The 56660-nt window shown below is 60.8% G+C and carries 58 protein-coding genes (1 of these 58 running past the window's edge); all 58 read right to left on the bottom strand.

Going from position 1 to position 56660, the window contains the following annotated elements; all coding sequences use genetic code 11:
• A protein-coding gene (locus KGA83_RS12080; protein ID WP_223529800.1) for a hypothetical protein crosses the window boundary here: on the bottom strand, positions 1-350 show its 5' portion. The gene continues 151 nt to the left of window position 1, outside the view; only the first 350 of its 501 coding nucleotides appear in the window; its start codon is at positions 348-350; its stop codon lies beyond the left edge, outside the window.
• 387 nt (positions 351-737) lie between these two features.
• Positions 738-1130 carry a DUF2802 domain-containing protein gene (locus KGA83_RS12075; protein ID WP_115948142.1) on the bottom strand — a complete coding sequence of 131 codons (393 nt, stop codon included), beginning with the start codon at positions 1128-1130 and terminating at the stop codon, positions 738-740.
• Positions 1131-1616 (bottom strand): chemotaxis protein CheW, encoded by a 486-nt coding sequence (locus tag KGA83_RS12070; RefSeq protein WP_007980742.1) that lies wholly within the window; start codon positions 1614-1616, stop codon positions 1131-1133. It abuts the gene before it with no gap.
• A 42-nt stretch (positions 1617-1658) separates the two neighbouring features.
• Positions 1659-2582, bottom strand: coding sequence for a CheW domain-containing protein (locus KGA83_RS12065; protein ID WP_223529799.1), 924 nt, complete (start codon positions 2580-2582; stop codon positions 1659-1661).
• A 123-nt stretch (positions 2583-2705) separates the two neighbouring features.
• The gene (locus KGA83_RS12060) at positions 2706-3494 is read right to left on the bottom strand and encodes a ParA family protein (RefSeq protein ID WP_115948140.1); all 789 of its coding nucleotides are present in this window, start codon (positions 3492-3494) and stop codon (positions 2706-2708) included.
• A 43-nt stretch (positions 3495-3537) separates the two neighbouring features.
• Complete coding sequence (gene motD / locus KGA83_RS12055; RefSeq protein ID WP_108218661.1) at positions 3538-4428, bottom strand: flagellar motor protein MotD; 891 nt, start codon at positions 4426-4428, stop codon at positions 3538-3540.
• Positions 4429-4440: 12 nt separating this feature from the next.
• Positions 4441-5181, bottom strand: coding sequence for a flagellar motor protein (locus tag KGA83_RS12050; protein WP_223529798.1), 741 nt, complete (start codon positions 5179-5181; stop codon positions 4441-4443).
• The gene (locus tag KGA83_RS12045; protein WP_115948138.1) at positions 5181-6317 is read right to left on the bottom strand and encodes a chemotaxis response regulator protein-glutamate methylesterase; all 1137 of its coding nucleotides are present in this window, start codon (positions 6315-6317) and stop codon (positions 5181-5183) included. The genes KGA83_RS12050 and KGA83_RS12045 overlap by 1 nt, the downstream gene beginning before the upstream one ends.
• 48 nt (positions 6318-6365) lie before the next feature.
• Positions 6366-8624: a chemotaxis protein CheA gene (locus tag KGA83_RS12040; protein ID WP_115948137.1), complete on the bottom strand. Its 2259-nt coding sequence runs from the start codon at positions 8622-8624 to the stop codon at positions 6366-6368.
• Between the two features lie 47 nt (positions 8625-8671).
• The gene (locus tag KGA83_RS12035; protein ID WP_108218658.1) at positions 8672-9460 is read right to left on the bottom strand and encodes a protein phosphatase CheZ; all 789 of its coding nucleotides are present in this window, start codon (positions 9458-9460) and stop codon (positions 8672-8674) included.
• Between the two features lie 21 nt (positions 9461-9481).
• Complete coding sequence (locus KGA83_RS12030) at positions 9482-9853, bottom strand: chemotaxis response regulator CheY (RefSeq protein WP_003183998.1); 372 nt, start codon at positions 9851-9853, stop codon at positions 9482-9484.
• Between the two features lie 168 nt (positions 9854-10021).
• The gene (gene fliA / locus KGA83_RS12025; protein ID WP_108218657.1) at positions 10022-10762 is read right to left on the bottom strand and encodes an RNA polymerase sigma factor FliA; all 741 of its coding nucleotides are present in this window, start codon (positions 10760-10762) and stop codon (positions 10022-10024) included.
• Positions 10759-11589: a flagellar synthesis regulator FleN gene (gene fleN, locus KGA83_RS12020; protein ID WP_008001746.1), complete on the bottom strand. Its 831-nt coding sequence runs from the start codon at positions 11587-11589 to the stop codon at positions 10759-10761. The genes fliA and fleN overlap by 4 nt, the downstream gene beginning before the upstream one ends.
• 116 nt (positions 11590-11705) lie before the next feature.
• On the bottom strand, positions 11706-13034 hold the full coding sequence (flhF, locus tag KGA83_RS12015; RefSeq protein ID WP_115948136.1) for a flagellar biosynthesis protein FlhF: 1329 nt from the start codon (positions 13032-13034) through the stop codon (positions 11706-11708).
• A gap of 11 nt (positions 13035-13045) precedes the next feature.
• Positions 13046-15175 carry a flagellar biosynthesis protein FlhA gene (gene flhA / locus KGA83_RS12010; RefSeq protein ID WP_223529796.1) on the bottom strand — a complete coding sequence of 710 codons (2130 nt, stop codon included), beginning with the start codon at positions 15173-15175 and terminating at the stop codon, positions 13046-13048.
• Positions 15176-15410: 235 nt separating this feature from the next.
• Positions 15411-16550, bottom strand: coding sequence for a flagellar biosynthesis protein FlhB (gene flhB, locus KGA83_RS12005; RefSeq protein ID WP_108218654.1), 1140 nt, complete (start codon positions 16548-16550; stop codon positions 15411-15413).
• A gap of 3 nt (positions 16551-16553) precedes the next feature.
• Positions 16554-17336, bottom strand: coding sequence for a flagellar biosynthetic protein FliR (gene fliR, locus KGA83_RS12000; RefSeq protein ID WP_108218653.1), 783 nt, complete (start codon positions 17334-17336; stop codon positions 16554-16556).
• A gap of 3 nt (positions 17337-17339) precedes the next feature.
• Positions 17340-17609, bottom strand: coding sequence for a flagellar biosynthesis protein FliQ (gene fliQ / locus KGA83_RS11995; RefSeq protein ID WP_007983364.1), 270 nt, complete (start codon positions 17607-17609; stop codon positions 17340-17342).
• Positions 17606-18364, bottom strand: a complete 759-nt coding sequence (fliP, locus tag KGA83_RS11990) for a flagellar type III secretion system pore protein FliP (RefSeq protein WP_223529794.1) — start codon at positions 18362-18364, stop codon at positions 17606-17608. Before fliP ends, fliQ begins: the two co-directional genes overlap by 4 nt.
• Positions 18364-18777: a flagellar biosynthetic protein FliO gene (gene fliO, locus KGA83_RS11985; RefSeq protein ID WP_263292597.1), complete on the bottom strand. Its 414-nt coding sequence runs from the start codon at positions 18775-18777 to the stop codon at positions 18364-18366. Before fliO ends, fliP begins: the two co-directional genes overlap by 1 nt.
• A 30-nt stretch (positions 18778-18807) precedes the next feature.
• The gene (gene fliN / locus KGA83_RS11980) at positions 18808-19254 is read right to left on the bottom strand and encodes a flagellar motor switch protein FliN (protein WP_057398370.1); all 447 of its coding nucleotides are present in this window, start codon (positions 19252-19254) and stop codon (positions 18808-18810) included.
• 66 nt (positions 19255-19320) lie between these two features.
• Positions 19321-20289 carry a flagellar motor switch protein FliM gene (gene fliM, locus KGA83_RS11975; RefSeq protein WP_103394738.1) on the bottom strand — a complete coding sequence of 323 codons (969 nt, stop codon included), beginning with the start codon at positions 20287-20289 and terminating at the stop codon, positions 19321-19323.
• A gap of 9 nt (positions 20290-20298) precedes the next feature.
• The gene (fliL, locus tag KGA83_RS11970; RefSeq protein WP_115948133.1) at positions 20299-20802 is read right to left on the bottom strand and encodes a flagellar basal body-associated protein FliL; all 504 of its coding nucleotides are present in this window, start codon (positions 20800-20802) and stop codon (positions 20299-20301) included.
• A 226-nt stretch (positions 20803-21028) separates the two neighbouring features.
• Entirely contained in the window at positions 21029-22372 is a 1344-nt protein-coding gene (locus KGA83_RS11965) for a flagellar hook-length control protein FliK (protein ID WP_223529792.1), read from the bottom strand.
• A 99-nt stretch (positions 22373-22471) separates the two neighbouring features.
• A complete protein-coding gene (locus KGA83_RS11960) occupies positions 22472-22831 on the bottom strand; it encodes an Hpt domain-containing protein (RefSeq protein WP_108218648.1) in 360 nt (119 codons plus the stop codon).
• A gap of 30 nt (positions 22832-22861) precedes the next feature.
• Complete coding sequence (locus KGA83_RS11955; protein ID WP_108218647.1) at positions 22862-24568, bottom strand: fused response regulator/phosphatase; 1707 nt, start codon at positions 24566-24568, stop codon at positions 22862-22864.
• Between the two features lie 5 nt (positions 24569-24573).
• Entirely contained in the window at positions 24574-24873 is a 300-nt protein-coding gene (locus KGA83_RS11950) for an STAS domain-containing protein (RefSeq protein ID WP_115948131.1), read from the bottom strand.
• 130 nt (positions 24874-25003) lie between these two features.
• Entirely contained in the window at positions 25004-25453 is a 450-nt protein-coding gene (fliJ, locus tag KGA83_RS11945; protein WP_108218645.1) for a flagellar export protein FliJ, read from the bottom strand.
• Between the two features lie 6 nt (positions 25454-25459).
• On the bottom strand, positions 25460-26818 hold the full coding sequence (fliI, locus tag KGA83_RS11940; RefSeq protein WP_108218644.1) for a flagellar protein export ATPase FliI: 1359 nt from the start codon (positions 26816-26818) through the stop codon (positions 25460-25462).
• A complete protein-coding gene (fliH, locus tag KGA83_RS11935; RefSeq protein ID WP_115948130.1) occupies positions 26808-27605 on the bottom strand; it encodes a flagellar assembly protein FliH in 798 nt (265 codons plus the stop codon). Before fliH ends, fliI begins: the two co-directional genes overlap by 11 nt.
• A 4-nt stretch (positions 27606-27609) precedes the next feature.
• Complete coding sequence (fliG, locus tag KGA83_RS11930; RefSeq protein WP_007983391.1) at positions 27610-28629, bottom strand: flagellar motor switch protein FliG; 1020 nt, start codon at positions 28627-28629, stop codon at positions 27610-27612.
• On the bottom strand, positions 28622-30409 hold the full coding sequence (gene fliF / locus KGA83_RS11925; protein ID WP_115948129.1) for a flagellar basal-body MS-ring/collar protein FliF: 1788 nt from the start codon (positions 30407-30409) through the stop codon (positions 28622-28624). Before fliF ends, fliG begins: the two co-directional genes overlap by 8 nt.
• Before the next feature lie 16 nt (positions 30410-30425).
• A complete protein-coding gene (gene fliE / locus KGA83_RS11920) occupies positions 30426-30752 on the bottom strand; it encodes a flagellar hook-basal body complex protein FliE (RefSeq protein WP_108218641.1) in 327 nt (108 codons plus the stop codon).
• 231 nt (positions 30753-30983) lie between these two features.
• Positions 30984-32369, bottom strand: a complete 1386-nt coding sequence (locus KGA83_RS11915; RefSeq protein WP_115948127.1) for a sigma-54-dependent transcriptional regulator — start codon at positions 32367-32369, stop codon at positions 30984-30986.
• A gap of 5 nt (positions 32370-32374) precedes the next feature.
• Positions 32375-33568 (bottom strand): sensor histidine kinase, encoded by a 1194-nt coding sequence (locus KGA83_RS11910; protein WP_223529812.1) that lies wholly within the window; start codon positions 33566-33568, stop codon positions 32375-32377.
• 128 nt (positions 33569-33696) lie between these two features.
• On the bottom strand, positions 33697-35172 hold the full coding sequence (locus KGA83_RS11905; protein WP_108218637.1) for a sigma-54 dependent transcriptional regulator: 1476 nt from the start codon (positions 35170-35172) through the stop codon (positions 33697-33699).
• Positions 35173-35344: 172 nt separating this feature from the next.
• Positions 35345-35641 (bottom strand): flagellar protein FliT, encoded by a 297-nt coding sequence (locus KGA83_RS11900; RefSeq protein ID WP_108218636.1) that lies wholly within the window; start codon positions 35639-35641, stop codon positions 35345-35347.
• Between the two features lie 10 nt (positions 35642-35651).
• On the bottom strand, positions 35652-36047 hold the full coding sequence (gene fliS / locus KGA83_RS11895) for a flagellar export chaperone FliS (protein WP_108218635.1): 396 nt from the start codon (positions 36045-36047) through the stop codon (positions 35652-35654).
• Between the two features lie 128 nt (positions 36048-36175).
• Positions 36176-37612 (bottom strand): flagellar filament capping protein FliD, encoded by a 1437-nt coding sequence (fliD, locus tag KGA83_RS11890; RefSeq protein WP_108218634.1) that lies wholly within the window; start codon positions 37610-37612, stop codon positions 36176-36178.
• Between the two features lie 84 nt (positions 37613-37696).
• On the bottom strand, positions 37697-38050 hold the full coding sequence (locus tag KGA83_RS11885) for a flagellar protein FlaG (protein ID WP_108218633.1): 354 nt from the start codon (positions 38048-38050) through the stop codon (positions 37697-37699).
• A gap of 72 nt (positions 38051-38122) precedes the next feature.
• Positions 38123-38974, bottom strand: a complete 852-nt coding sequence (locus KGA83_RS11880) for a flagellin domain-containing protein (RefSeq protein WP_108218632.1) — start codon at positions 38972-38974, stop codon at positions 38123-38125.
• Between the two features lie 242 nt (positions 38975-39216).
• The gene (locus KGA83_RS11875) at positions 39217-39483 is read right to left on the bottom strand and encodes a hypothetical protein (RefSeq protein WP_108218631.1); all 267 of its coding nucleotides are present in this window, start codon (positions 39481-39483) and stop codon (positions 39217-39219) included.
• A complete protein-coding gene (locus tag KGA83_RS11870; protein WP_223529790.1) occupies positions 39480-40772 on the bottom strand; it encodes a motility associated factor glycosyltransferase family protein in 1293 nt (430 codons plus the stop codon). Before KGA83_RS11870 ends, KGA83_RS11875 begins: the two co-directional genes overlap by 4 nt.
• Before the next feature lie 90 nt (positions 40773-40862).
• A complete protein-coding gene (locus tag KGA83_RS11865; protein ID WP_108218629.1) occupies positions 40863-41789 on the bottom strand; it encodes a ketoacyl-ACP synthase III in 927 nt (308 codons plus the stop codon).
• Between the two features lie 226 nt (positions 41790-42015).
• Positions 42016-43068 (bottom strand): pseudaminic acid synthase, encoded by a 1053-nt coding sequence (pseI, locus tag KGA83_RS11860; RefSeq protein WP_223529788.1) that lies wholly within the window; start codon positions 43066-43068, stop codon positions 42016-42018.
• Positions 43061-44566, bottom strand: a complete 1506-nt coding sequence (gene pseG / locus KGA83_RS11855; protein ID WP_223529786.1) for a UDP-2,4-diacetamido-2,4,6-trideoxy-beta-L-altropyranose hydrolase — start codon at positions 44564-44566, stop codon at positions 43061-43063. Before pseG ends, pseI begins: the two co-directional genes overlap by 8 nt.
• The gene (gene pseF / locus KGA83_RS11850; protein WP_108218626.1) at positions 44563-45270 is read right to left on the bottom strand and encodes a pseudaminic acid cytidylyltransferase; all 708 of its coding nucleotides are present in this window, start codon (positions 45268-45270) and stop codon (positions 44563-44565) included. The genes pseG and pseF overlap by 4 nt, the downstream gene beginning before the upstream one ends.
• Positions 45267-45887, bottom strand: coding sequence for a pseudaminic acid biosynthesis-associated methylase (locus KGA83_RS11845; protein ID WP_223529784.1), 621 nt, complete (start codon positions 45885-45887; stop codon positions 45267-45269). Before KGA83_RS11845 ends, pseF begins: the two co-directional genes overlap by 4 nt.
• Positions 45887-47077 (bottom strand): UDP-4-amino-4,6-dideoxy-N-acetyl-beta-L-altrosamine transaminase, encoded by a 1191-nt coding sequence (gene pseC / locus KGA83_RS11840; protein WP_115948124.1) that lies wholly within the window; start codon positions 47075-47077, stop codon positions 45887-45889. Before pseC ends, KGA83_RS11845 begins: the two co-directional genes overlap by 1 nt.
• Positions 47078-47203: 126 nt before the next feature.
• Positions 47204-50128 carry a TIGR00180 family glycosyltransferase gene (locus KGA83_RS11835; protein ID WP_223529782.1) on the bottom strand — a complete coding sequence of 975 codons (2925 nt, stop codon included), beginning with the start codon at positions 50126-50128 and terminating at the stop codon, positions 47204-47206.
• A 52-nt stretch (positions 50129-50180) separates the two neighbouring features.
• The gene (locus KGA83_RS11830; RefSeq protein ID WP_108218622.1) at positions 50181-50909 is read right to left on the bottom strand and encodes a cephalosporin hydroxylase family protein; all 729 of its coding nucleotides are present in this window, start codon (positions 50907-50909) and stop codon (positions 50181-50183) included.
• 30 nt (positions 50910-50939) lie between these two features.
• On the bottom strand, positions 50940-51605 hold the full coding sequence (locus tag KGA83_RS11825) for an acetyltransferase (RefSeq protein ID WP_108218621.1): 666 nt from the start codon (positions 51603-51605) through the stop codon (positions 50940-50942).
• Positions 51602-52723, bottom strand: coding sequence for a DegT/DnrJ/EryC1/StrS family aminotransferase (locus tag KGA83_RS11820; RefSeq protein ID WP_223529780.1), 1122 nt, complete (start codon positions 52721-52723; stop codon positions 51602-51604). The genes KGA83_RS11825 and KGA83_RS11820 overlap by 4 nt, the downstream gene beginning before the upstream one ends.
• Positions 52720-53946: a class I SAM-dependent methyltransferase gene (locus KGA83_RS11815; RefSeq protein ID WP_223529778.1), complete on the bottom strand. Its 1227-nt coding sequence runs from the start codon at positions 53944-53946 to the stop codon at positions 52720-52722. Before KGA83_RS11815 ends, KGA83_RS11820 begins: the two co-directional genes overlap by 4 nt.
• Positions 53943-54503: a dTDP-4-dehydrorhamnose 3,5-epimerase family protein gene (locus KGA83_RS11810; RefSeq protein WP_223529776.1), complete on the bottom strand. Its 561-nt coding sequence runs from the start codon at positions 54501-54503 to the stop codon at positions 53943-53945. The genes KGA83_RS11815 and KGA83_RS11810 overlap by 4 nt, the downstream gene beginning before the upstream one ends.
• Positions 54500-55582, bottom strand: coding sequence for a CDP-glucose 4,6-dehydratase (gene rfbG, locus KGA83_RS11805; RefSeq protein ID WP_108218617.1), 1083 nt, complete (start codon positions 55580-55582; stop codon positions 54500-54502). The genes KGA83_RS11810 and rfbG overlap by 4 nt, the downstream gene beginning before the upstream one ends.
• Complete coding sequence (gene rfbF, locus KGA83_RS11800) at positions 55564-56337, bottom strand: glucose-1-phosphate cytidylyltransferase (RefSeq protein ID WP_108218616.1); 774 nt, start codon at positions 56335-56337, stop codon at positions 55564-55566. The genes rfbG and rfbF overlap by 19 nt, the downstream gene beginning before the upstream one ends.
• Before the next feature lie 116 nt (positions 56338-56453).
• On the bottom strand, positions 56454-56660 hold a 207-nt coding region (locus KGA83_RS11795; protein WP_223529774.1), incomplete at its 5' end, for a hypothetical protein.

The raw sequence follows: 56660 nt of genomic DNA, 5'->3' as shown, positions 1-56660 counted from the left end.
TGATAGCCAAGGTAGTAACGCCATGCAAAAAAGCCCCAATACACCATCAGCACCTTGATCGTGCCAGGCAGAACCAGATGTTCTCCCTCGCGCTGCACATTGCTGTACGAGAAAAAGCGCAGTGCCAGCAACCATCCCCCCAATAACCCGATTACATAGGCCGAGAGTGGAATGACTACACCTTGGGAGAGATTCAGCGAAGCCAGGGACAGGCTCACGAATATCACCGGCGTGATTTGCAATGACCTTTTCGACTCATGACTCTTGAAGCAGGCAATGACACCGTAATAAGTCAGGATCAGAAAAACCGCATAAACCCACAGCGGTGTACCGCGCAGAATGTCGATCATAAGCCTTCCAGGCACTGAGATAGGTATGAACAAGATGCTCAACCTACTGATGACGGGTTGCGATCACAAGATAGCGGGATCTGAAAAAGCTATAGGCAGGAGACTACGACCGCGTAATTCCTGTCTGAGGATGAAGGGAGGGATGCGTCGGATCGCGGGGAAGATTGCTGCGCATTCGAAGACGCCATCGTCGGAACGCCGCCCGGAGCAAGCTCGCTCCCACAATTAATCCTCAGTGAACACGGTTTTTGTGTCCGACATAGAACCACTGTAGGAGCGAGCCTGCTCGCGATGGACGTATGAGCGCCGCGTTTCTCCAGGAAGCTCGCGTCATCGTTAACGACCACCGCGAGCAATCGAGCGTCGACCGGCTGCTCCTACAGGCTGTCAGTTCTTGTGCAACTTGCTCATCAACTCCGCCTCAGCCTGGGTCAGGCCGCAGGACTGGGTCAGTTCGTTGACGCTGGCGCCCATTCCGACCAGTCGCGCTGCTTGGGCGAACGACAGGCTTGAGGGGTCGCGTTGTTCCAGCTGAGCGAGTTTGTCCGGCAACGGCCCGACCACCGCGCGCAGTTCATGCAGGTCTTCGCCCATGCGCACATTACCGTTCTGGTAATCGTCGACACGCTTGCCCAGGTCCTTGATGCGCTGATCACGCAGCGCATTACCCTTGGCCTGTTGCGCGGCGATCTGCTTTTGACTGCGAATGTACGCCAGGAACATTGCCAGCGTGCCTGCCCAGAACAGGAACAGGACAATGACCGCAACCTCGAGAATCAATCAGATACTCTCCAGTTCCGACCATTCTTCTTCGCTCATCATCTTGTCGAGCTCGACCAGGATGAGCAATTCGTTGTTCTTGTTGCACACGCCTTGAATGAACTTGGCGGACTCTTCGTTACCCACGTTCGGCGCGGTTTCGATTTCCGACTGACGCAGGTAAACCACTTCGGCCACGCTGTCGACCATGATCCCGACCACCTGCTTGTCGGCTTCGATGATGACGATACGGGTGTTGTCGCTGATCTCGGCATTCATCAGGCCGAAGCGCTGGCGGGTGTCGATCACGGTGACGACGTTGCCGCGCAGGTTGATGATGCCCAGCACGTAACTCGGGGCACCAGGGACCGGGGCGATTTCGGTGTAGCGCAGGACTTCCTGGACGCGCATCACGTTGATGCCGTAGGTCTCGTTGTCCAGCTTGAAGGTGACCCATTGCAGGATCGGATCTTCGGAACCCTTTGCCGCCGTCGCCTTGTCATTCATACCCTGATCCCCTCAAGAAACCGCCTTGGCGGTGTTGTTCTGTTATGTAGTTTTGTGGGTCGGCTTGTGGCCGCCCATGTGCTTTGCCCCGCCGCTGGCGATCAACTCGGCCAGCGCGGAAACGTCAAGCAAGGCGCACATGTGTTCAATCACCGTGCCGGCGAGCCATGGCCGCTGGCCTCGGTGACTTCTCCATTTGATTTCATTCGGGTCCAGGCGCAACGAGCGGCTGACCTGATGCACCGCCAACCCCCACTCGTAGCCTTGCACCGAAATCACGTATTGCAGACCCTGCTTGAAATCGTCGCGGTAACGGTCGGGCATGACCCAACGCGCGGTATCCAGCACTTTCAGGTTGCCCGCCTGACTCGGCAGGATGCCCAGGAACCATTCCGGCTGGCCGAACAACGGCGTCAGCTCGTGACCGGCCAGGGAGTAAATCGAACCCAGGCACACCAGCGGCACCGCCAGGGTCAAGCCGGCGACATCGAACAGCAGGCATTCGAAGGGTTCGGCAGCCCAGGATGGACGACCGTCGGTTTGTACCGGTGGCGGCGTGTTCGCGGGTGGCAGATGCACTTCGACCACCGGCGCCACCAGAGTCGGCTGCACCTCGAGCGCCACAGGCTCTGGTGCAGGCTGCACTTCGGCGACAGGCGCCACCAGTGTTTGCAGCAACGGCGCGATGGTCGATACCGGCGCCAGGACCGGTGCCGGCGCTTCGATCACGGCCACTGGTGCTTTTGCCATTGGCACAACGACGGGGGCAGCAGCCACTGCTGGTTTTTGCGCATCACGAGCCTGCTCTTCGAGCACGGCGGCCTGGAACTCATCCAGCGCCGCTTCAGCCTCGGGCAGCGCCTCGACTTCTGGCGGCAACTCCTCGGTTGCGTCCTGCAGCAAGGCGTCCAGATACGACTGCAGCGCCAATTGCGGGCGCGAGGTGACCTTCACCGGCCGATTCATGCGCACACCATCGTAGGAGCTGCCGAAGGCTGCGATCTTTTGATCTTGATCTTTTCAAAGACGCCGCAAAGCGGGATCAAAAGATCGCAGCCTGCGGCAGCTCCTACAGGGATTGAATTCATCTCACGCCACCTGCGGAACGAGTTGTGCCGCCAGCAGATGCTTGAGCAACGCGCGGTAAGCGAGAACGCCACGGCTCTTGCCGTCGAATTGCGAAGGCGTCAGACCGGCACGGCTGGCATCGCGCAGGCGCGTGTCCACCGGGATGTAGCCTTGCCAGATTTCGTCGGGGAATTTGTCGCGCAGCACACGCAAGGTTCCGAGGGACGCCTGGGTACGGCGGTCAAACAGGGTCGGCACAATGGTGAAGGGCAACGCCTGTTTGCGCGAGCGGTTGATCATCGCCAGGGTGTTGACCATGCGTTCAAGGCCTTTGACCGCCAGGTGTTCGGTCTGCACCGGGATCACCAGTTGCTGGCTCGCTGCCAAGGCATTGACCATCAGCACGCCGAGCAATGGCGGGCTGTCGATCACGGCGTAATCGAAGTCCTGCCACAGTTGCGCCAGGCTCTTGGCAATCACCAGGCCCAAACCGCTCTGCCCCGGCGACTGGCGTTCAAGGGTGGCCAGCGCGGTGCTGGACGGCAACAGGGAAATGCGTTCGTCACTGGTCGACAGTAGCAATTGACCCGGCAGACCTTGCGGCACGTTGCCCTTGTGCAGGAACAGGTCGTAGTTGCTGTGCTCCAGGCTGTCGGGGTCGTAGCCGAAGTAGCTGGTCATCGAGCCGTGGGGGTCGAGATCGACCACGACCACACGCTTGCCCGCCTCCGCCAGTAAACCGGCTAAAGCGATGGAGGAAGTGGTTTTACCGACACCACCCTTTTGATTGGCGACTGCCCAGACTCTCATTCGGATTGTTCCTCCCGGCCGAACGGATCGACCGAGAAATAGCTCAACGTATTAATGCGGGCGACGGAGAATTGACGGCGCTCTCTCGTACCGGCGACTTGACCGGGGTCGGTGCAGTTTGTGTGCCAGCACGCTTCAATGCGGCATCCGGTTGCGCATGGGCGGTTCCGGTGCCGGTCAGGCTGCGACGCACATCGAGGTTGCGCGACACCACCAGCACCACGCGACGGTTGCGTGCGCGGCCTTCAGCCGTGGCATTGTTGGCCACCGGCTGAAACTCGCCGTAGCCCACCGACGCCAGGCGACCAGGGTTCACGCCCTGCATCGCCAGCATGCGCACGATGCTGGCCGAGCGGGCCGAAGACAGTTCCCAGTTGGTCGGGTACTGCGCCGTGCGGATCGGTTGGTCGTCGGTGAAGCCTTCGACATGAATCGGGTTGTCGAATGGCTTCAGGATCGCCGCAACCTTGTCGATGATGTTGAACGCGATGTCGCTGGGCATGGCGTCGCCGCTGCCGAACAACAGGCTGGAATTGAGCTCGATCTCGACCCACAGCTCGTTGCCGCGCACAGTCATCTGGTTGGAGCTGATCAGATCACCGAACGCCGCACTGATGTCGTCGGCGATGCTTTTGAGCGGATCGCTGGCACCGGCGACACCGGCATCGACCTGGTCACTGTCCTTGACCAGCGGCTTGGCCGGGGTCACGGTCTTCGGCCGCTCGTCACCGATGGGGATCGGCTTGAGCGAACGATCGGAATCGGTGAAGACGCCGATCAGCGCTTCGGAAATGACCTTGTACTTGCCTTCATTGATCGACGAGATCGAGTACATCACCACGAAAAAGGCGAACAGCAGGGTGATGAAGTCCGCGTAGGACACCAGCCAGCGTTCATGGTTTACATGCTCTTCTTGCTGGCGACGACGGGCCATTAGTTTTTTCCCTTAATCCATGAAGCCCTGAAGCTTCAACTCAATGGAACGAGGGTTTTCACCTTCGGCAATCGACAGCAGCCCCTCCAGCAGCATTTCGCGATAACGCGACTGACGCAACGCGATGGATTTGAGTTTGGCGGCAATCGGCAGCAGCACCAGGTTGGCACTGGCCACGCCGTAGATGGTGGCGACGAAGGCCACGGCGATGCCGTTACCCAGTTGCGACGGATCACCCAGGTTGCCCATGACGTGAATCAGGCCCATCACCGCACCGATGATGCCGATGGTCGGCGCGTAACCGCCCATGCTTTCGAAGACCTTGGCCGCTTCGACATCGCGGCTCTCCTGGGTGTAGAAATCCACTTCCAGAATGCTGCGGATCGCTTCCGGCTCGGCACCGTCGACCAGCAGTTGCAGGCCTTTGCGCGCGTAGTTGTCGGGCTCGGCGTCGGCGATACCTTCAAGGCCCAGCAGGCCTTCCTTGCGGGCGGTCAGGCTCCAGTTCACCACGCGGTCGATGCCACCGGCCAGGTCAACGCGAGGCGGGAACAGGATCCAGGCAAGGATCTGCATCGCACGCTTGAAGGCACTCATCGGCGATTGCAACAGCGCGGCGCCAATGGTGCCGCCCAGCACGATCAGCGCTGCCGGGCCGTTGGCCAGGGCGCCGAGATGACCGCCTTCGAGGTAGTTGCCGCCGATGATGGCGACGAAGGCCATGATGAGGCCGATCAGGCTTAGAACATCCATCAGATACAGGCCTCGACCAGGTGCTTGCCAATGTCATCGAGGCTGTACACCGCGTCGGCGAGCTCGGCTTTGACGATGGCCATCGGCATGCCGTAGATCACGCAACTGGCTTCGTCCTGTGCCCAGATCGAACTGCCGCCCTGCTTGAGCATACGCGCGCCTTCACGGCCGTCGGCGCCCATGCCGGTCAGCACGACCGCCAGAACTTTGTCGCCATAGGACTTGGCTGCCGAACCGAAGGTGATGTCCACGCACGGCTTGTAATTCAGACGCTCGTCACCCGGGAGGATTTTCACCGCGCCGCGGCCGTCGACCATCATCTGCTTGCCACCCGGCGCCAGCAGCGCCAGGCCCGGACGCAGGATGTCGCCATCCTCGGCTTCCTTGACGCTGATGCGGCAGAGCTTGTCCAGGCGCTCGGCGAAAGCCTTGGTGAAGGCGGCCGGCATGTGTTGAACCAGCACGATCGGGGCCGGGAAGCTGGCCGGCAATTGGGTCAACACCCGCTGCAGGGCAACCGGGCCGCCGGTGGACGTACCGATGGCCACCAGTTTATAGGCCTTGCGTTTTGGCGCGGGCGACGACGCAGTGGCCGCCTGTGTACGCGCCGGAATCGGTGCCAGTGCCGGTGCCGGACGCACGGGCGCGCTGCTGCCGTAACTGCCGACGCTCGAAGGCGCAGGGGTTGGAGCGGGTGCGGCCACAGGAGCCGGAGCGCTGTAAGTGCTGACCCGACGATTGCTGCGCGCAATGCTGAGGATCTTTTCGCACAGCAGTTGCTTGACCTTCTCGGGGTTGCGCGAGATGTCTTCGAAGTTTTTCGGCAGGAAGTCCACCGCGCCGGCATCCAGCGCATCGAGGGTGACGCGGGCGCCTTCATGGGTCAGCGAGGAGAACATCAGGACCGGGGTCGGGCAGCGTTGCATGATGTGCCGTACGGCAGTGATGCCGTCCATCATCGGCATCTCGTAGTCCATGGTGATCACGTCGGGCTTGAGGGCCAGCGCCTGATCGATCGCCTCTTTGCCGTTGGTCGCCGTGCCGACGACCTGGATATTGGAATCCGCTGAAAGAATTTCCGAGACGCGGCGGCGGAAAAACCCCGAATCGTCCACCACCAGGACTTTGACTGCCATAAACACTCCATTAGATGGAGCGAGGCCAGGCGCCCCGCTCCACCAGAATCAAATACGCCGTGTGGCGTAACGCTTGAGCATGCTCGGAACATCGAGAATCAGCGCGATGCGGCCGTCACCGGTGATGGTGGCGCCAGACATCCCCGGCGTTCCCTGAAGCATTTTGCCCAATGGCTTGATGACCACTTCTTCCTGGCCCACCAGTTGATCGACGACAAAGCCGATCCGCTGCGTGCCCACCGAAAGGATCACCACATGGCCTTCGCGCTGCTCTTCGTGAGCGGCGGAGCTGACCAGCCAGCGTTTGAGATAGAACAATGGCAGTGCCTTGTCCCGCACGATCACCACTTCCTGGCCGTCCACGACGTTGGTGGTCGACAGGTCGAGGTGGAAGATCTCGTTGACGTTCACCAGCGGGAACGCAAACGCCTGGTTGCCGAGCATGACCATCAGCGTCGGCATGATCGCCAGGGTCAGCGGCACCTTGATGACAATCTTCGAACCCTGGCCCTTGGCCGAGTAGATGTTGATCGAGCCGTTGAGCTGGGAAATCTTGGTTTTCACCACGTCCATGCCCACACCGCGACCCGATACGTCGGAGATCTCGGTCTTGGTCGAGAAACCCGGAGCGAAGATCAGGTTGTAGCACTCGGTGTCGCTCAGGCGGTCCGCCGCATCCTTGTCCATCACACCGCGCTTGACCGCGATGGAACGCAGGACGTTCGGGTCCATGCCTTTGCCGTCATCGGAGATCGACAGCAGGATGTGGTCGCCTTCCTGCTCGGCCGCCAGGATGACCTTGCCGCCCCGGGCCTTGCCCGAGGCTTCGCGTTCTTCCGGCGATTCGATGCCGTGGTCGACTGCGTTGCGCACCAAGTGGACCAACGGGTCGGCCAGGGCTTCGACGAGGTTCTTGTCGAGGTCGGTTTCTTCGCCGACCAGTTCCAGGTTGATCTCTTTCTTGAGCTGGCGAGCCAGGTCGCGAACCAGGCGCGGAAAGCGCCCGAAGACTTTCTTGATCGGTTGCATCCGGGTCTTCATGACCGCGGTTTGCAGGTCGGCCGTGACCACGTCGAGGTTCGACACGGCCTTGGACATGGCTTCGTCGCCGCTGTTGAGGCCCAGGCGGACCAGGCGGTTACGCACCAGCACCAACTCGCCGACCATGTTCATGATCTCGTCGAGACGCGCGGTATCGACGCGCACGGTGGTCTCGGCTTCGCTGGCCGGTTTTTCCGCCGGTGGCGCGGCCGGAGTACGGGCGATAGCAGGTGCAGCGGCAGCAACCGGCGTTTCGGCTTTTGGCTCGGGTGCCTTGGCCACCGGTTTCGGTGCCGCCGCCTTCGCGGCCGGCGCGGCAACGGACGTGTTCGATCCGCTGGCAACTGTCGCCTTGCCGACTTCGCTGAACTTGCCCTTGCCGTGCAACTCGTCGAGCAGCGATTCAAATTCGTGATCGCTGATCAGATCGCTGCCGGCCACTGCAGCGGTTGGTGCGCCAGGAGTCGGCACAGAAGCAATGGCCGATTCGAGCGCATCGACAGCGAAGTTACCCTTGCCGTGCAGTTGGTCGAGCAGTGCTTCGAATTCGTCGTCAGTAATATCGGAGCTGTCGCCTGCCGCTTTCGGGGCCTCTGGCGCAGCCGGCGTCGGGACCACCGCGTCAACGGCGAACTGGCCCTTGCCGTGCAGTTGATCGAGCAACGACTCGAACTCGGCATCGGTGATTTCGTCGCTGGCGGCCGCATTGCTGACCGGCACAGACATCGCCGCCGGCGCCTCGGCCTGAGCCTTGACGGCGTTCAGCGAGTCCAGCAGTTGTTCGAATTCATTGTCGGTGATGTCGCCCGACTCGCTTTCAGCCACAGGCGTTTCGACCACGGCGGCGACAGGTACGGCAGCCACCTCGTCAGCCGATTGCGGCTCGGCCAGACGGGCCAGTGCCGCGAGCAGTTCCGGTGTAGCGGGCGTGATCGGTCCGCGATCGCGGACCTCGCTGAACATGCTGTTCACCGCGTCCAGCGCTTCGAGAACCACGTCCATCAGTTCCGAGTCGACGCGACGTTCACCCTTGCGCAGGATGTCGAACACGTTCTCGGCGATGTGGCAGCACTCCACCAGCTCGTTGAGCTGGAGGAAGCCGGCGCCCCCTTTTACAGTGTGAAAACCGCGAAAAATTGCATTGAGCAGATCCGCATCATCCGGACGGCTTTCCAGCTCGACCAGTTGCTCGGACAGTTGCTCTAGAATCTCGCCGGCCTCAACCAGGAAATCCTGAAGGATCTCTTCATCGGCGCCGAAGCTCATTAAGGGGGGTGCTCCTACAGGTCTAAAAACCTAAAAAACCTAAAATTCTAAAATCCCAGGCTGGATAGCAAATCGTCCACATCGTCCTGACCGGACACAACGTCTTCTCTTTTATCGGCATGAATCTGCGGACCTTCACCCTGAGAGAGATGTTTTTGCGGATCTTTTTCAGCAAGCATCGCCTCACGGTCATGTTCGATGCCCGCAAAGCGGTCCACCTGACTGGCCATCAGCACGAGCTTGAGCAGGTTGCTTTCGACTTCGGTGACCAACTGGGTCACTCGCTTGATCACTTGTCCCGTGAGGTCCTGGTAATCCTGGGCGAGCAGGATGTCGTTGAGGTTGCCCGACACCGCGCGATTGTCCGTACCGCTGCGCGCCAGGAACCCGTCGACCCGGCGGGCCAGTTCGCGGAACTCTTCAGCGCCGACTTCACGACGCATGAACCGTCCCCAGTCCGCGCTCAAGGCCTGGGCTTCATCCGCCAGGCCATTGACCAGCGGCGTGGCATTTTCCACCAGATCCATGGTGCGGTTGGCCGCGGCCTCGGTCAGCTTGACCACATAGCCCAGACGCTCGGTGGCGTCGGTGATCTGGGACACTTCTTCGGCTTGCGGCATGTGCGGGTCAATCTGGAAATTGACGATCGCGCTATGCAGTTCGCGAGTGAGCTTGCCCACTTCCTGATACAGGCCGCGGTCACGGGTCTGGTTGAGCTCATGGATCAATTGCACCGCGTCGCCGAACTTGCCTTTTTCAAGGCTCTCGACCAATTCGACGGCGTGTTTTTTCAGGGTCGACTCAAAGTCGCCCAATGAAGTTTCGTTATTGCCCATAGCTCCCCCGTGGCGCACTCATCAACCGATGCGTTCGAAAATCTTCTCGATTTTTTCTTTCAACGCCTGGGCCGTGAAGGGTTTGACCACATAGCCGTTAACGCCGGCCTGGGCCGCTTCGATGATCTGCTCACGCTTGGCTTCAGCGGTCACCATCAGCACCGGCAGGTGCTTGAGCTTTTCATCGGCACGCACGTGGCGCAGCAGATCGATACCGGTCATGCCAGGCATGTTCCAGTCCGTTACCAGAAAGTCGATGCTTCCGCTGTTGAGCACCGGAATGGCGGTAGTGCCATCGTCGGCCTCGACGGTGTTGGTGAACCCAAGGTCACGCAGCAGGTTCTTGATGATCCGCCGCATCGTTGAGAAGTCATCAACGATGAGGATTTTCATGTTCTTGTCCAATTCGACCTCCAAGCAGTCTTAAACGCGCCCAGCACCTGGACGCGCCATTTCAATCAATCCGGCAAAGCACTCAATGACTGTCTGGAGCACAACAGATCGCGACCGACGCAGTTCAACACCACACCGGCCTCGTTCGCAGTGTCCCCCACACTGCCTTCAGCGCGCTCGCCACTCCCCCAAACGCCCCCGCAAACGGGCCGCGCACTGGCTGTGTAACTGGCTGACCCGAGATTCGCTGACCCCCAGGACCTCACCGATTTCCTTGAGGTTCAACTCTTCGTCGTAGTACAGCGCCAACACCAGTCGCTCACGCTCCGGCAAATTGGCAATCGCCTCCGCCAGCGCTGCCTGGAAGCGTTCATCTTCCAGATCGCGTGACGGCTCGATATGAGCACTCGCGCCATCCTCGTGCAGCCCTTCGTGTTCGCCGTCCTGCAACAGATCGTCGAAACTGAATAACCGGCTGCCCAGGGTGTCGTTCAAAATCCCGTAGTAATCGTCGAGACTCAATTGGAGTTCGGCCGCAACTTCGTGATCTTTAGCGTCACGACCGGTTTTCGCTTCAATCGAGCGGATGGCGTCGCTGACCATGCGCGTATTGCGGTGAACCGAACGTGGCGCCCAATCCCCCTTGCGCACTTCATCGAGCATGGCGCCGCGGATTCGAATGCCCGCGTACGTCTCGAAACTGGCGCCTTTGCTGGCGTCATATTTGGTCGACACTTCAAGCAGGCCGATCATCCCGGCCTGGATCAGGTCCTCGACCTGGACGCTGGCCGGCAGGCGCGCCAGTAAGTGGTAGGCAATGCGTTTAACCAGCGGCGCGTAACGCTCGATCAGCTCGTACTGCGCATCACGCGCCGATTGTTTGTAGAGGTTGTAACCGCTTGCTGTCATAGAACCGGTCCTGCTGTCTGCTGCACGAGGCGCTCGACGAAAAATTCCAGGTGCCCACGGGGGTTGGCAGGCAGTGGCCAGGTATCGACCTTCTGCGCGATGGCCTTGAACGCCAGCGAGCACTTGGAACGCGGGAAGGCCTCGTAGACGGCACGCTGTTTCTGCACGGCCTTGCGCACGCTTTCGTCGTAGGGCACCGCGCCGACGTATTGCAGGGCGACGTCGAGGAAGCGATCCGTGACCTTGGTCAACTTGGCGAACAGGTTGCGTCCTTCCTGCGGGCTCTGGGCCATGTTGGCCAGGACGCGGAAGCGGTTCATGCCGTAGTCGCGATTGAGCAACTTGATCAAGGCGTAGGCATCGGTAATCGAGGTCGGCTCGTCGCACACCACCAGCAGCACTTCCTGGGCTGCGCGAACGAAACTGACGACCGAGTCACCAATGCCCGCCGCGGTGTCGATCACCAATACGTCGAGGTTGTCGCCGATATCACTGAAGGCCTGGATCAGGCCGGCGTGTTGCGCGGGGCTCAGATGCACCATGCTCTGAGTGCCGGATGCGGCCGGAACGATACGGATGCCGCCTGGTCCCTGCAGCAGTACATCGCGCAGTTCGCAGCGGCCCTCGATCACGTCGGCCAGGGTACGTTTGGGTGTCAGGCCCAGCAGAACGTCAACGTTCGCCAGTCCCAGGTCGGCGTCCAACAGCATGACGCGCCGGCCAAGCTCAGCCAAAGCCAGGGACAAGTTCACTGACACGTTAGTTTTCCCGACGCCACCTTTGCCGCCGGTCACCGCGATCACCTGTACGGGATGCATGCTGCCCATGTTATTTCTTTACCTTGTCTTGCATAGACGGAGGCCACATTACTGGCTGCGCGTTCACAATCGGAACAATGCATGGCAGACCATCGATGTAGGTACAAAAACTGTTCATTACTACCTTAGCCAACCTGCTTGGTTTGGCTGTGGTAAATATCAGCGAACATGTCAGCCATGGCTTCTTCGCTGGGTTCTTCCTGCATTTGCACGCTGACGGCGCGACTGACCAACTGATGACGGCGCGGCAGATGGAGATCATCCGGAATCCGCGGGCCATCGGTCAGGTAGGCCACGGGTAACTCATGACTGATGGCCAGGCTCAACACCTCGCCCAGACTAGCCGTCTCATCCAGTTTAGTCAGGATGCAGCCAGCGAGCCCACAACGCTTGTAACTGTGATAAGCGGCGGTTAGAACCTGTTTCTGGCTGGTGGTTGCCAGGACCAGATAATTTTTTGAGCGAATGCCACGACTGGCCAGACTTTCGAGCTGCATGCGCAGGGCCGGGTCGCTGGCTTGCAGGCCGGCAGTATCGATCAACACCACGCGCTTGCGCAGCAAGGGTTCCAGCGCCTGCACCAGGGACTGGCCCGGGTCGACGTGGGTCACCGACACGTTGAGAATGCGCCCCAGGGTCTTGAGCTGCTCCTGGGCACCGATGCGGAAGCTGTCCATGCTCACCAGCGCAATGTTCTGCGCGCCGTACTTGAGCACGTAACGGGCCGCCAGCTTGGCCAGGGTGGTGGTCTTGCCCATGCCGGCAGGGCCGACCATGGCGATCACACCGCCCTCCTCCAGCGGCTCGACTTCGGGGGTAACGATCATGCGCGCCAGGTGCGCCAGCAACATGCGCCAGGCCTGACGAGGTTCTTCGATCTCGGTGATCAGCGCCAGCAGGTCGCGCGACAGCGGGCCAGACAGGCCAATGCGTTGCAGGCGACGCCAGAGGTTGGCCTGGTCCGGACGGCTGCCTTGCAGCTGATTCCAGGCCAGGGACCCGAGTTGTACTTCCATGAGTTCGCGCAGACTGTTGAGCTCGAATCGCATCGAGTCAAACGCCCGCGGGTCCACGCCACCGGACGCTGGCGCAGCGGCTGGTGCAGGGCGACGGGGCTCGGCATAAGTCGGCTCGATCAGCGGCTCGGCGGCGGTCAACGGCAAGCCGGCGAACAACTGACGGTTGGTGCCCTGGTCGCTCTCGCCATCGCTACGCAGGCTCAATTCGGCCTGGGCGGTGACGATCCGCGACTGCGTCTTGCGCAACTCGTCTTCGAGCTCCATGTTCGGAACCCGTGGCGCCAGCGCCGACAACTTGTAATCCAGCGCAGCCGTCAGCTCGACGCCTCCGGCGATCCGACGGTTGCCAATGATGGCGGCATCAGCGCCCAGCTCATCGCGAACCAGCTTCATGGCCTGACGCATATCGGCGGCGAAAAAACGCTTAACTTGCATAAACCACTACCTCAGCCGTTGGGCCCTACTGTCGCAACGATGGTCACTTGCTTGTTGTCAGGGATTTCCTGGTAAGCCAACACGTGCAAACCCGGGACTGCGAGCCGGCCAAATCGCGAGAGCATTGCGCGAACCGGACCGGCCACCAGCAGAATCACCGGCTGACCTTGCATCTCCTGGCGCTGCGCCGCGTCAATCAGCGAGCGTTGCAGCTTCTCAGCCATGCCTGGCTCCAGCAGAACGCCCTCTTCCGAGCCTTGCCCGGCCTTTTGCAGACTATTGAGCAATATCTGTTCCAACCTTGGCTCCAGCGTGATCACTGGCAGCTCTGACTCAGTGCCTACAATGCTTTGCAAGATTGCACGGGATACGCCAACCCGCACGGCAGCCACCAGCGCGGCGGTATCTTGACTCTTGGCGGCATTGTTGGCGATGGCCTCGGCAATACTGCGGATGTCGCGTACCGGCACTTGCTCGGCCAACAGCGCTTGCAGCACCTTGAGCAGCTGCGACAGCGAAACCACGCCCGGCACCAGTTCCTCGGCCAGTTTCGGCGAGCTTTTGGCCAGCAATTGCATGAGCTGCTGCACTTCTTCGTGACCGATCAGTTCACTGGAATGCTTGTAAAGTATCTGGTTCAGGTGGGTAGCCACTACGGTACTGGCATCGACCACCGTATAACCGAGGGATTGCGCCTGGGCGCGCTGGCTGATTTCAATCCAGACCGCCTCCAGGCCGAAAGCCGGATCTTTGGCGGTAATGCCGTTGAGCGTGCCGTAGACCTGCCCCGGGTTGATCGCCAGCTCCCGATCCGGGTAAATCTCCGCTTCAGCCAGGATCACCCCCATGAGGGTCAGGCGATAGGCACTCGGCGCCAGGTCGAGGTTGTCGCGGATGTGCACGGTCGGCATCAGGAAGCCCAGATCCTGGGACAGTTTCTTGCGCACACCCTTGATCCGCGCCAGCAACTGGCCACCCTGGTTGCGGTCCACCAACGGAATCAGGCGATAACCCACTTCCAGGCCGATCATGTCGATGGGCGTCACGTCATCCCAGCCAAGCTCCTTGGTTTCCTGGGCGCGGGCCGGCGACGGCAGCAGCTCCTGCTGGCGCTTGACCTCTTGCAGGGCCTGCACCTTGGCGACGTTCTGCTTTTTCCAGAACAGGTAAGCGCCGCCGGCCGCCAGGGTCGCCATGCTCAGGAACGAGAAGTGCGGCATGCCGGGCACCAGGCCCATGACCGCCATCAAGCCTGCGGCCACCGCCAGCGCCTTGGGCGAGGCGAACATCTGGCGATTGATTTGCTTGCCCATGTCTTCCGAACCGGAAGCACGGGTCACCATGATCGCGGCGGCTGTCGATAACAACAGTGATGGCAATTGCGCCACCAAACCGTCACCGATGGTCAACAGCGCATACACCTTGCCGGCGTCGGCAAAGGTCATGTTGTGCTGGAAGATGCCGACCGCCATGCCACCAATCAGGTTGATGAACAGGATCAGCAGGCCGGCGATGGCGTCACCCCGGACGAATTTGCTGGCACCGTCCATGGAGCCGTAGAACTCGGCTTCCTGGGCCACTTCCGAACGACGGGCCTTGGCTTGGGCCTGATCGATCAGGCCGGCGTTGAGGTCGGCGTCGATAGCCATTTGCTTGCCGGGCATCGCATCGAGAGTGAAACGCGCGCTCACCTCGGAAATCCGCCCTGCACCCTTGGTCACCACGACAAAGTTGATGATCATCAAGATCGCGAAGACCACGATACCGACCACGTAGTTACCGCCGATCACCACCTCGCCGAACGCCTGGATCACCTTGCCGGCCGCCGCATGGCCGTCCTGGCCGTGCAGCATCACCACTCGCGTGGAGGCCACGTTCAACGCCAGGCGCAACAGCGTCGCCACCAGCAGAATGGTCGGGAATACCGCGAAATCCAGCGGCCGCAAGGCGTAGACACACACCAGCAGCACGACGATGGACAGGGCAATGTTGAAGGTGAAGAACACGTCGAGCAGGAACGGCGGCACCGGCAACATCATCATCGCCAACATGACCAGCAGCAACAGCGGCACGCCCAGATTGCCTCGACTGAGGTCGGCAATGTTGCTGCGGGCACTGTTGATTAACTGAGAGCGATCCACCGGTTTTCCCCGTTCCTTTAAAGCAATCTTTTGACGCCTGAAGCGGGCGCAGAGCGGCTACTGCAAGAAGCTTTCCAACTTTTGCAGAGGCAAGAAACAGAGGGGTTATCGAGAGTTTTTTGCGAACACTGTGGGAGCGAGCCTGCTCGCGATGGCGGCGTGTCAGTCGACACAAATTGTGCCTGTGCAGACGCTATCGCGAGCAGGCTCGCTCCCACACTGATCGATATCGAAATCAGGAATCGCGGCGCAAATCCGGCGGAATCGGCAAGTCATCCTTGAGCGGATCCGGTCGTTTGCCCTTGCCCGCCCGGTACTGTCGAATCTGATAAACGTAAGCCAGCACCTGCGCGACCGCCAGATACAGCCCGCCGGGAATTTCCTGTTCAAGCTCGGTGGAGTAGTAGATCGAGCGCGCCAGCGCCGGTGACTCCAGCAGCAGGATCTCGTTGGCTACCGCGATCTCACGGATCTTCAGGGCCAGGAAGTCGCTACCCTTGGCCAGCAATACCGGCGCATTGCCTTTTTCCGGGTCGTACTTGAGGGCCACGGCGTAGTGCGTCGGGTTGGTGATGACCACGTCGGCCTCGGGAATGGCGGCCATCATCCGCCGCTGGGACATCTCGCGCTGCAGCTGTCGAATCCGCTGCTTGACCTCCGGCCGCCCCTCCTGATCCTTATGCTCGTCGCGCACCTCCTGCTTGGTCATCAGCAGTTTCTTGTGGCTCTCCCAGAGTTGCACCGGCACATCCACCACAGCGATCAGGATCAGCCCGCACGCCATCCACAAGGTGCTCCAGCCCACCACTTGCAGACTGTGAATGATCGCCATGTCCAAGGGCTCATGGGCGATGCGCAGCAGGTCATCGATGTCCGACGACAACACCGCCAGCGCCACGAACAGAATGATGATGAACTTGGCCAGGGCCTTGAGCAGTTCGATCAGCGACTTGGCCGAGAACATGCGCTTGAGGCCGGGACCGGGGTTCAAGCGGCTGAACTTGGGCGCCATGGAGCTCGCCGCGAACAGCCAGCCACCCAGGGAAATCGGACCGATGATGGCGGCCAGCACCAGAGTGATCATCACCGGCTGGATCGACCACAGGGCAATTTGCCCCGAGCGCATCAGGTAAGTGGCCATGTAGCGCTGATCCAGGATCACTTCCCGCGGCAGCGAGAAGTTGATGCGCATCAGCTCCATCATGTCCTGCGCCAGGGCACCGCCAAAAATCAGCAACGCCGAGGCACCGACCAGCATGATCGCCAGGGTGTTGAGTTCCTTGGACCGGGCTACCTCACCCTTTTCACGGGAGTCCTGCTTGCGCTTCTCCGTGGGGTCTTCCGTTTTGTCCTGACCGCTTTCGCTTTCGGCCATGACTCAGCTCGCCCGTGCCATTTCGCGTAGTAACTGCAAGGCCTCGGAGGCCAGCGGTTGATACTGGTTGAGAATGTCCGCCAGCCCGACCCAGACGATGAACAGCCCAAGCACCAGGATCAGCGGGAAGCCGACAGAAAAAATGTTCAGTTGCGGCGCCGCCCGGGTCATGACGCCAAACGCGATGTTGACCACCAGCAGCGCGGTGATTGCCGGCAGCACCAGCAACAACGCCGAACCGAGCACCCAGCCGAGCTTGCCGGCCAGTTCCCAGTAGTGATTGACCATCAGGCCACCGCCCACCGGCAACGTGGTGAAACTTTCGGTGAGGATCTCGAACACCACCAGATGACCGTTCATGGACAGGAACAGCAGCGTCACCAGCATGGTGAAAAACTGCCCGATCACCGCCGTCGATACGCCGTTGGCCGGGTCGATCATGGAAGCGAAGCCCATGCCCATCTGGATGGCGACGATTTGCCCGGCCACCACAAAGGCCTGAAAGAACAGCTGCAAGGAGAAGCCCATCACCGCACCGATGAGAATCTGCTCGGCAATCAGCAACAGCCCGCTCAGATCCAGGGCATTCACCGGCGGCATCGGCGGCAGGCCCGGCGCGATGACCACGGTAATGGCCAGCGCGAAATACAAGCGAATGCGCCGCGGCAGCAAGGTCGTGCCGAACACCGGCATGACCATCAGCAAGGAGCCGACGCGAAACAGCGGCAACATGAACGTCGCCACCCAGGTGCTGATCTGCGTATCGGTCAGCGCAAGCAGTGACATGGTTTAGCCGATGACCTGAGGAATGCTGCCGTACAACTGCAGGATGTAATCCATGAAGGTCTGCACCATCCATGGACCGCCGACGATCAGCGTCACCAGCATCACCAGCAGGCGCGGCAGGAAGCTCAAGGTCTGTTCGTTGATCTGGGTGGCTGCCTGGAACATCGCCACCAGCAAGCCCACCAGCAAACTTGGAATCACCAGGATCGCCACCATCATGGTGGTCAGCCACAGCGCTTCGCGAAAGATGTCGACCGCAACTTCTGGCGTCATGGCGAGACACCGCCGAAGCTGCTGGCCAGCGTGCCGATGATCAGCGCCCAGCCATCCACCAGCACGAACAACATGATCTTGAACGGCAGGGAAATGATCAGTGGCGAGAGCATCATCATACCCATGGCCATCAATATACTGGCCACGACCAGGTCGATGATCAGGAACGGAATGAAGATCATGAAGCCGATCTGGAACGCCGTTTTCAGCTCGGAGGTCACGAAGGCCGGCACCAGGATGGTCAGCGGCGCCTGATCCGGCGTCGCGATGTCAGTCCGTTTGGACAGGCGCATGAACAGCTCCAGATCGCTGGTGCGGGTCTGGGCGAGCATGAAGTTCTTGATCGGCACCTGCGCCTTGACGACCGCATCCTGGGCGGTCAGTTTTTCCGCCAGATACGGCTGCAAGGCGTCCTGGTTCACCCGGTCGAACACTGGCGCCATGATGAACAGGGTCAGGAACAGCGCCATGCCGGTGAGGATCTGGTTCGATGGTGTCTGTTGCAGGCCCAGGGCCTGGCGCAGGATCGAGAAGACAATGATGATCCGGGTGAAACTGGTCATCAGCATGACAAACGCCGGGATAAAACTCAGCGCGGTCATGATCAGCAGGATTTGCAGGCTGACCGAGTACTCCTGCGCACCCTGTGCATTGGTGCCCAGGGTGATGGCCGGGATCGACAGCGGATCGGCGCCGAATGCCAGTGGCGCGGCCAGCATCAGGGCCAGCGTCAAGACGATGCGTAGCGCACCCATTACTTCTTATCCTTCTGATCTTTACCCAGCATCTCCAACAGGCGCTGGGCAAATTCCGGCGTCGGCTTCTCGGTACTCGGCACTTGCACCGGCTCCTTGAGCACGTGCAGCGCAGCAATGTTGCCGGGGCTCAGGCCCAACAGAATCTGCTCGTTGCCGACCTGCACCAGCATCAGCCGGTCGCGCGGCCCCAGCGCGCGGGTGCCGACAATCTCGATCACCTGCCCCTTGCCGGCCGGACCGGCCTGCTGGACCCGACGCAGCAACCAGGCGAGGAGAAAGATCAGCCCCAGCACCAGCAGCAAGCCGAACACCAGCTGCGTCAGTTGCCCAGCCACACCACTGCTCACCGCCGGCGCAGCAGCCGTGGTCGCCGTTGCGACCGGTTCGGCCGCCAGCACGCTGAACGGCATCGCCAGCACAAATCCAAGAACCTTTTTCACTCAGCGCAGCTTCTTGATGCGTTCGCTTGGGCTGATCACGTCCGTCAGGCGGATGCCGAACTTCTCGTTGACCACCACCACTTCGCCATGGGCGATGAGCGTGCCATTGACCAGCACGTCCAGCGGCTCGCCAGCCAGGCGATCGAGCTCGATCACCGAGCCCTGGTTCAGTTGCAGCAGGTTGCGGATGTTGATGTCGGTGCTGCCCACTTCCATGGAAATCGACACCGGAATATCGAGGATCACGTCCAGGTTCGGGCCTTCAAGGCTGACCGGATCGTTGTTTTTCGGCACGCTGCCGAACTCTTCCATTGGCAGGCGGTTGGACGCGGAGCTGCCGGAATCAGCGGCCAGCAAAGCGTCGATGTCGGCCTGACCGGCATCGCCGGTTTCTTCCAGGGCCGCAGCCCATTCATCGGCCAGTGCCTGATCGTCCTGGGTGTTCATATTGTCAGTGTCCTCGGCGAGCAAAAATTCAGAATTCGGTTAATCGCGAATGGGTTCGAGCGCCGGTCAACGGCGCTCGATCGGCTCGATCACTTGCAACGCCAGGTTGCCCTTGTGCGAGCCCATCTTGACCTTGAAGGCCGGCACGCCGTTGGCGCGCATGATCATTTCTTCCGGCATGTCGACCGGGATCACATCCCCCGGCTGCATGTGCAGGATGTCGCGCAGGCGCAACTGACGACGAGCCACGGTCGCACCGATCGGCACGTCGACGTCCAGCACGTCCTGGCGCAGGGCGTTGACCCAGCGCTCGTCCTGGTCGTCGAGGTCCGACTGGAAGCCGGCGTCGAGCATTTCGCGCACCGGCTCGATCATCGAGTACGGCATGGTCACGTGCAGGTCGCCGCCACCGCCATCGAGTTCGATGTGGAAGGTCGACACCACAATGGCTTCGCTCGGGCCGACGATGTTGGCCATGGCCGGGTTCACTTCCGAGTTGATGTACTCGAAGTTGACTTCCATGATCGCCTGCCAGGCCTCCTTCAAATCGACGAACGCCTGCTCCAGCACCATGCGCACCACACGCAGTTCGGTCGGCGTGAATTCACGCCCTTCGATCTTGGCGTGCCGGCCGTCACCGCCGAAGAAGTTGTCCACCAGCTTGAACACCAGTTTGGCGTCGAGGATGAACAGCGCAGTGCCGCGCAGGGGTTTGATCTTGACCAGGTTGAGACTGGTCGGTACGTACAGCGAGTGCACGTATTCGCCGAACTTCATCACCTGCACGCCGCCGACCGCCACGTCCGCCGAGCGACGCAGCATGTTGAACATGCTGATGCGGGTGTAGCGGGCGAAACGCTCGTTGATCATTTCCAGGGTCGGCATGCGTCCACGGACGATGCGATCCTGGCTGGTCAAGTCATAGCTTTTGACGGTGCCGGGTTCGGCAGCGTTTTCGGTCTGTACCAGACCATCGTCGACACCATGCAACAGCGCGTCGATCTCATCCTGGGACAGCAGGTCCTGCACGGCCATGTCGTGTTCCTACTGCAGTACGAAATTAGTGAAAAGCAACTGTTCGATCACCACTTTGCCAAGCTCTTTCTGCGCCACTTCCTGGACGCTGGCGGTGGCTTTCTGCCGCAGCATTTCCTGACCGACCGGCGAGGCGAGGGTCGCGAAGTCCTGCCCGGAGAACAGCATGACCAGGTTATTGCGGATCACCGGCATGTGGACCTTGAGGGCATCCAGATCCGCCTGATTGCGCCCGAGCATGGTGATGCTCACTTGCATGTAGCGCTGACGACCGCTCTGGTTGAAGTTGGCCACGAAGGCCGGCGCCATCGACTCGAAAATCGCTGGCTGTTTACCGACGGGAGCGATTTGCGCCTCGACGGCGGCAGGCTTGCTCTGAGCGCTGTGCATGAAGTACCAGGTCGCCCCCACGGACACACCGATCGCCAGCAGCAGGGCCACCACGATCACGATAATCAGCTTGAGTTTGCCTTTGGTTGCGGGGTCTTTTACTGCTGCGTCGCTCTTCGCCATGCCAATAATCCGTCACTAATCGGGTTTTCACAGTCGCACGGCAAGGCAAGAGCAAGTGTTATGCCATGTAGGAGCAGCCGGTCGACGCTCGATTGCTCGCGATGGACGTTAACGATGACGAGGGCCACCTGGATAAACGCGGCGCTCTCACGTTTTTCGCGAGCAAGCTCGCTCCTACAGAGGGATCGTTCCCATGCGAAGGGAACGATTGGAGTGATGGCTTTGGTCAGGCGTAGTAATCGACCGCGCTGGTGCCGATCACGCTGATGGTATTGGCAGCCACTTCAGCGACGCCCGGGGTCATGTCGTCATCCATTGAATCGAGGCGACCGCCGCTGGCGCTGGTCTTCCCGCTCTGACTGTGCCGGGCCTGTTCCTGCCCTTGCTGCGAACCACGGGACTGGTCCGAAACGTTGACATCGACCTGTCCCATGCCCTGCTGCGCGAACATATCGCGCAAGCGATGGACCTGGCCATCCAGCGCCTCACGGACACCCGGATGCGCGCTCATGAACGTGACCTGGGTCTGTTGATCGGGAACCATGTTCACCCGAATGTCCAGCCGCCCGAGTTCAGCGGGCTGCAACTGGATGTCCGCGGCCTTGAGATTGGCACTGGACAGGTACATGACCCGGTTCACCACCTCTTCGGTCCACCCGCTCTGATGCATGGCGATCGGCTGGTTCACCGGCAAGGCATTGGCGGTCTTTGGCGTGGCCGCCTGAGTCAGCGCGGCCAGACGGTTGGCGAAATCATCGACACGGGTGTCGCTGCTGGCGGACTTGAGGTCCTTCAGGCCGTCATCGATCAAGCCACTGAAAGCCTTATCGTCGCCCTGACCGGTGCTGCTCTTGTCGCCCTGAACATCCAGCAGGGTCGCCATGCCGGCGGCAAAGTTTTGCGCCGGTGTCAGCTCACCGTCAGCCTGGGCTTGTGCCTGTGTCGGTACAGTCTTGGAAGCCGACACGTGACCGCTCTGCTCCATGGCCAGGCGCACCGCCGGCAATGCATCGAGTGGATCGGTAGAGGGATCGAAATCGCCGTCGGTAGTGGCCAGCGCAGGAACGATTGCAGCCGTAGCCGCGGCGGCAACCGGCGCGTCAACGGCAGGTTGCACGGTGTCGGCCACGGCGGGTGCTACCGGCGCCGGCACGACTGGCTGAAGGACTGGCAGCCATGAAGGATCAAGCGCCGGATCGAGCGGTGCGGTATCGGCGACCAGCGTCTGGTCGGCATCTGACGCATCATCGTCGGCAGTTTTGCCATCAGCCTGCACCGGCGTGTCGGAAGGCAAGGATTTGCCGCCATCGGCAACCACCGGTTCCCCGGCGGCAGACTGGTCGTCGCCAGCGTCTTTTTCTCCGGCGACATCGGCGCTTTTTTCGCGACTCGGCTTGACCGAGGTATCCGCCGACGCATTGGGCTTGCTCTGGGCCTGATTGGCATAGACATGAGCGAAGCTTGCGGCCTTGTCCCCGGGCTCAGCGGTCAGCGCCGGGGGATTGGCGCAGGCGGCCTGAATCTTGGCCTGCCTGGAGGCCTGAAGCAGAATATTGGGGGTAACGGGCATGAAACGGTCTCCGCTGCACGGGCTCGTAAGTACAGTTGGACGAGTTAAGTGCAAAGGTCGAGCCAGATTCACTCGAAGGAGACCAAATGAAGCGCAGACTCAGATTTTCGCAGTGCAACGCTGTCGTTCAGCTTCGTAAAGAGGCCGGATACCGGCGAATTCGTGGTCGATTTCGCGGACTAGTTCCTGAACGGCGGCCCATGGCGAACTTCTGGCCTGCTGTTCAAGCTGATGGCAAAGTTCGCTCAGCTTGACTGCACCCATATTGCTGCTGCTGCCTTTGAAGCTATGAGCGGTTGCAACGAGCAGTGCAACACTGTCAGCCGTTCGCAAGATGCTCAGGCGCTCCTCGGAGTCCGCAAGAAAGATACCCAGCAAATCCGCATAGCCCTCTTCCATCACTTCCTGCAATGTACTCAGCACGTCGCGATCCACATGTTTGTCGTTTTTGTCGTTCATTTGCTCACTCCTTGATCAAGAATGCGCGGATTACTGCGCAGCCTTCCAGATAAACTCCACACGTGCACCTCGACCATCGTCGGTCCAGCGGGCATTACGCCCCAACTGACGGATCAGACTGACCCCACGTCCCGACAGGCGGATGTCATCCACAGGTCTTTTCATCACCCGCTCGACATCGAAACCCTTGCCGCTGTCTTCGATGTGAATGGCCAGGCAACCGCCGTCGTCTGTTGGCGTCACCTGCAAATGCAACCGTACATAGCCTTCCTGAAGTTCGTCCAGACGGGTATTACGCTGCTGATAATAACGCGCAAAACCCGATGCATCGCGCTTGAGGCTCGAGTCCAGCCCCAGCACTCCATGCTCCAGCGCATTGGAATAGAGTTCCGCCAGCACACTGTAGAGCGCACCGCTCTGGCCCCGCAGACCATGCACCTCAAGCAGCAACTGCAACAGATAGGGCAACGGATTGAAGCGCTTGAGCGTGGCGGCGCGAAATTCGAAACTCACCGACCAGTCCAGCGGGCAGGACTGGCCGCTGTCGGAGTAGACCAACGCCGGCGGCGTGATCTGCGCCGGCTCCAGCAGGCTGATTTCGACCATGCTGACATCGTCGCGCGCTTCACCGCCGAACTGTCGCAGCGCATGCTCGATCTCTTCGAACAGCGCATCCGGCTGGCGATTGGCGGCAAACACCTGCTGCAATCGCTGCACACCAAACAACTGTTCATTGGCGTCGCAAGTGTCTATCACCCCATCGGACAGGAGAAACACCCGATCCCCGAGCACCATGGGAAACACCTCGGTACGCTCATCGAAGGACTCCGGGCTCAGCACCCCCAAAGGCAGGTGCCGCGCCGCCAGAGGCGTTCGCTCGCCACTGGCAACACGATGCAGGTAACCGTCGGGCATGCCGCCGTTCCAGACTTCCACCGAACGACGTTGAAAACTCAGGCACAGCAACGTGGCGCAGCAGAACATGTCCACCGGCAGAATGCGCTTGAGCTTGGCATTCATCTCGCGCAGGGTTTCCGCCAGGCCATAGCCCTTGGCGGTCATTCCGTAGAAGACTTCGGCCAAGGGCATGGCACCCACCGCCGCCGGCAGACCGTGGCCGGTGAAGTCGCCCAGCAGTACGTGCATGTCTCCGGCCGGGGTGAACGCGGCCAGCAGCAGGTCGCCGTTGAACAGCGCATAGGGTGATTGCAGATAACGGATATTCGCAGCGGCATTCAGGCAGCCGGAGTGCGCCACCTTGTCGAATACAGCCTTGGCCACGCGCTGTTCGTTGAGCAGGTAGTCGTGGTGCCGGGCGATCTGGTCACGCTGCTGCAGCACGGTGTCCTGCAAGCGCCGCAAGCGATCCATCGCCTTGATCTTGGCAGCGAGAATCACCTGGTTGTAGGGCTTTGCCAGAAAGTCGTCACCGCCGACTTCCAGGCAACGGGCCAGGGCTTCGCTTTCAGACAAGGAAGTGAGGAAGATGATCGGCACCAGGGTTTCCCCGGCCAGCTCCTTGATCTGCCGGGCCGCCTCGAAGCCGTCCATCACCGGCATCATCGCGTCCATCAACACCAGTTGCGGTTGTTGCTGGCGAAATGCGTCGACCGCTTCGGCGCCGTTGGCCGCCGTCAGTACTTCGTGCCCCAGGCGGCGCAGGATGCTCGACAGCAACAGGCGATCGGCGGTGCTGTCCTCGGCAATCAGGATCGTCAGCGGCTCCAGTGGCTGCATGGCAATCAACTGATGTCGAACAGTTTGTCGAAGTTGGAGATGGCGAGGATTTTGCGCACGTCGGTACTGCTGTTCACGACGCGCACATCGGAGTCGTCGCCACCGGCGTGATCGCGCAGCAAGAGCAGCATGCCCAGGGCCGAGCTGTCGAGGTAAGTGGCGTCTTTCAGGTCAACCACAACCGCCGATATCTCTTTATCTTCGTAGGACTGACGAAATTCCTGATGCTTGGCGAAGTCGAATCGTCCTTTGACCGATATCGTCAACTTTTGCCCATCACTGGAAACTTCTGTAACGACTGACATGTCATGGCTTCCTTGTCATTGGTGAACCTGCTGGTACAAGGTTTAGCATTTGCTAGAGGTTGGGGCAAGGCGTCACGGCAAGAGCAAAAGATCGCAGCCTGCGTAGGAGCTGCCGCAGGCTGCGACCTTTTCAGTACGCATCCTGACGCGGCAAGCGCTGGGACAACTCATCCAGCAGTTTCTGTTCGCGCCGGTCTTCAAGCGCCCGCGCCTCATCGGCATAGCGCTGAACCAGTTTGCGCAAGCCTTCGACCCGGGCAAACGCCTGCTGCCAGGTTTCCCGCGCCTTGTTCAGGTTGTTCTGATGCCAGGCCAGGCTTTGCCGCTGCTGGTCGATAGCCGTGCCCAGTTGCGCGAGAAAGCCCTGATAGCCGAGCAACCATTGGCCCGAGACGCCGCCACTGCCGCGAACGATCCATTGTTCCTGATAGTCGAGACGGAAGGCTTCGAGGTCGGCGAGTTTGCTTTCAGCCAAACGCACTTGCCCCTGGAAATGCCCCAGGCGCCGGACCGCGGTTTTCTCGGCCTTCTCGGCCATTTCCACCACCGGCGCCAGCCTTCCTGCCCGACTCTGAGCCATGACCGCTTAACCGCCTGCCGCGGGCGCGAAGATCGAGGCGAGATACGCCTCGCTTTCGCCCAGGCTGATGCTGTCGTCGAGGCCCTGGCGCAGGTATTTGACCAATTGCGGTTGCAGGGAAATCGCCAGATCGGTCTCGCGGTCACCGCCGGCGACATAGGCGCCAACACTGATCAGATCGCGGCTCTGCTGATAACGCGACCACAACTGCTTGAAATACTGCGCACGGGCCATGTGTTCCGGCGAGACCACCGCCGGCATCACCCGGCTGATGGACGCCTCGATATCGATGGCCGGGTAATGCCCCTCTTCGGCCAGGCGCCGGGACAGCACGATGTGCCCGTCGAGCACGCCCCGTGCCGAGTCGGCAATCGGGTCCTGCTGGTCATCGCCTTCGGACAGCACGGTGTAGAACGCGGTAATCGAACCACCGCCCTTCTCCGCATTACCAGCCCGCTCCACCAGTTTCGGCAGCTTGGCGAAGACCGACGGCGGATAGCCCTTGGTCGCTGGCGGCTCACCGATGGCCAGGGCGATTTCCCGTTGGGCCTGGGCGAAACGGGTCAACGAATCCATCAGCAACAGGACATTCTTGCCCTTGTCGCGGAAATACTCGGCGATGCGCGTGCAATACATCGCCGCGCGCAGACGCATCAGCGGCGCATCGTCCGCCGGGGACGCCACCACCACCGAACGCTTGAGCCCTTCCTCACCGAGGATGTGCTCGATGAATTCTTTGACTTCACGACCCCGCTCACCGATCAGCCCGACGACGATGATGTCGGCCTCGGTAAAGCGCGTCATCATGCCCAACAGCACAGATTTACCGACACCGGTACCGGCGAACAGCCCAAGCCGTTGACCGCGCCCGACTGTCAACATGCCATTGATGCAACGAATGCCCACGTCCAGCGGTTCGCTGATCGGTTCGCGTTTGAGCGGGTTGATGGTCGGGCCATCCATCGGCACCCAGTCTTCGGCCTTCATCCCGCCCTTGCCGTCCAGGGCACGACCGGCGCCATCGAGCACCCGCCCGAGCATGCTCATGCCCATGGGCAGACGCCCCGTGTCGGATAGGGGAACCACGCGCGCGCCGGGGGCAATGCCGGCGACACTGCCGACCGGCATCAAAAAGACCTTACTGCCGGAGAAGCCCATCACTTCGGCCTCAACCTGTACCGGGTGATAGCTGTCGTCGTTGATGACCATGCAGCGGCTGCCCATGGCGGCGCGCAGGCCTTCGGCTTCGAGGGTCAGGCCGACCATGCGCAGCAAGCGACCCTCAAGGATCGGCGCGCCGGCAAGCGTAGTCGCCTCGGCGTAACTGCCCAGGCGCCTGGCGAAGCTGGTGCGCTCAAGGCGCATCAGGCACATCCGCTTCTGGCGCGGCAGCAGGCTTGCTGTCGACCGGCAGTTCCAGGCTCAAGTCCGGTGCGGCCGGGTGCAAGGACTGTTCGTGCAACTGGTCGAGCAGCTTGTCCATCACCCGCGCGACACGGGTTTCGACTGTGGCGTCGATACGGCTGTGTTCGGTCTCGACCCGGCAACCGCCGGGCAACAACGACTCGTCCTCGACGATGCGCCAGGTCTCTTCATGGCGTTCGCGCAGGGCTTTGACCTGTTCGAAATCCTGCGGATTGATGTACAGCCGCACATTGCCCACGCCCAGCGGCAAGAGCTTTAGAGCCTCGCGCATGACGTGTTCGATCTGCGTCGAGTCGATGGCCAGTTCGCGCTGAATGACCTGTTTGGTGATGTGCTGCACGAGATCGACCAGGGATTTTTCAATCCGGGTGTCCTGCTCGGCGATGGGCTCGAAAAGATGCGCCATCAGCTGTTCCAGCCCCGCGATCTTCGCAGAAAGTGCCACTTCGGCTTCCTGACGAACCTTGAGCGTGGTGCTGTGGAAACCTTCTTTTTCGCCCACGGCAAAGCCTTCGTTGTAGGCTTCCTGGCGAATGCTTTCGAGCTCTTCGAGGGTCAGCGGCTGGACTTCCTCCAGCGGCACTTCCTCCATTTCCGGCGGCTCGGGTTCCGGCGTTGGTTCCGGCTCGGGTTCCGGCGGGTCGAAGCTGGGCAGCGCCCAGGACTCGAAGCCACTGACATCCCTGGCCCGGATCAGGTCAGTAGGCGCTTCATCATGCTTGGCCATGGTGTTAGATCATTTCCTCGCCGCCCTTGCCGCCGAGAACGATCTCTCCGGCTTCGGCCATACGACGGGCGATGGTGAGGATTTCCTTCTGCGCGGTTTCCACGTCGCTGACGCGCACCGGGCCCTTGGCTTCCAGGTCGTCGCGCAGCAGTTCAGCGGCACGCTTGGACATGTTCTTGAAGATCTTCTCCTTGACGCCTTCGTCCGACCCCTTGAGGGCCAGCACCAGCACGTCGGAGGACACCTCGCGGAGCAGCGCCTGGATCCCGCGGTCGTCGACATCGGCCAGGTTGTTGAAGACGAACATGAGGTCTTCGATCTGACCGGACAGGTCTTCGTCGACTTCGCGGATCGAGTCCATGAGCTGGCCTTCGATGGAGCTGTCGAGGAAGTTCATGATGTCCGCCGCACGCTTGATGCCACCCAGGGTGGTGCGCGAGGCGTTCGAGTTGCCGGAGAACTGCTTCTCGAGAATCTGGTTGAGCTCTTTCAGGGCCGCTGGTTGCACGGTGTTCAGCGAGGAAACCCGCAGGATGATGTCCAGCCGCACCTTGTGGTCGAAGTTGCCGAGCACTTCGCCCGCCTGGTCCGGATCGAGGTACGCCACCACGATTGCCTGGATCTGCGGGTGCTCGTAACGGATCACGTCGGCGACGGCGCGCGGCTCCATCCACTTCAGGCTGTCGAGGCCGCTGGTGTTGCCACCGAGCAGGATGCGGTCGATCAGGCCGTTGGCTTTGTCTTCGCCCAGGGCCTGGGTGAGCATCTTGCGCACATAGTCGTCGGAGCCGACGCCCAGGCTGGTCTGGTCGCCGACGATATCGACGAACTCGCTCATCACCTGCTCGACCTGCTCGCGGTGCACATTACCCATCTGGGCCATGGCCACGCCCACGCGCTGAACCTCTTTGGGGCCCATGTGGCGCAGCACCTGGGCAGCGTCGGTGGAGCCCAGGGACAGCAACAGGATTGCGGCTTTGTCGACCTTGGACAGTTTGGCGGCAACGGCTCGGTTATCACTCATCTGCGTTAATCCACTCTTTCACGACCTGGGCCACACGACCCGGATCTTCTGCCACCAGACTCTTGATTGCGTTCAACTGAGCGTCATAGCCTTCGCTCGGGCTCGGCAGCAGGATACTGGTCGGACCACCGAGGCTGACACGGTCGTTGGCCAGTTCGCCATCCAGACCGCCCATACCACCCAACTCGACATCGCTACCCAAGCCAACAAGCTGCTTGCCCTTGCCGCCACCGGTGATGTTGTTGAGCACCGGACGCAGCACACCGAACACCAGCACCAGAATGAACAACACACCCAGCACTTGCTTGACGATGTCCCAGAACCACGGCTGGGAGTAGAACGGAATTTCGGCAATCGCTTCACCGCGCTCGGCGGAGAACGGCATGTTGATCACACTGACACTGTCACCACGGCTGGCATCGAAGCCGACCGCGTCCTGAACCAGACGCGTGAAACGCGCCAATTCATCAGCGCTCCATGGCGCACGGGTGGTTTCGCCGCTGGCCGGGTTGATCTTGACCTGATCATCGACCACCACCGACACCGACAGGCGATTCAATCGGCCCTGCTGCTGCTTGGTATGGCTGATGGAACGGTCGAGCTCGAAGTTCCTGGTCGATTGCTGACGCTTGTCCGCCGGGTACGGCGCGAGCATCGGCTGACCGGTGGCCGGGTCCATGATCTGCTGGCCGTTGGCATCGATCAGCGGCTGGCCTGGCTGCACCATGCCGGCCGACGCAGTGGCGCCACCGGTGGTCTGCGGCGCGGAGGCTGGCGACGGCGGCTGGTTGCTCAAGGCACCCGGCACACCTTGCGGGCCGTTGCTGGCGGTACGCTGTTCGTTGACCGACTGCTCGCTGCGCAACGCCGGTTGATCCGGGTTGAACTGCTCGGAAGTCGACTCGACCGCACTGAAGTCCACGTCGGCCGAGACTTCAGCTTTGTAACGGTCGTTGCCCAGCACTGGTTGCAGGATGTTGTGCACGCGCTGGGTGAGCATGCTTTCCATGCGACGGCTGTAGTCGAACTGCTTGCCGGCCATGGTCAGTTCGGAGTTTTCCGCCTGATCCGAGAGCAGGTTGCCCTTCTGGTCGACCACGGTGATCTGCGACTTGCTGAGTTCGGGAACACTGGTCGCCACCAGGTTGATGATGGCCACGACCTGGCCAGGTTCGAGGGAGCGACCGGAATAGAGTTCAACCAGAACCGAAGCGCTCGGCTTGCGCTCGTCGCGCACGAACACCGAACTTTTCGGGATTGCCAGGTGCACGCGGGCACCCTTGACGTTGTTCAGGCTGGAAATGGTCCGGGCCAGTTCGCCTTCGAGGCCGCGACGATAGCGGGTCGCTTCCATGAACTGGCTGGTGCCCAGTCCCTGTTCCTTGTCGAGGATTTCAAAACCGATGTTGCCGTCGCTGGGAGTGACACCAGCGGCCGCGAGCTTGAGCCGCGCACGGGACAGGTCATCGGCCTTGACCAGCAAGGCACCGGAATTGGGTTCGACGGTGTACGGGATATCGGCTGCGGCCAGGGTATCCATGACCTGCTTGGCGTCCATGCCGGCAAGGCTGCCGTACAGAGGCCGGTAGTCCGGCTGCTGGGACCACAACACCACGGCAAAACCAATCGCCACGCTCGCTGCCAGGCCGACCAACAGGCCCACCTGACGCAACATGGTCATCTCGGAGAGGTTTTCCAGGAAGGACAACCCGAACAGCGGCGGCTTGCCGTCTATTGGAGTGGCCTTGGCCGGAACATTATCGGCGACTGCTTCTGCCATGACTCAATCTCGTCCTTTAAACCGGCATCTGCATGATGTCTTGGTAAGCCTGAACCAGCTTGTTGCGCACCTGGGTCAATGCCTGGAACGACACGCTGGCCTTCTGCGAGGAAATCATCACGTCTGTGAGGTCGACGCCGCTTTTGCCGATTTCGAAGGCACTGGCCAACTGAGAGGAAGCCTGTTGCGTGTCGTTCACTTTATTGACGGCCTGGCCGAGCATGTCGGAAAAGCTGCTGCCCGCCACTTCAGGGACGGCAGTCGATTTCGGCGCAGACATGGCATCCATTTGCATGGCGCGCATGTCGAGCATCAACCGATTGAATTCAATACCTTGGCTCATGGTCTCTCTCTTTGACGACCCGCAATTTTTTGACACTCACTCGGCGGGTAACGAGGTGTTAGCAACAAGGGTGCCAGCTCCATGGCCTTGTTTCACAAAAGCCCTTCCTTACGCCCCCCTCCTGTAGGAGCGAGCCTGCTCGCGATGGACTCAAGGCTGTCGCGCTTATCCTGCCGCCCCGCAATATCGTTCACGACCATCGCGAGCAGGCTCGCTCCTACACAGTAAAAATCAGGTGGCGAACAGATACGCCTCTACATCCATGCCGGCATCGCGCATCTGCGCCAGCTTGTAGCGCAGGGTTCGCGGGCTGATGCCCAGGCGCTCGGCCGCCTCTTTGCGACGACCGCGCTCGGCGCGCAAGGTATCGATGATCATCTGGAATTCACGGCGACGCAGGTCATCGCCCAGCGCACCGGCCGACTCGGACTCGACCTCCACGGGGCGTACCGGCGCCTGCGCCAACCCAGGCAGTGGCGCGCAAGCCACCGGCCCGGCGAGGCAGAAATCCTGCGGCTGGATCAAGCCGCCCTGCTGCAGAATCAGCGCACGCTGAATCGCGTTGTCCAGCTCACGAACGTTACCCGGCCATGGATAACCGATCAGGCACGCCTGAGCTTCGGGCGACAACCTGGCAGGCGAATGCTTCATTTTATTGACGTGCCGGGCCAGCAGACGCTCGGCCAGCGGCAGGATATCGGCAGTGCGCTCGCGCAACGGGCGCCAGGCCAGGGGAAACACCGACAGGCGATAATAGAGGTCCTCGCGGAAACGCCCCGCCGCCACTTCACCCGCCAGGTCGCGATTGGTAGTGGCGACTACGCGAATATCCAGCGTGATCGGTTTGCGCGCGCCAACCCTTTCGACCTCGCGCTCTTGCAGCACACGCAGTAATTTGGCCTGGAGCCCCAGGGGCATTTCGGAAATTTCATCGAGCAAAATGGTGCCGCCGTCGGCCTGCTCGAACTTGCCGGCTTGCGCGGCAATGGCGCCGGTGAAGGAACCCTTCTCGTGACCGAACAACGTCGCTTCGAGCATGTTGTCCGGAATCGCTGCGCAGTTGATCGCGATGAACGGCTGATTGGCGCGATGAGAATGCTGATGGATATAACGCGCCAGCACTTCCTTGCCCGTGCCCGACTCACCCGAGATCAACACCGTGGAATCGCTGCGTGCGACCCGTGCCGCCAACTCGAGCAACTGCGCGCTCGCTGGTTCGAATGCTATCGGCCCTTCGCCCTCGGTCAGGCCGAGACTGCCCAGGGCATGCCGCCCCACCAGATCGAGCAACGCCTTGGGCTCGAATGGCTTGACCAGATAGTCCGCCGCCCCTTGGCGCATCGCATCGACCGCACGCTCGACCGCACCGTGAGCCGTCATCAGCAACACCGGCAACTGCGGCTGCCGTGCACGCAGCATGCCCAGCAACTGATGGCCATCCATGCCCGGCATATTGACGTCGCTGATCACCAGGCTGAAGGCCTCGCCGCCGACGGCAAGCAACGCCTCCTCTGCCGACCCCACCGCCTTGTAATCATGCCCCGCGAGCAGCAGCGTATCAGCCAGTGCCTCGCGCAACGCGCGGTCGTCCTCGACCAGCAGTACCTTGATAGCCATCTGCGTCACTCCGCTCCTTGAGCGCTGCTGAACAACGGCAGAATCACCTGCGCGCAGGTGCCGCGACCGAGCCGCGAGCGCAGCTGCAATTCGCCCCGATGAGCACGCGCCACCGCCTTGACCACGGTCAGGCCAAGGCCTGTGCCGGTGGCCCTGGTGGTAAAAAAGGGCTCGCCCAATCGCGCCAGAACAGCGGCGTCGATACCGCTGCCACTGTCGCTGACGCACAGGCGCAGGCTGTTGCCACGGGTGTAGAGGTGAATCTTGAGGCGCAATTGACCGGCACCAGCCTGAATGGCGTTTTCGATCAGATTGAGGATCGCGCCGACCAGGGTGTCGCGATTGCACAGCAACTCCCCCGAGTGACTGTCGCACTGCCAGCGGATCGGCAGATCCTGTACGTGGGTCAGCGCCGCCGCTTGCAACGATTGCATCAATTGTCCTGGCGTCACGCGGTCGGTCAGCGGCAACTCGCCCCGGGCGAACACCAGCATATCGCGCACCTGGTGCTCCAGCTCGTGCAGGCGCTCCTTGAGGCGCCCGGCAAAGCGCTGCCGGGTAGCGACCGGCAGCTCTTGCTCGGTCAAATGACTGGCATACAGCAACGCAGCGGACAACGGCGTGCGTATCTGATGAGCCAATGAAGCGACCATGCGCCCCAATGACGACAGACGCTCATGACGGGCCAGTTGATCCTGCAAATGGCGGGTTTCGGTCAGGTCATTGAGCAGCACCAACTGGCCGGGCTCGGCATCCAGCGAGCGCGTGGCGATCGACAGGCGCCGACCATCCTTGAGGGAGACTTCATGGCCATCGTCTTCGCGCGGCGCAAAACAGCGGGCAATGACGTGGCGCCACAATTCACCTTCCAGCGGCAGCCCCAGCAACTCGCACGCCGCCGGATTGGCTTCGCGCACGATGCCCTGGGCGTCAATGACAATGACACCGCCGGGTAACAGATCAAGGAGGTTTTGCAGGCGGTTGGCCAGGCGTTCCTTTTCCGCCAGCTCCTGCATGCGCTGGGCGCTGACCACCGCCAGCTCACCCTTGAGCTCGGTTACCCGGGCTTCAAGCATGCTGTAGGAATCAGTCAATTGAGTGGACATCTGATAGAACAGTGCGAATGCCTGCTCAAGGCCCAGCCGACTCGCCTGCTCTACGGACGACGGTTGCCGCGAAGCATCAAGGACAGGAGACATCTGGGCGGCTTGGGGCATTGTGCTCTCTCGCTTGGCTGACCGTCAGTGAAACGGAACGTTGCGAGGGACGTAGCAATACCCGTGCCTAAAAAAAACTTCTTATAAATGAATGATTTGAAAAACAGGCGTCAATCATCCGCCTGTTCGTCTCCATCACGACGGCTCATGCCGTACTTGCGCATCTTTTCCACCAGCGTGGTGCGACGGATACGCAACCGCTCGGCCGCGCGCGCCACAATGCCGTTGGCATCATCCAGCGCCTGCTGAATCAAGCCTTGCTCCAGACCACCGAGGTAGTCCTTAAGGTCCAGGCCCTCCGGAGGCAACATGGCGTTGGTCGTGAAGTCCGGTGTATGACCGTTGATGGCCACACGCTCTTCCAGATCACTGCGCAGGCTGTCGACCATCTGCTCGTCTTCATCATCGACGTAGCGGAATTTCTTCGGCAACTCGACCACGCCAATCACACCGTAGGGATGCATGATCGCCATGCGCTCCACCAGGTTGGCCAGTTCGCGGACGTTGCCCGGCCAGGCATGCCGGCACAGCGACATGATCGCCGCCGAGTTGAACCGGATCGACCCGCGCTTCTCGTGCTCCATGCGCGAGATCAGCTCGTTCATCAGCAGCGGAATGTCTTCGACGCGCTCACGCAGCGGCGCCATCTCGATCGGGAACACATTCAAGCGGTAGTACAAGTCTTCGCGGAAGGTGCCGATCTCGATCATGCTTTCGAGATTCTTGTGGGTCGCCGCAATGATGCGCACGTCGACGCTCTGGGTCTTGTTGCTGCCCACGCGCTCGAAGGTACGCTCCTGCAACACGCGCAGCAGCTTGACCTGCATCGGCAGCGGCATGTCGCCGATTTCATCGAGGAACAGGGTGCCGCCGTTGGCCAGCTCGAATCGACCGGCGCGGCTGGTGATCGCCCCGGTGAAGGCACCCTTCTCATGACCGAACAGTTCGCTTTCCAGCAACTCGGCCGGGATCGCCCCGCAGTTGACCGGCACGAACGGCGCTTCGCGGCGCTTGGAATGGTAATGCAGGTTGCGCGCAACCACTTCCTTGCCCGTTCCGGACTCACCGAGGATCAGCACGCTGGCATCGGTATCGGCGACTTGCTGCATCATCTGGCGGACGTGTTGAATCGCCCGGCTGGTGCCGACAAGACTGCGGAAAAGATTGGGCTCGCGATGACGACCGCGCTCGCGGGCCTGGTCGTACATCTCGCGATAGACCTGGGCACGGTGCAGCGAATCGAGCAATTTGCTGTAGCTGGGCGGCATTTCCAGGGTTGAAAGCACTCGACGACGCTGGTCTTCCGGCAGGTCAATGGAAGAATTATCGCCCATTAACAAAACCGGAAGGAACTCATCCCAGGTCGAGAGTGTCTTTAACAAGCCCAGAAGTGCACCAGGAGCATTGACCGTCCCGATGAGGACACAGATTACTTCACGACTTGATGACAAAGAGCCGACAGCCTGCTGCCAGTCATGGCTACCGCAGGGTAAATTTTCTTCACCGAGAAAATTTAAAATCACCGCCAGGTCGCGGCGGCGGACGCTATCGTCATCAATCAGCAGAATTTTGGTTTCACGCCACATGCAATAGCAACTTCCCTAGTCAACTCAATGCCCAAAATGCTGGGGCAAGCTAGACGCTTGCAGACACGTTATGCCTGAAGACGACTGAAATCTGGAACCAGCCACTAGTTAAGTCAAAAAACCGTGCACAGTCAAATTTATGGCGCACATATCTGGATTAACTTGGGGTTAATTATCCAAACAGATGGTAAACCTTTGCTGCGTTCCGCGCTTGCTGGATCTGAGACATTTCATCGACTATCGCCTGCCTCTCCCCCATCGCTACCTCAAGTAGCTGCTTGTAGACATACAGCAACTCCTCAAGATTGCCACGCAGAACTTCTTCGTCCAGCGAAGCCTCGCTCAAGACGTCTTCCATGCAGGAACGGCAATCCAGGTCCAATTGACCGATAGCCTCCCAGTTGCGCTCGGCCAGAGCACCGACCAGCGCTTCTCGAGTTTGTTCTATTCGCTGCAATACAAGACTCATGGCGATCTCCCTAGAACTGCGGACCTGGCTCAGCAATGCCGTCCCAGCCTTCTTTCACCGTGCGCAGCAACCCCGCGACCTCATCGAGAATCTTCGGATCGTTGCTGATGTTCGCCTCGGCCAGACGCTTCATCATGTAGATGTAAAGACTGTCGAGTTCGCCCACGGCTTCGGCGCAATTTTCAAGATCCAGGCCTTCACGCAAGCCACCAATGATGCCGATCGCCTTGCTGATCGATACACACTTGCCAGGAATGTCCTTGCGCTCCAGCGCGCCTTTGGCCTGAGCGATCCGGTCCAGGCCACCTTCCATGAGCATCTGTACCAAACGATGCGGACTTGCTTCGGACGTCTGGGCGTGCGCCCCCACTTTCTGATACTGCCGAAGGGCTAACATTGGATTCATGTTCTACCTCATTACCACAATGACTCGTATAGCCAGTGTATCGTCCGCGCACCGGGAAACTTTAGATCAAAAGACAAAAACCCGGCACACGCGAAAATGCGTAGCCGGGTTTTGTCGACAGCTTAAAACTAGCTGTTGGACTTCTGGGCGTTCAAGGAAGTGAAGAACGAGGTGATGTTCGTCGCCGTCGCCTTCATTTGCCCGACCAAAAGGTCCATTGCGTTGTATTTGGCGGTCAACGTCTTGGTCATGTTGGCGACACGAAAGTCCAACGCAGTCTGCTGGGTTGAAAGGTTCTTGCTCACGCTCTGCAGGTTGGTATTGCGCTGGTCCAGCAACCCGCCCGTCTGCACATAAGGCTTGATTGCAGTGCCCATGCGCGCCAGCAGGCCGTTGGTAGCATTGCTACCGTTGAACAACTGCTGCATCTGGCCGCTCATGCCGTTGATGGCCATCCTCTCGTTGAACGCCGTGGTGTTGAACGCCAGGTTGCCGGTTTTCTCGTTCGTCAACACGCCGATCTGCGACAGCACGGCCAATGGACCGCCCGCCCCGGGAGCCGTCAGCACGCCGCGGATATCGGAAATCAGTGTGCGCGACATCGAGTCGCCGGTAAACGCCGCCTGAACCGTCAGGTTGCCATCGGCATCCGCTGTCGCCTTGGACAGGGAGTTGATGGTGTTCATCAGGGTGTTGTAGGAGTCAACGAACGACTGGATCGACGTCTGCAAACCGGTGGTGTTGGTCGCGACGGTGACGGTCGCCGCAGCCGGCGGCGTACCCGGGCTCGCGGACGCCAGGTTCAGGGTCAGGCCGCTGACTGCGCCGGTCACCGTATTGCTCTTGCTGGTCACTGCCAGGCCATCGATGGTCAGCGATGCATCCACCGCAACCCCGTTGACAGCCCCCGAACTGGTAGCCGAAGGGTTAGCGCCCATCGGTTGGGTGCCGTCGATATCAAGGCCGGCGATACCGCTGACCGTAAGGTCGGAACCCGCGCCGGTCTTGCTGGAACTGATCACCAGCCGTGACGCACCGCTGCTGTCGGTCACGATGTTGGCAGAAATACCGTTACTCGCCTGCGCGGAGTTGATGGCATCCCGGGTGCTCTGCAGGGTCGCATTGGCTGGAATCGTGACATCGTAATCAGTGCCATTCTGACTGATTTTCAAGGTACCACTCGGAATGGCACTGGCCGCACCGCCGGCAAAAGACGCACTGGCGACTTTCGAGCTGGTGGCCAGGTTATTCACAACAACGCTGTAGGTACCGGCAACGGCGGTGTTGTCGGAAGTCGCACCGAGAATCGACGGGGTACCCGAAGTGGCGTTATAGCCTGCAAACACAGGATTGGTCTTGCTACCGAGATTGGTCAGCGCCGTCTGAAAGGCCGTCAGTGCGCTTTTCAGGGAACCGACACCGGAAATCTTCAGCGTGTTGGTTTTGGTCTGAGTATCGATCTGCGTCTGTTTCGCCGATTTGTCGGCATTGACCAGCGCAGTGACGATCGCACCGATATCCAGGCCAGAGCCTAAGCCCGTACCCGGTAAAATTGGACTTGCCATTTTTCGTCTCCCTTCAGGTTGCTGCCACTCTTTTGACCTTTACCTGCGCTCAAAGAACGTACAGACACTATTCATGCCAGCTAATCAGACCTTGGCGTCGAACAATACGTGGCTCGCATTGCTCAGGCTTTCTGCCAGCTTGAGGGCTTCTGCGGAGGGGATCTGTCGCACGACCTCACCCGTTTCGCTTGCAATCACTTTGACGACGACCTTTCCGGACTGCTCGTCTATCGAGAACTCCAGATTGCGCTTGATCGACTGTACAAACTTTTCGATCTGCTGCACCGCCTGCTTCAGGTGGACGCCATCCGCCTCCGGTTTCTTATCCGCCGCTGGAGTGACGCTGGCGGTTTCAGGCTTTTCCGGCGCTTTATCCGAAACGGTGCTCGCTGGCTGGGGAGCCGGATAAGACACGCCAAGCTTTACGCTCATCTCCATGCCCATCACCTCTTAACGTAAAAAGCGAGAGAGCGTGACCAGCACACTCCCCCGCTCAAACTCATTCCGAAATTACTGAAGCAGCTTCAGTACAGCGGAAGGCAGTTGGTTGGCTTGAGCCAGAACCGAGGTAGAAGCCTGTTGCAGGGTTTGCTGCTTGGTCAGGTTCGCGGTTTCTGCGGCGAAGTCGGTGTCTTGTACACGGCCTTGTGCAGCAGTGGTGTTTTCCACGATGTTCTGCAGGTTGGAGATGGTGCTGGTCAGACGGTTCTGCGAAGCACCCAGGTTTGCGCGGGTGGCGTTGATCGATGCCAGAGCGGCGTCGATTGCGGTGATCGCGTTGTCGATGTTGGCAGACAGGGTAGCGGAAGTTGCACCGGTCAGAACAACAGTACCGCTGCCTACGGACAGGGATACGGCGTCGAACTTGGAGCTCAATACCAGGTCGATGCGGTTGGCCGAACCCGTGTTGGCGCCAACTTGCAGCTGCATGGTGCCAGCCGAACCGTCCAGCAGGTTTTTGCCGTTCAGGTTGGTAGAGGCAGAGATACGGGTGATTTCGTCAGACATCTGAGCGAATTCGGAGTTGGTAGCGGTCTGGTCAGCAGTGCTGTTGGTACCGTTACGTGCTTTAACAGCCAGTTCACGCATACGCTGCAGAATGTCGGTCGAAGCTTGCAGCGCGCCTTCAGCGGTCTGGGCAACGGAGATACCGTCGTTGGCGTTCTGCACTGCCTGGTTGCCACCACGAATCTGTGCGGCCATGCGAGTTGCGATCTGCAGGCCAGCGGCGTCGTCTTTGGCGCTGTTGATTTTCAGGCCGGAAGACAGGCGAGCCATCGAAGTCGACAGAGCGTCGGTAGCACGGTTCAGGTTCTTCTGAACGTTCAACGACGTGGTGTTGGTGTTTACTGTTAAAGCCATGACGAATTCCTCGTTGGTTGGGTACTGCGGCTTCCGGCCCTGGCAACCGCCGGGTATGGCCTAGAGAACCTTCGTAATAGTTATCGTCGGGTAGGCAGGTTGCTTGAGGGCTTTTTTTAAAAAAAATGCCATCACCCTGCCACCCCCGAGAAAACAAGGGCTCAGCGCCCCTCAACCACGAAAAAATGACGCCATAAAACTGTCCAGCCCACAAACGCCCGTACCAAAGCTGTCGCTGCCCCTCAGTCCGGCAGGTTTTCGAGCAGCTCGACCAACTCATATTCCATGAAGTCGGCGAGCCCCAGCCAATCCTGGCGCTCCTGACAGGCCAGCATCTGTCTGAGCATCAAGGCCCAGGCCTGCTGAACATCCCGGGGCGCCTGCGCAAACAGTCGCTGCGCCTCATCGAACAGATCGACCATGTTCAATGCCGCTTCGACATCACGGCCCAGGCGAAAAAGCCCTGCGCACTGCCGGTACTCATCGATGCCTTTCACTGGCGGCTTCATTGCACGAAATCCTGATTGAACTGCGTACCGGTAATCATTGCCCCAGCCCGGCTGCTGTTGAAAAAAAGCACCTCAGGATGCCTGGCAATGTAACGCTCGAGCTCACACAGGTAACTGCGGAAATTCAGCTGTGTCTTGACCTTTTGCCCATGACCATCGTGCACCCAGTGCCTGGCCTGGTTCACTGGCGGCCCCAGGTCACCATCGTTCCAACCGGTATGGGTCCGGTTCATCGGAAAGGAAAAATCGGCACCGAAAAGCGTGATGCGCTGCGCGCCCATCTTCACCGCCAGATCGACCGCCGGATGGATCACGCTGCCGCTGACGTAGAGCTGCGCACGCGGCTGTTGCTCACGCAACGCGGCGTAGATCGGGCTGGCGGAATAACCGCCATAACGTTTGCCTTTCCAGGCTTTCAGCATGTGCGGATCGCTCAAAGGCAAGTACACCAGCGGAATGCCTTCGGAGCCCTCGCCCGGCAAGTGCAGCACGCTGATGCGCTGATCGATGCTCACGACCAGGTCAGGCTTGATTCCGTGCTCGCGAAGGGGCCGGTAAGCGGTATCTACACTGATGAGCAGCGGTCGCGGCGTTTGATTGCGCACCGCTGCCAAACGCTCGAAATTCCCTTCAAGGCTGGGCCCTGTGGCGATCACATAGATTTCACGCCCGGAACACGTGCCAAACAGCTGTGCCACATCATCATCGGCGAGCAGCACTTCAAGGGTGTCCTGCAAGCGCTGCTGAATGACGGGAGACTGCGGGTCGAACTCACGATTGTTGAAACTCAAGTGCACTTCGCTGACCAGGCGATCACGAATCTTCGCACTGAAGTCATCCGCCAGCAGCATCTCGGCAGGCAATGCAAAGAACGGGGTGCAGATGTCCGACAGATCGCCGGCATACAGCAATTGCACACGCGGATCGCCCAGCCACTGACGCTGATCGATCAGCTGCAACACCAGCGCGAAAAGCGCGCCGTTGAGGATATGGACATAGAGCTTTTCAAGCCCGGCGCGCTCCAGCAAAACCGAAGGCAAATCGCCGAAGCCGGTGCCGTAAACGTGCAGCTGTGCCTTGTCGAGCGGGAGGCTGGCGGCCTGCAAACGGGCCTCGCGCAGGCGATCATGGCGGCTGGTGAGCTGGATGCCACCCACACACAACGTAGAGTCCCGCCCTTCGATCAGGTCGACATCGACGATCAGGCGATCTTCCGTATTCAATCGCGCATACAGCGACGGCCAGCGCCGCTGGATAACCTGAGCATTGTCTTCAAAGCATTCGCTCATGCTACCTCGCATTCCTTACAAGCAAAAAAGCGCTCAAGGTTAACCCTTGAGCGCTTTTTTGTACCGGCCTTTTTATTAAAAAACTTTCACTCAAGGGCGATAGATGATCGCCGAACCCCATGACAGCCCCACACCGAAACCGCTGAGCGCAACGCGCTTCCATTCGGAATCGAGGATATGCTTTTCCAGCAGCAACGGAATGCTCGACGACACCGTGTTACCAGTCTCGACCATGTCCTTGATGAACTTCTGCGGGCATTCTTCGAAACGCCGCGCGACCGCATCGACAATCGCTGCGCTGCCCTGGTGAATACAGAACGCGTCGATGTCGTCGGCGCTCAGTTGCGACTCTCCAAGCAACTCATGCAAATGCGCCGGTACCTTGAGCAGTGCGAAGTTGAACACCTGGCGGCCATTCATGAAGAACACGCCGTCGGTGACTTTCAAATGTGGCGCGCCGGAACCGTCGGTGCCGAACTTGGCCTTTCCCAGTGCCCAGGTCGGGTTTTCACCCATCCAGGTCGCGGTGGCCGCATCGCCGAACAACATGGTGGTGTTACGATCTTCCGGGTCGACGATTTTCGAATACGGGTCGGCCGTGATCAGCAGGCCGTTCTTCAGGCCAGCGGCCTCCATGAAGCCCTTGATCGCATAGATGCCGTAGACGTAACCGGAACAGCCCAGGGAAATATCGAACGCGGCGACGTTGGTCGACAGGCCAAGTTTGTCCTGCACGATGGCCGCGGTATGCGGCAGGCCTTCTTCGTCACCGTTCTGGGTGACGATAATCAACGCGTCGATGGATTCACGTTTCAGATCAGGGTTGCCGGCAAACAGCGCATTGGCCGCTTCAACGCACAGATCGGATGTTTCCTGATCAACGCCCTTGCGCGGCAGGAAAGCCGAACCGATCTTGCCCAGGATGAATTCTTCATCCTTCTCGAATTTTGCACCTTGTGCGTAATTGTCCACGCCGGCTACAGGAACGTAGCTCGCAATGCTCTTTATGCCAATCATTACGGCTTCCCAATAATAAACAGCCCAATACCACCACCCGCAGGAATCGAGGGGCGCCGACAAACCTGGATTTCTGTCGCCCCAAGGCGACGGCCGGGAAGCGTGAAGGGCTATCACTGAACCCGATAAAGGGTCAGGCGCCATCTTCCCGGTCAATACAATACAGTGAAGATGCCCGTTATGACTCGCAGGTCACGCTATTTTGCCGAATCAGTCCGGCAATGGGTCATTCGACCAACGACCAGTCCAGTGGTGTTCCACGCTTGATAGCCTGACGGGCACGGCGTTCCAGGAGGCTTTGCGCATGCTTGGGCGCCAGCCCGAGACCCGGACGGATGGCTCGCAGATTTGTTGCATTGAAGGGCTCGCCGGCCTCCATGTCCTGGGTGACATATAACGATCGACGGTACACCAGGGATTGGCGCTCCGCCTCGGTGACGCCGTAACGCACGCGCCCCATGGCTTGCCAGGCGCGTTCGGTTTCGATCACCAGGCTGGCCAGCTCCGAGGGCTCCAGCGAGAAACTGGCGTCGACGCCACCGGCCGCACGCTCGAGGGTGAAATGCTTTTCCACCACCGTTGCGCCCAGTGCCACCGCCGCCACAGACACACCGACGCCCATGGAGTGGTCGGACAGCCCCACCTGGCAATCGAACAATTCCCGCAAATGCGGGATCGTGCGCACATTGCTGTTCGCGGGAGATGCCGGATAGGTGCTGGTGCATTTGAGCAACACCAGATCCTTGCACCCGGCTTCGCGGGCGGTACGCACGGTTTCATCGAGCTCGGCGATGCTGGCCATGCCGGTGGAAATGATCAGCGGCTTGCCCGTCGCAGCCACCCGGCGTATCAGCGGCAAATCGGTGTTTTCGAAACTGGCGATCTTGTAGGCCGGCACGTCGAGGCTTTCGAGAAAGTCCACGGCGCTCTCATCGAATGGCGTGGAGAACGCCAGCAGGCCCAGTTCCCTGGCGCGAGCGAAAATCGGCGCATGCCATTCCCAGGGCGTATGGGCCTTCTCGTACAACGCGTACAACGAAGTACCGGCCCACAGGCTGTTCGGGTCCTTGATGAAAAACTCGCCTTCGGCCAGGTCCAGGGTCATGGTGTCGGCGGTGTAGGTCTGCAGCTTCAATGCATGGGCACCGGCCTTGGCCGCGGCCTCGACGATTTGCAGTGCCATGTCCAGGGACTGGTTATGGTTGCCGCTCATCTCGGCAATGATGAAAGGCGGCGCATCGGCACCGATCAGGCGCTCGCCAATCTTGAAGCTAGTCATCTGCGTGATCCTTCAATACGCGCGTGAACGCGCAGGCACTCTGGGTAAAACCGGCTTCGCGAAAAACCTTCAGCGACGGCTGGTTAGCGGGCAACACCTGGGCGGTGAGCGACTGAAGTTCCGGCCAGTGGGCCTTCACAAAGGTTTCCCCGCGGGCCAGCAGCGCCCTGCCCCAGCCCAGGCCGAACCGGCCTTCGAACAGATAAATCGACACCTGGGCGGTAAAGCCACGCAGGTCATAACGCAGCACACCGACCGGACCGTCATCGGCCTCGGCAATCAACAGCAGCCGCCGGGGATTGTTCAGGCTCGTGGCCAGCCAGTTTTGATGCGCAGGCCATTCGATCACGCCGGTCTCCAGCGACCAGCGGCGCACGGCCTCGGTGTTGCGCCCGTCGAACAACAACTGCGCATCACCCAGGGTCGCCGGGCGCATCCTCAGCACCGCGCCGGCCAGCGCCACCGCTACCCGCTGCGCACCCCGGCCATCGACAAGTTGTCGCGACCGCTGTGCCAGGCTCTGGCGCAAACCCTGGTTACCCGTGACAAAGCCAATGGCCAGGCGCAGCTGCTCGACACTGACCTGCTCGCGAGCCCCCATGAACACATGGGCGCCCGCGGCCGCCATGACCTCGCCGTTGGCCTGCTGGTTGTTCGATACGGCAATGCAAATCGTCGGCAGCCCCATGGCCGCCCGCTCCCAACTGGTGCCGCCACCCGCCCCGACAAACAGGTCGGCTTCGGTCATCAATCGATAGAAGTCGCTGACAAAACTGTGCAGCCGCCAATGCGGGCGACTGGCCGCCAACGCCTGCATCTGCGCCCAGGCCGGATTACCCGCACCGGCGACAAAATCGACTTCCAGCTCGGCAAAGTCCGCCAGCGCCAGCATTGCATGATGGGTCTGCATGGCCGCGTCAAAACCACCGAAGTTCACTAGCACACGCCGGGCCTGGGGCTTGATTTCGATGGCCGGGCAACGGAACTCGTCGCGCAACATGGCAAACCGGGGGCCAAACAATGTGCGGCAGCCTGGCGCCAGCAGCGAGGTATAAGCCTCTGGCGTACCCGAAAGATTCTGGTTCAACAGCAAGTCGGCGCTGTAGGTCCGCGTGGCGAGGTCATCCACCACGGCAATCCATGGCGCAAAGCGCCGCGCGGCCGTCTGCCAGTGATGATCGAGGCCGTAGTGGTCGACAATGATCCAGTCGAACGCCGGCTGGAGCTCCAGCAACGGCTCGAGCGCGGCGATGTCCGCCTGCCAGGGCAGCATGGATTCGATGGCTTGCCGCGGGTCTTCGTCGTTGTAGCGTTCGGGCAGCGCGAAGGTTTCGAAACCTTCGGCCCGCAGCGCCTCCAGTCGATGCCCCGGTAGCAGGCGACAGGCGAAAGCCACATGACTGCCCTGCCGGCGCAATACGCGGGCCAGACACAGGCAACGCGCGATGTGGCCGCTGCCGATGGTCGGCGAGGCGTCAGAGCGAATCAGCACCCTCATTGCAGTTCACCTCCGGCTTTCAGCGCGGCATACAGGTACTCCGCGCGTGTCCAGTCCTGCGGTGTGTCGATGTCCTGCACCAGATGACGCGGCAGGAGGACCGGCAGGCTGCTGGGTGAATACAACACCTCGCCACGCAGCCAGGCGTCGCTGCGGCCCCAGTAGAACTGCCCGGCATCCTGGTAGGCGCTCGGCAAATCCTGGGAGCGGGTGTCTCGATACTGCGGATACAGTGCCGTCAATGCACCGTGATCATCAAGGGTCAGGGCTCGCTGAACCGGGAAGCCGAAGTCGCACACCGAGAAGGCGAAAGATCTGTCGGGATGCCGTTCCAGCAGGCTCAGTCCCTGGACCAGAAATCGCGATTGCAACAACGGCGCGGTCGCGTAGATGCAACAGGCGCGAGCAAACTCGTCACCCTGTTCACGCAATGCCTGCAGGGCATGGGCGATCACCGCGGCGGTGCCCGTGAAGTCATCGGCCAGTGCCGCCGGGCGCATAAAGGGCACCTGGGCGCCACAGTCCCGCGCCAACCCGGCGATTTCCTCGTCGTCGGTGCTGACCACCACCCGGGAAAACAACCCGGACTCCAGGGCAACCTGAATCGATCGGGCAATCATCGGCACACCGGCGAACGGCTTGAGGTTCTTGCGGGGTATGCGTTTGCTGCCACCACGGGCCGGGATGATGGCGACGTTGTTCAACGGCGTTTTTCCAGGACAAACCAGGTGATGTCATCCACCGGGAATTGCCGATCGCGGTGGTAGCCAAAACCGTAGTCGACCAGTTGCAGGTCGTCGTATCGATCGAGCATTTCACCGGCAAAATCGCGTTTGAACAACTTGCCGCTATTGCCGCGATACGGGACTTCGACCGGCGCCGGGTTGTAGTACTCGGCGATCAGTATGTAGCGCTGGCTCAGCTCATACAGTTGCGCGTACGCGGCCGGCAGCAACTGCGGTTCCAGGTGAATCAGCACGCCTTTGCTCAGGGTCAGGTCGAAGGTGCGTTCGCGGGGAAAATCGAACAGCGAGCCGTGCCAGATCTGTGCGATACCCAAGGCCTGGGCAGCAGCACAGGCGCTGGCATTGATCTCCACGCCGAACAACTCGCAGCGCGGCAACAGCCGCCGCAATGCCTGCAGGTTGTTGCCGGCATTGGTGCCCAGCTCCACCAGGCTGTCGATGCACCCGACCCGTGTCAGCGCCTTGGCAAACAACGCCAGGTTAGCTGCCACCAGCGGCTGTCCGACATTGCGATCAACGTACTGGTTGCCGAATTCGCCCTGCCAGAAAGTTTCCTGCTCGGTCAGTTCACGCATCACACATTTCCCACCCGCCGCAATGGCTGGATTATTTCGATCAGCTGCCGCATCTGCTCGACCACATAGTCTTGTTGCTCATCACTGAGCAACGGGTACAACGGCAGGCTGATGGCTTCGGCGTAGTAACGTTCGGCCTGCGGAAAATCACCTTCGGCGAACCCGAGATCACGATAGTAAGGCTGCAAATGCACGGGAATGTAGTGCAAGTTCACCCCGACCCCGGCAGCTCGCAAGCCTTCGAACACCTCACGATGCGTGAGATTGATCTGATCGAGTTGCAGGCGCACTACATACAGATGCCATGACGACTCGGCCTCAGGTTGTGCGCTGGGCAGGGTCAGCGGCAAATACGCCAGCAAGCGCTCATAACGCGCCGCCAGCTCACGCCGACGCTCGATAAACTCATCGAGCTTATTCAACTGCGACAAACCGAGGGCCGCCTGCAGGTCGGTAATGCGGTAATTGAAACCGAGCTCCACCTGCTGGTAGTACCAGGGGCCGTGGCTGGGTCCGGTCATCTGCTGCGGATCCCGGGTCATGCCGTGGCTGCGCAAGCGTTGCAAACGCTCGGCGAGTTCCGGGCTATTGGTCATGACCATGCCGCCCTCGGCACTGGTGATGATCTTCACCGGATGAAAGCTGAACACAGTCATCGCCGCAAATTCGCCACACCCCACCGGGCGCCCGGCATAGGACGCACCGGCGGCATGGGCCGCGTCTTCGATCACCGTAACGCCATAGCGCCTGGCCAGTGCGGCAATCCTGCGCATGTCGCAGCTCTGCCCCGAGAACGCCACGGCCACGAGTACTTTCGGCAGTCGGCCTTCACGCTCGGCCCGTTCCAGCTTGATGGCCAGCGCAGCGGCATCGAGGTTCCAGGTCAGCGGGTCGATATCGACAAAATCCACCTCGGCACCGCAGTAGCGACCGCAGTTTGCCGAGGCGAGAAAGGTGTTCGGTGTCGTCCACAGCCAATCGCCCGGGCCGAGCCCCGCCGCCAGGCAAGCGATGTGCAGGGCCGCCGTGGCATTGCACACCGCCACGGCAAAACCGGCCTCGCAGCGTTCGGCCATGGCTCGCTCGAAGCGCTCGATGGTCGGCCCCTGGGTCAGCCAGTCAGACTGCAATACGCCGACCACAGCGTCGATGTCCGCCTGATCGAGGCTTTGCCGAGCGTAAGGAATCATGCTGGCAACCAGACACGCACCAGCGCGTCCCGGATGATCTGACGCCCGAACGAACCGGTCCGGCCTGCGATGAAAATCGAATTACCGTTGAACATGCCTTGAGTCCCTTATACCTTTTCGCCGGGCCTACCCGAGCATCTGCGCCCAGTTCACCGAAGCACTTTCGCCAAGGCCAAAGCCTTTGCCGTTCAAGGCCAGATTGGCGTTATAGGCCTGATCCTGGGCAAAGGCTGCCGCCCACTTGTCACGCAGCGCATCGAGGGCCTGCGGCACCTGTGGCACTTCCCCCGAATGAATGACCTGTACCAGTGGCGTCCACACGGTGAGGTAACCGGCCTGTCCGGCCCGCAGGCACAGGTCGACGTCGCTCAAGCCGTCGGCGAAGGTCACGCTGTCCAGACCGTCCAGCTCGTCGAACAACGCTTTACGCACCATCAGGCACACCTTCGACACCGCCGAGTAGTTCTGCTCCAGCGCCAACCGGTGCAAGTAACCTTCGGTGTCGTGCTTTTCACCGACAAAGGCTGAGCCCACACCACCGTTCATGCCGAGAATCAGGCCGGCCTGAGTGACCTTGCCATCACGGTCGATCAACTTGGGACCGACCACGCCGACCTCCGGACGCTGGGCGTGATTGAGCAGCGACTCAAGCCAGTTCGGGTTGACCACTTCACTGTCGGCGGCCAACAGCACCAGATACTCGCCCTGCGCCTGCTGGCTGGCGGCGTTGTACAACGCCGCGTCGCTCAGGGTCTGGTCGGCACGCAGCACGCTGACTTTTGGATGCTGGTAAGTACCCAGCCAGTCATTGACCTCGGCCGACTGATTCGGGTTGAGTGCGATCAGCACTTCGTACTGGATGTAGCGGGTACGCAGCAACACAGCTTGCAGGCACTGTTGCAGCGCTGCCAGGTCGTCCCCGGCCGGCAATATGATCGACACCAGCGGGCGCTCGGTGTGGCGGTAATCGACCTGCCAGGTGCCCGGTACTGCCGACGTGATCTTGGCCTTGTAGCCACGGTTGCCCAAGTGGCGCAGCAACGCCAGGCGCTCATCGGCGTTTTCTTCCAGCACCGGTGCCCGGCTGATCAGCAACGGTTCGTCCAGGTGGGCCAGCCCGTTGAGGCCACCTTGCTCGATGATGCGCAGCAGCAAGTCGAACTCCAGGGCCTTGCTGAAGTCAGGCTGGTAGCCGCCGACTTCAATGAACACTTCCCGCCGGATCAACCAGTGACGCGCCATCAAGGCCGGCAGGCTTTGCAGCAAATCAAGGTTGAAGCCCGGACGGAACACATCCACCAGCGCGCCTTCTGCAGTGCGCTGGATTTCGTCGGTGGCGACGGCACGGCACTGCGCGGCAGACAGCAGTTCCAGGCTGGCGCGCAACAGGCCACCGGCGGTGAACTCATCGCCGGCCTCGGCCAGCAGCAACCAATCGCAGGTCGACTGACGCGCGCTCTGGTTCAGCTTGTCGACGTAATTGCTTTGGGTCACCCGGACAAAGTGCAGGGTGTTCTGCGCCGTGGTCGCCGCCGGTGCTTCACCGGTGGTGAAGACCACGATCTTGAACGCCTTGCTGTGACCTTCGAGCAGGCTGTCGAGGCTGACCTGCAGCTTGTCGATATCGTTATCCAGGTCCAGCAGGAAAATCCCGAACTGTGGGCCACCGTCGTTGGCCGCCAGGTGTTGGGCGATCGACTCGGCCTCATGGGCATCGGGCTGACGGGGCGCAAGCCACTTGAGCAAACGACCGGAGAGCATCTTGTCGAACGTCGCACCATTGCCCTCGACCGACACGGCCTCGAGACGCGCAGCCCAGTCGCGCAGGGTCTGCGCCTCTTCGTCTTCGCCCAGCAGCTCCAACTGAGCCACCAGGCGCTTGACCACTGTGCGGTTGAAGACGTTGCTGTCGTGGGCCTGCCACAAACGGTCGACCACACTTTCCGGCGTGTCATTGTTACGCGCCAGCATCAGGCTCTGCTGACGGGTCCAGATACCCTCCAGGCCAGCCAATTGAACGCGACCGGCCGGCATGGCATGCAACAGGAATTCGAACTGGCTCAGCTGATCGAAAAACGGCTGATTGTAGAACGGCATTTCGACGTATTGCCTGGGGCCGAAACGGCGCTCCGGGCCTTTCTCGACGCTCGTCCAGGCGGACTCGAAAATCAGCTCGGTGGTCAGTGCGCGACCGGTGCGCAAGCTATCGGCCAGGGCTTCAAAGCTTTGCAGCGCGAACTGCTGGCCCTGCTCCGGGTTCTCGCCTTGAACTTGAGTCGGCAGCCCGAAGAGGAACGCGGCAAAGGCCTCGCGTTCGGCCACCGACTTGGCATCGGCATGAGCCAGGGTGTGGAAGATCTCGGTGTTGTGGTCCGAGTACCCGTAGTTCATCTCCCGCACGACATACGGGATCGGCAGAATCCGCGCCTTGCCCCGCGCCAGCATGTAATAGGTGTGACCGATTTCCTGCCATTGGAAGGACGTATCCTGCGGCATCACCTGATACCAGTCACGGACCAGGTCGGTGCGCTGTACGGCATAAAAAGGCGGCAGGTACTGGTGCATGTAATCGAGCACACGCTCCTCGGCGTGCTCGGACGAATAGTCTTCGCAGACCTTCTTGTCACGCCGGAAGTAGCTGACGCTGTTGGGTTGTGACAGGTACATCATGCTGTAACCGTGGCACAGGCCGTAGTCGGGATTGGCCTCCATGAACGCCACGGCTGCGCGCAGGGCGTCGTGCACATGGAAGTCATCGTCGGCGGCGAACACCATGAACGGCGTGGTCACTTGCTCCACGCCAAAGGCCAGCTTGGCGCGAACGCCCCAGTAGCCAAACTGCGGGACATGCTGGTAATCCACATTTTCATACTGACCGGCCAGGCTTGGCTGGCCTTCGGCCGAAGAGTCCAGCACCAGAATCCTGCAAGGCAAGCCACTGTAGAAACGTGCCGCCCGGCGCAAAAATGCCGGCCGCTCGTGAGACATCAGCACCACGGTCAACTGTTCGTTGAGTGCCAACCCGTGTCCAGAATTGTTCTTGCCTTGCATACCTTTCCCCACAACGGCGTATCGCCGAAAAAAACCAACGATGTCTTGTCGATTACCGCACGCGACGCAAATAGCCGTCCGGTGCGACGGTGATCAGCAGCTTGCTGTGAATGGCCGGGTCGATTTCAAAATCGCGGTTTTCTTCCAGGTAGGCCCATACCGCGGTTTTCGGGTTGTCGCCCTTGCCCCACGGGCGGTCCGGGAAGGCGTCTTCGGGCATGTCTTCCACCACGGTGTCCATCACCACGCAGTAGCTGCCCACCGAGGTCATCGGTGCATAGGCCCGCAGTTCTTCCAGTACGTGCTCGTGGGTGTGGTTGGAATCCAGGACCACCAGCACTGTCTTGCCTTCGACGCGCTGGCGGACCTGCTCGACGATCGCCGGATCGATACTCGAACCCTGGATCATCCGGATCCGCTTGCTCATCGGGTGCGCTTCGATTGCCTCACGGTTGTGCTGGCGGATATCGATGTCGACACCCAGCACTTCGCCGTGGCCGATCAGCTCCAGCATCGAGGCGTAAAACACCAGCGAGCCGCCGTGGGCGATACCGGTCTCGACGATGATGTCCGGCCGCAGCGCCCAGATGATCTCCTGCATGGCGACCATGTCCTGGGGGAACTGAATGATCGGGCGGCCCATCCAGCTGAAGTTGTAGGTGTACTTATGTCTGGCGGTCGTGCCAACCCAATCCAGCGACGTGGCTTGCAAGGCTTTGTCCTGTTGCAGGCCTTCGATGTTCTCTTTTACTTCTTCACGAAACTGCTCATGAGGATTCATTACAGACTCTCCGGAAATTAGTCGCGGTGGTTACTTGAAAACCCGACCGTCTTGAAAGGAAGCTGGATTGGTCTTGATGGTCCTGGCGGGGCTGCCCACCACAACCGCATAGTCTGGAACGTCTCTGGTCACCACGGCACCCGCACCGATGGTGACCCAACGACCGATGCGCAATCGCGGCAGTATCGTGGCGTTGGTGCCGATAAAGGTGCCGTCACCGATCTCGACACAACCGGCAATGCAGACCCCCGGCGCCATGAACACCGAATGGCCGACCTGCCCTTCATGCCCGACGACGCTGCCGGCGCTGATACTGGTGTTGTCACCCAGGCTGACTTGCGCCTGCATGATCACGCCCTCTTGCAGATAGGTGCCGACACCCACCGTGATCATCGTCAGATCGATGCCCGGGTGGATGAAGTTGCCCAGGGTGCCGCCGGCCTCGACGATCTCGCAGGTGGTCCGGTAACGCAGCGCCGTGCTGCCAGTGATCAAATTGACAAAGCGTGTGTCGGGGCCTTTCAGCTCGGCCACCTTGTCGGTGCCACCCACCACCGGCACGCCATGAAACAGCGTGCCTTGCTTGGCCGGGTCGTTATCGAGAAAGGCGAACTGCACGTCCGGCTGGCTGCGTTGCAGGGTGAGGATCATCCGTACCGCTTCAGGATTGGCCGCCCCCAACAGGTAAACCTTCATAGCCGCGCCCTTTTGAGTACCAGCGCGCGCAGCACCTCGATGACCCGATGCTGATCGTCATTGGTCATGTCGTGGTAACTCGGCAGATTGATCGCGCGCTCCGGCAGTGCATGCGCCACGGGCGAGTCAGCCGTCAGTTCGCTGAACATCGGCAAGGACGACAGCGGCCAGAAGAACACCCGCGCATCGATATCGGCGGCCTGGAAGGCGGCGATCAACATGTCCCGCGTGATCCCCAGCTCGCGGTCAAAGACCACGGTAGGCATCCAGTAACCGTTGCGCGCATGTTCCGGTTCAGGGTTCATGGACAAGCCCGGCAACGACGCCAGCGCCTCGGCGTAGTGGGCGAAGATCGCTCGCTTGCGTTCGATCAACTCGTCGATCCGCTCAACCTGCGCGCAACCGACGGCGGCTTGCAGGTTGCTCATCTTGTATTTGAAACCGAGGAAATCCGGCCAGAACTGTTTGCTGCTGCCGGCCACGCGGCCATGGTTGGACAGGGTCAGCACACGGTCATACAGAGCCTTGTCCGACGTCACGAAGATGCCGCCTTCGCCGGTGGTCATGGTCTTGGTGCCATGAAAGGAAAACACGCCGAACGCGCCCAGCGAACCGGCGGCCTGGCCGCGCCATTGCGAGCCAATCGCCTCGGCGGCGTCTTCGATGACCGGCAGGCCAAACTCGCGACCGATGGCCAGCAACGCGTCCATGTCGCAGAGATTGCCGTAGAGGTGCACCGCCAGAATCGCTTTGGTTCGTGGGGTGATCGCCCGGCGAACCTGCTGCGGGTCGAGGCACCAACTGTCGGCCAACACGTCGACGAACACCGGCGTCGCGCCCAGATAGGTGATGGGCGCGGCCGAGGCGATCCAGTTGGTATCGGCGAGGATCACCTCATCGCCGGCACCGATGCCCAGCGCCGCCATGCCCATGTGCAGCGCACCGGTGCAACTGGACGTGGCAATCGCGTACGTCGCACCCACGTGCTCGGCAAAGGACTTTTCGAAGCGCGTCAGGTACTCGTAGCAGCGCTCTCCCCAACCATGGCGGACGGCATCGAGTACGTAGTCAGCTTCCAGCTCACCGACACTGGGTTTGGTGTAATGAATTCGGCTCATCGAATGATCAACTCGGGAATGGCAATGACAAAACGACCGTCCCATGCACGAATGCCGGCAAAGGCCTGGGTGATCTCATCCAGCAGGTTCCACGGCAGTACCAGCACGTAGTCCGGCTTCTCGATGTCGATCCGCGCCGGCGACACGATCGGAATGCGGCTGCCGGGCAGGTACTTGCCTTGCTTGTGCGGATTGGCATCGGCCACCCAGGCCAGCAGGTCCGGCTTGACCCCGGCGTAGTTGAGCAGGGTGTTGCCCTTGGCGGCGGCGCCGTAGCCGACCACACGCTTGCCGTCAGCCTTGGCCTGTAACAGGAAGCGCAGCAGGTCATGCTTGATGCGCTCGGCGGCGGGCGCCAGGGTGGAGTAGAACTCAGGGGTTTTCACCCCGGCGGCGAGTTCGTCCTGCAGCTGTTGCCGGACCGCCGGTTGTACTTCGCGACGTTTGCCGTCCAGTCGCTGCACGAACACCCGCAACGAACCGCCATGGGTCGGGAGCTGGCTGACGTCGAACACTTGCAGGCCATTGCGCTCGCACAAGGTCTGCACAGCGGTCAGCGACAGGTAGGAATAATGCTCGTGGTACAGCGTGTCGAACTGCTGGCCGGCCATCAGGGTCAGCAGCTGCGGGAATTCGAAAGTCGCCACGCCGGTCGGTTTGAGCAGGGTCGCGAAACCTCCGAGGAAATCGTTGATGTCCGGCACATGCGCCAGCACGTTGTTGGCGGCCATCAGGTCGGCGCCCCAGCCTTCGCTTTTCAGCTGCGCGGCGGTGTCGCGACCGAAAAACAGTTCACGAATCTCCAGGCCTTTTTCCCGCGCCGCTTGCGCGGTGCTGCGGGTTGGCTCGACGCCCAGGCAAGGGATGCCGCGCCCGGCCACGTACTGCAACAGGTAACCGTCGTTGGCGGCGACTTCCACCACGCGGCTGTCGGCGCTCAGGCCGAAGCGCTCGACCATCTCGGCCACATAACGCTCGGCATGGGCCAGCCAGGTGCTGGAGAACGAACTGAAATAGGCGTACTCGGCATCGAACAGGCTGTCGGCGCTGGTGTAATCCTCGGTTTGCACCAGCCAGCATTGCTGGCACACGGCAACCTTCAGCGGCACCCATTGTTCGGCCTGCTCCAGCTGGTCGACACGCACGTAGGCATTGGACGGTGGGGAGGTGCCCAGGTCGATCAGCGGCAGGGTCAGCGCAGTGGCGCAACCACGGCAGTTCATAGACGCACTCCGGCGAAGTGTTCATCGAGCGCCGGATGACTTGCATCGCGCACCGACAGATTATTGACAGGCAACGGCCAGGCAATCGCCAGCCGTGGATCGAGCACCGACAAACCGCCTTCGTGTTCCGGCATGTAGTCGTTGCTGTGCAGGTAAAGCAGCTCGGCGTCGCCGCTCAGGGTCTGGAAGCCGTGGGCGAACCCGGCCGGAATCAACAGGCTGCGGCCATCACCGGCACGCAGGTGTTCGGCGTGCCAGTGCAGGAAGGTCTCGGAGTCGGGACGCAGATCCACCGCGACATCCCAGACTTCACCGCGCAGGCAGGTGATCAACTTGGCTTCCGGCGCGCGGGTATTCTGGTAATGCAGGCCACGCACGCTGCCGCGTTCGCGGGTGCAGGAGTGATTGATCTGGCGGATATGAAACGCCTGGCCAAACGCACCGAGGCTGTCCTCGCAAAACAACCGGGAAAAGTGCCCGCGCTCGTCTTCGAAGCGTTTGTGCTGCACGCTGAACAAACCGCTCAGCGGCAACGCCTTCAGCAGAAATTCACTCACAGCGCGCCTCGGTACAGGTTCAATTGCGCCAGGCTGATGGCGCGCATGTCATCGCCGTTCTGCCACGCCAGATGCCAATCCAGGGTTTGGGTCAGGCATTGCTGCAACGACCAGCGCGGTTGCCAGCCGAGCAGTTGACGGGCACGGCTGCTGTCCAGGCGCAGCAGGCCGGCCTCATGCAAATCGCTCGGTTCGATGCGCAGCCCGCGTGCTTGCGGCCAGCGGCTGGCGAGCAGTTCGACCACCTCGCCGACGCTGCACATGTCCGCTTCGCCGGGACCGAAATTCCACGCCCCGGCGAATTGCGGACCTTGCTCATACAGGCCGGCAGCCAGTTGCAGATAGCCGGCCAGCGGTTCCAGCGCGTGTTGCCATGGGCGTACCGCCTGCGGATAGCGCAAGGTCACCGGCTCATCCGCCGACCATGCCCGCAGCACGTCGGGAATCAACCGCTCCGGGGCAAAATCGCCACCACCGAGTACGTTGCCGGCACGGGCCGTGGCCAACGCCAGACCATGCTCGGCATGCTTTTCAGGCGCAAAGAATGAGGCGGCATAGGATTGCGCCAACAACTCGCAGCAAGCCTTGCTGCTGCTGTAGGGATCGTGACCGCCCAACGCTTCGTTTTCGCGGTACGGCCACAGCCATTCCTGGTTGGCGTAGACCTTGTCGGTGGTCACCAGCACGCAGGCACGCACGCCACCGACCTGACGGATCGCTTCGAGCAGGTTGAGCGTGCCCATGACGTTGCTGGAGTACGTGCCCAACGGGTCGCGATAACCTTCGCGCACCAGCGGCTGTGCCGCCAGGTGCAGGACGATTTCCGGCCGGGTCTCGGCGATCAGTTCCAGTAAAGCGCCCAGGTCGCGCAAGTCGCCGCGCTGATCGTTGATGCCTTCATGCACCCGCGCCAGTTCGAACAGACTCGGCTCGGTGGACGGGTCGAGGGAAAACCCGCTGACTTCGGCACCCAGGCTTTGCAGCCACAACGTCAGCCAACTGCCCTTGAAACCGGTGTGGCCGGTGACCAGCACCCGCTTGCCGCGCCAGAATTGCGGGCTCAGTCCCATTGCTTCCATGGGGCCTCCCCGCTCTGCCACAACGCCTCGAGGTGGTTCTTGTCACGCAGGGTGTCCATCGGTTGCCAGAAACCGTCGTGCTGGAACGCCATGAGCTCGCCGCGCTCGGCCAGGCCATCCAGCGGACCGGACTCCCACGAGGTGTCGTCGCCGTCGATCAACGGCAGCACCTTGGGCGACAGGACAAAGAACCCGCCATTGATCCAGCCACCATCACCGCGAGGCTTTTCGGTGAAACCCAGGACCTTGTCGCCATCGCGATTGAGCGCGCCGTAGCGGCCGGGTGGCTGTACCGCGGTGACGGTCGCCAGTTTTCCGTGCTGGAGATGGAAATCCACCAACGCGCCAATGTTGAGGTCCGACACGCCGTCGCCGTAGGTAAAGCAGAACGCCTGTTCGTCTTCGAGGTAGCGTCGGGCGCGGCGCAAACGGCCGCCGGTCATGGTCTCTTCCCCGGTGTCGATCAGCGTGACGCGCCATGGCTCACTGTAGTTCTGGTGAACATCCATGCGGTTGTTGCACATGTCGAACGTGACGTCGGAGGTGTGCAGAAAGTAGTTGGCGAAAAAGTCCTTGATCGCATAGCCCTTGTAGCCAAGGCAGATCACGAAATCGTGGATCCCGTGAGCGGAGTACTGTTTCATGATGTGCCAGAGAATTGGCTTGCCGCCGACCTCGATCATTGGCTTGGGCTTGAGGTGCGACTCTTCGCTGATCCGCGTACCCAGGCCACCCGCCAAAATAACTGCCTTCATCCCTTCCCCTCTTGTTCGTCACAGGGCTCAGCCAAGCTGTATCAAGCTTTTGCGGGCCATCCGGGTTAAACCTGCCGCCGTTCAGGGCACGACCGGGCTCACCGGAAGTGCTCGTTTTATGGCGATATGAGGGGGACTTGCAGGAAACGCGCCAGCTCTTTCAATCCGTTGCCGGGCGATGCGCTGCGGGGAGGGCTGGACTGCACCCCAAAAGTTGGACACCAACCCTGACTTTTGGCGGTGTTTCCATGGGCAAGTTTTCGCTTCAGTTCAAAATTACGGCCATTGAGGCTTATATCAACGGCAATGAAGGCTTTCGCAAG

The sequence above is a fragment of the Pseudomonas sp. GL-R-19 genome, from assembly GCF_019956375.1.
Classification (GTDB): domain Bacteria; phylum Pseudomonadota; class Gammaproteobacteria; order Pseudomonadales; family Pseudomonadaceae; genus Aquipseudomonas.
This window is presented reverse-complemented; position numbering and strand designations above follow the sequence as displayed.

Excerpts from the sequence above, each read along its gene's own strand:
- KGA83_RS12070 (WP_007980742.1), bottom strand. The coding sequence starts at position 1,616 with ATGAATGACAAGGCGACGGCGGCAAAGGGTTCCGAAGATCCGATCCTG.
- KGA83_RS12065 (WP_223529799.1), bottom strand. The coding sequence starts at position 2,582 with ATGAATCGGCCGGTGAAGGTCACCTCGCGCCCGCAATTGGCGCTGCAG.
- KGA83_RS12060 (WP_115948140.1), bottom strand. The coding sequence starts at position 3,494 with ATGAGAGTCTGGGCAGTCGCCAATCAAAAGGGTGGTGTCGGTAAAACC.
- motD (WP_108218661.1), bottom strand. The coding sequence starts at position 4,428 with ATGGCCCGTCGTCGCCAGCAAGAAGAGCATGTAAACCATGAACGCTGG.
- KGA83_RS12050 (WP_223529798.1), bottom strand. The coding sequence starts at position 5,181 with ATGGATGTTCTAAGCCTGATCGGCCTCATCATGGCCTTCGTCGCCATC.
- KGA83_RS12045 (WP_115948138.1), bottom strand. The coding sequence starts at position 6,317 with ATGGCAGTCAAAGTCCTGGTGGTGGACGATTCGGGGTTTTTCCGCCGC.
- KGA83_RS12040 (WP_115948137.1), bottom strand. The coding sequence starts at position 8,624 with ATGAGCTTCGGCGCCGATGAAGAGATCCTTCAGGATTTCCTGGTTGAG.
- KGA83_RS12035 (WP_108218658.1), bottom strand. The coding sequence starts at position 9,460 with ATGGGCAATAACGAAACTTCATTGGGCGACTTTGAGTCGACCCTGAAA.
- KGA83_RS12030 (WP_003183998.1), bottom strand. The coding sequence starts at position 9,853 with ATGAAAATCCTCATCGTTGATGACTTCTCAACGATGCGGCGGATCATC.
- fliA (WP_108218657.1), bottom strand. The coding sequence starts at position 10,762 with ATGACAGCAAGCGGTTACAACCTCTACAAACAATCGGCGCGTGATGCG.
- fleN (WP_008001746.1), bottom strand. The coding sequence starts at position 11,589 with ATGGGCAGCATGCATCCCGTACAGGTGATCGCGGTGACCGGCGGCAAA.
- flhF (WP_115948136.1), bottom strand. The coding sequence starts at position 13,034 with ATGCAAGTTAAGCGTTTTTTCGCCGCCGATATGCGTCAGGCCATGAAG.
- flhB (WP_108218654.1), bottom strand. The coding sequence starts at position 16,550 with ATGGCCGAAAGCGAAAGCGGTCAGGACAAAACGGAAGACCCCACGGAG.
- fliR (WP_108218653.1), bottom strand. The coding sequence starts at position 17,336 with ATGTCACTGCTTGCGCTGACCGATACGCAGATCAGCACCTGGGTGGCG.
- fliQ (WP_007983364.1), bottom strand. The coding sequence starts at position 17,609 with ATGACGCCAGAAGTTGCGGTCGACATCTTTCGCGAAGCGCTGTGGCTG.
- fliP (WP_223529794.1), bottom strand. The coding sequence starts at position 18,364 with ATGGGTGCGCTACGCATCGTCTTGACGCTGGCCCTGATGCTGGCCGCG.
- fliO (WP_263292597.1), bottom strand. The coding sequence starts at position 18,777 with ATGCCGTTCAGCGTGCTGGCGGCCGAACCGGTCGCAACGGCGACCACG.
- fliN (WP_057398370.1), bottom strand. The coding sequence starts at position 19,254 with ATGAACACCCAGGACGATCAGGCACTGGCCGATGAATGGGCTGCGGCC.
- fliM (WP_103394738.1), bottom strand. The coding sequence starts at position 20,289 with ATGGCCGTGCAGGACCTGCTGTCCCAGGATGAGATCGACGCGCTGTTG.
- fliL (WP_115948133.1), bottom strand. The coding sequence starts at position 20,802 with ATGGCGAAGAGCGACGCAGCAGTAAAAGACCCCGCAACCAAAGGCAAA.
- KGA83_RS11965 (WP_223529792.1), bottom strand. The coding sequence starts at position 22,372 with ATGCCCGTTACCCCCAATATTCTGCTTCAGGCCTCCAGGCAGGCCAAG.
- KGA83_RS11960 (WP_108218648.1), bottom strand. The coding sequence starts at position 22,831 with ATGAACGACAAAAACGACAAACATGTGGATCGCGACGTGCTGAGTACA.
- KGA83_RS11955 (WP_108218647.1), bottom strand. The coding sequence starts at position 24,568 with ATGCAGCCACTGGAGCCGCTGACGATCCTGATTGCCGAGGACAGCACC.
- KGA83_RS11950 (WP_115948131.1), bottom strand. The coding sequence starts at position 24,873 with ATGTCAGTCGTTACAGAAGTTTCCAGTGATGGGCAAAAGTTGACGATA.
- fliJ (WP_108218645.1), bottom strand. The coding sequence starts at position 25,453 with ATGGCTCAGAGTCGGGCAGGAAGGCTGGCGCCGGTGGTGGAAATGGCC.
- fliI (WP_108218644.1), bottom strand. The coding sequence starts at position 26,818 with ATGCGCCTTGAGCGCACCAGCTTCGCCAGGCGCCTGGGCAGTTACGCC.
- fliH (WP_115948130.1), bottom strand. The coding sequence starts at position 27,605 with ATGGCCAAGCATGATGAAGCGCCTACTGACCTGATCCGGGCCAGGGAT.
- fliG (WP_007983391.1), bottom strand. The coding sequence starts at position 28,629 with ATGAGTGATAACCGAGCCGTTGCCGCCAAACTGTCCAAGGTCGACAAA.
- fliF (WP_115948129.1), bottom strand. The coding sequence starts at position 30,409 with ATGGCAGAAGCAGTCGCCGATAATGTTCCGGCCAAGGCCACTCCAATA.
- fliE (WP_108218641.1), bottom strand. The coding sequence starts at position 30,752 with ATGAGCCAAGGTATTGAATTCAATCGGTTGATGCTCGACATGCGCGCC.
- KGA83_RS11915 (WP_115948127.1), bottom strand. The coding sequence starts at position 32,369 with ATGGCTATCAAGGTACTGCTGGTCGAGGACGACCGCGCGTTGCGCGAG.
- KGA83_RS11910 (WP_223529812.1), bottom strand. The coding sequence starts at position 33,568 with ATGTCTCCTGTCCTTGATGCTTCGCGGCAACCGTCGTCCGTAGAGCAG.
- KGA83_RS11905 (WP_108218637.1), bottom strand. The coding sequence starts at position 35,172 with ATGTGGCGTGAAACCAAAATTCTGCTGATTGATGACGATAGCGTCCGC.
- KGA83_RS11900 (WP_108218636.1), bottom strand. The coding sequence starts at position 35,641 with ATGAGTCTTGTATTGCAGCGAATAGAACAAACTCGAGAAGCGCTGGTC.
- fliS (WP_108218635.1), bottom strand. The coding sequence starts at position 36,047 with ATGAATCCAATGTTAGCCCTTCGGCAGTATCAGAAAGTGGGGGCGCAC.
- fliD (WP_108218634.1), bottom strand. The coding sequence starts at position 37,612 with ATGGCAAGTCCAATTTTACCGGGTACGGGCTTAGGCTCTGGCCTGGAT.
- KGA83_RS11885 (WP_108218633.1), bottom strand. The coding sequence starts at position 38,050 with ATGGAGATGAGCGTAAAGCTTGGCGTGTCTTATCCGGCTCCCCAGCCA.
- KGA83_RS11880 (WP_108218632.1), bottom strand. The coding sequence starts at position 38,974 with ATGGCTTTAACAGTAAACACCAACACCACGTCGTTGAACGTTCAGAAG.
- KGA83_RS11875 (WP_108218631.1), bottom strand. The coding sequence starts at position 39,483 with ATGAAGCCGCCAGTGAAAGGCATCGATGAGTACCGGCAGTGCGCAGGG.
- KGA83_RS11870 (WP_223529790.1), bottom strand. The coding sequence starts at position 40,772 with ATGAGCGAATGCTTTGAAGACAATGCTCAGGTTATCCAGCGGCGCTGG.
- KGA83_RS11865 (WP_108218629.1), bottom strand. The coding sequence starts at position 41,789 with ATGATTGGCATAAAGAGCATTGCGAGCTACGTTCCTGTAGCCGGCGTG.
- pseI (WP_223529788.1), bottom strand. The coding sequence starts at position 43,068 with ATGACTAGCTTCAAGATTGGCGAGCGCCTGATCGGTGCCGATGCGCCG.
- pseG (WP_223529786.1), bottom strand. The coding sequence starts at position 44,566 with ATGAGGGTGCTGATTCGCTCTGACGCCTCGCCGACCATCGGCAGCGGC.
- KGA83_RS11845 (WP_223529784.1), bottom strand. The coding sequence starts at position 45,887 with ATGCGTGAACTGACCGAGCAGGAAACTTTCTGGCAGGGCGAATTCGGC.
- pseC (WP_115948124.1), bottom strand. The coding sequence starts at position 47,077 with ATGATTCCTTACGCTCGGCAAAGCCTCGATCAGGCGGACATCGACGCT.
- KGA83_RS11835 (WP_223529782.1), bottom strand. The coding sequence starts at position 50,128 with ATGCAAGGCAAGAACAATTCTGGACACGGGTTGGCACTCAACGAACAG.
- KGA83_RS11830 (WP_108218622.1), bottom strand. The coding sequence starts at position 50,909 with ATGAATCCTCATGAGCAGTTTCGTGAAGAAGTAAAAGAGAACATCGAA.
- KGA83_RS11825 (WP_108218621.1), bottom strand. The coding sequence starts at position 51,605 with ATGAAGGTTTACCTGTTGGGGGCGGCCAATCCTGAAGCGGTACGGATG.
- KGA83_RS11820 (WP_223529780.1), bottom strand. The coding sequence starts at position 52,723 with ATGAGCCGAATTCATTACACCAAACCCAGTGTCGGTGAGCTGGAAGCT.
- KGA83_RS11815 (WP_223529778.1), bottom strand. The coding sequence starts at position 53,946 with ATGAACTGCCGTGGTTGCGCCACTGCGCTGACCCTGCCGCTGATCGAC.
- rfbG (WP_108218617.1), bottom strand. The coding sequence starts at position 55,582 with ATGGAAGCAATGGGACTGAGCCCGCAATTCTGGCGCGGCAAGCGGGTG.
- rfbF (WP_108218616.1), bottom strand. The coding sequence starts at position 56,337 with ATGAAGGCAGTTATTTTGGCGGGTGGCCTGGGTACGCGGATCAGCGAA.